The organism is Bradyrhizobium campsiandrae, from assembly GCF_014529705.1.
In the GTDB taxonomy this organism is placed as follows: domain Bacteria; phylum Pseudomonadota; class Alphaproteobacteria; order Rhizobiales; family Xanthobacteraceae; genus Bradyrhizobium; species Bradyrhizobium campsiandrae.
Map to the genome: position 1 here is coordinate 57,098 of NZ_JAANIH010000024.1, position 57,671 is coordinate 114,768.

47 protein-coding genes (1 of these 47 cut by a window edge) are annotated in these 57,671 nt (G+C 65.2%); 15 read left to right on the forward strand and 32 right to left on the reverse strand.

What is annotated here, in order from left to right:
* Window positions 1-424: 424 nt before the first annotated feature.
* Window positions 425-922 carry a hypothetical protein gene (locus G8O24_RS19265; RefSeq protein ID WP_188101993.1) on the forward strand — a complete coding sequence of 166 codons (498 nt, stop codon included), beginning with the start codon at window positions 425-427 and terminating at the stop codon, window positions 920-922.
* A gap of 75 nt (window positions 923-997) precedes the next feature.
* On the opposite strand, the gene G8O24_RS19270 is transcribed toward G8O24_RS19265, so the two are convergent.
* The 5 genes from G8O24_RS19270 to G8O24_RS19290 all read right to left on the reverse strand — a co-directional run bounded on the left by G8O24_RS19270 (window position 998) and on the right by G8O24_RS19290 (window position 8,322).
* The gene (locus tag G8O24_RS19270) at window positions 998-1,780 is read right to left on the reverse strand and encodes a class I SAM-dependent methyltransferase (protein WP_188101995.1); all 783 of its coding nucleotides are present in this window, start codon (window positions 1,778-1,780) and stop codon (window positions 998-1,000) included.
* A 58-nt stretch (window positions 1,781-1,838) separates the two neighbouring features.
* Window positions 1,839-4,202: an efflux RND transporter permease subunit gene (locus tag G8O24_RS19275; protein ID WP_188101997.1), complete on the reverse strand. Its 2,364-nt coding sequence runs from the start codon at window positions 4,200-4,202 to the stop codon at window positions 1,839-1,841.
* Window positions 4,203-4,422: 220 nt separating this feature from the next.
* Window positions 4,423-5,208 carry an ethanolamine ammonia-lyase subunit EutC gene (eutC, locus tag G8O24_RS19280; RefSeq protein ID WP_188101999.1) on the reverse strand — a complete coding sequence of 262 codons (786 nt, stop codon included), beginning with the start codon at window positions 5,206-5,208 and terminating at the stop codon, window positions 4,423-4,425.
* A complete protein-coding gene (locus tag G8O24_RS19285) occupies window positions 5,205-6,791 on the reverse strand; it encodes a B12-binding domain-containing radical SAM protein (protein WP_188102001.1) in 1,587 nt (528 codons plus the stop codon). Before G8O24_RS19285 ends, eutC begins: the two co-directional genes overlap by 4 nt.
* A gap of 148 nt (window positions 6,792-6,939) precedes the next feature.
* Window positions 6,940-8,322, reverse strand: a complete 1,383-nt coding sequence (locus G8O24_RS19290) for an ethanolamine ammonia-lyase subunit EutB (RefSeq protein ID WP_188102003.1) — start codon at window positions 8,320-8,322, stop codon at window positions 6,940-6,942.
* A gap of 299 nt (window positions 8,323-8,621) precedes the next feature.
* Here G8O24_RS19290 and G8O24_RS19295 point away from each other — a divergent pair, with 299 nt between their 5' ends.
* Both G8O24_RS19295 and G8O24_RS19300 read left to right on the forward strand, forming a co-directional pair.
* Window positions 8,622-10,352 (forward strand): methyl-accepting chemotaxis protein, encoded by a 1,731-nt coding sequence (locus tag G8O24_RS19295; RefSeq protein ID WP_188102005.1) that lies wholly within the window; start codon window positions 8,622-8,624, stop codon window positions 10,350-10,352.
* 365 nt (window positions 10,353-10,717) lie between these two features.
* Window positions 10,718-12,235: a M81 family metallopeptidase gene (locus G8O24_RS19300; RefSeq protein WP_188102007.1), complete on the forward strand. Its 1,518-nt coding sequence runs from the start codon at window positions 10,718-10,720 to the stop codon at window positions 12,233-12,235.
* 352 nt (window positions 12,236-12,587) lie between these two features.
* Here the strand turns inward: G8O24_RS19300 and G8O24_RS19305 are convergent, their stop codons facing one another.
* The 3 genes from G8O24_RS19305 to G8O24_RS19315 form a co-directional block, all read right to left on the reverse strand.
* Window positions 12,588-14,153, reverse strand: a complete 1,566-nt coding sequence (locus G8O24_RS19305) for a sodium:solute symporter family transporter (RefSeq protein WP_188102009.1) — start codon at window positions 14,151-14,153, stop codon at window positions 12,588-12,590.
* Window positions 14,154-14,162: 9 nt separating this feature from the next.
* Complete coding sequence (locus tag G8O24_RS19310) at window positions 14,163-14,456, reverse strand: DUF485 domain-containing protein (protein WP_188102011.1); 294 nt, start codon at window positions 14,454-14,456, stop codon at window positions 14,163-14,165.
* Between the two features lie 94 nt (window positions 14,457-14,550).
* Entirely contained in the window at window positions 14,551-15,498 is a 948-nt protein-coding gene (locus tag G8O24_RS19315; protein ID WP_188102013.1) for a LysR family transcriptional regulator, read from the reverse strand.
* A gap of 169 nt (window positions 15,499-15,667) precedes the next feature.
* On the opposite strand from G8O24_RS19315, the gene G8O24_RS19320 reads away from it, so the two are divergent.
* Window positions 15,668-16,726, forward strand: a complete 1,059-nt coding sequence (locus G8O24_RS19320) for a carbon-nitrogen hydrolase family protein (RefSeq protein WP_188102015.1) — start codon at window positions 15,668-15,670, stop codon at window positions 16,724-16,726.
* A 12-nt stretch (window positions 16,727-16,738) separates the two neighbouring features.
* Here G8O24_RS19320 and G8O24_RS19325 read toward each other — a convergent pair whose 3' ends face one another.
* From G8O24_RS19325 to G8O24_RS19350, 6 genes are all read right to left on the reverse strand, one after another.
* Window positions 16,739-17,230 (reverse strand): septal ring lytic transglycosylase RlpA family protein, encoded by a 492-nt coding sequence (locus G8O24_RS19325; RefSeq protein ID WP_188102017.1) that lies wholly within the window; start codon window positions 17,228-17,230, stop codon window positions 16,739-16,741.
* A gap of 317 nt (window positions 17,231-17,547) precedes the next feature.
* Window positions 17,548-18,762, reverse strand: a complete 1,215-nt coding sequence (locus G8O24_RS19330; protein ID WP_188102019.1) for an acyl-CoA dehydrogenase family protein — start codon at window positions 18,760-18,762, stop codon at window positions 17,548-17,550.
* A gap of 152 nt (window positions 18,763-18,914) precedes the next feature.
* Window positions 18,915-20,126 (reverse strand): ABC transporter substrate-binding protein, encoded by a 1,212-nt coding sequence (locus G8O24_RS19335; protein WP_188102021.1) that lies wholly within the window; start codon window positions 20,124-20,126, stop codon window positions 18,915-18,917.
* 146 nt (window positions 20,127-20,272) lie between these two features.
* Complete coding sequence (locus G8O24_RS19340) at window positions 20,273-20,848, reverse strand: HdeD family acid-resistance protein (RefSeq protein ID WP_188102023.1); 576 nt, start codon at window positions 20,846-20,848, stop codon at window positions 20,273-20,275.
* Window positions 20,849-20,950: 102 nt separating this feature from the next.
* Entirely contained in the window at window positions 20,951-22,474 is a 1,524-nt protein-coding gene (locus G8O24_RS19345) for an FAD-dependent oxidoreductase (protein WP_188102025.1), read from the reverse strand.
* A 79-nt stretch (window positions 22,475-22,553) separates the two neighbouring features.
* Entirely contained in the window at window positions 22,554-23,444 is an 891-nt protein-coding gene (locus G8O24_RS19350) for an alpha/beta fold hydrolase (RefSeq protein WP_188102026.1), read from the reverse strand.
* Between the two features lie 98 nt (window positions 23,445-23,542).
* On the opposite strand from G8O24_RS19350, the gene G8O24_RS19355 reads away from it, so the two are divergent.
* Window positions 23,543-23,875 (forward strand): hypothetical protein, encoded by a 333-nt coding sequence (locus G8O24_RS19355; RefSeq protein WP_188102027.1) that lies wholly within the window; start codon window positions 23,543-23,545, stop codon window positions 23,873-23,875.
* Window positions 23,876-23,884: 9 nt separating this feature from the next.
* Here the strand turns inward: G8O24_RS19355 and G8O24_RS19360 are convergent, their stop codons facing one another.
* Complete coding sequence (locus tag G8O24_RS19360; protein ID WP_188102029.1) at window positions 23,885-25,966, reverse strand: putative bifunctional diguanylate cyclase/phosphodiesterase; 2,082 nt, start codon at window positions 25,964-25,966, stop codon at window positions 23,885-23,887.
* A 456-nt stretch (window positions 25,967-26,422) separates the two neighbouring features.
* Between G8O24_RS19360 and G8O24_RS19365 the strand changes: the two genes are divergently transcribed.
* The 4 genes from G8O24_RS19365 to G8O24_RS19380 all read left to right on the forward strand — a co-directional run bounded on the left by G8O24_RS19365 (window position 26,423) and on the right by G8O24_RS19380 (window position 29,847).
* Window positions 26,423-26,974 carry a sigma-70 family RNA polymerase sigma factor gene (locus G8O24_RS19365; RefSeq protein ID WP_188102031.1) on the forward strand — a complete coding sequence of 184 codons (552 nt, stop codon included), beginning with the start codon at window positions 26,423-26,425 and terminating at the stop codon, window positions 26,972-26,974.
* A 1-nt stretch (window position 26,975) separates the two neighbouring features.
* Entirely contained in the window at window positions 26,976-27,629 is a 654-nt protein-coding gene (locus G8O24_RS19370) for a ChrR family anti-sigma-E factor (protein WP_188102033.1), read from the forward strand.
* Window positions 27,630-27,697: 68 nt separating this feature from the next.
* Entirely contained in the window at window positions 27,698-28,300 is a 603-nt protein-coding gene (locus tag G8O24_RS19375) for a sigma-70 family RNA polymerase sigma factor (protein WP_188102034.1), read from the forward strand.
* 8 nt (window positions 28,301-28,308) lie between these two features.
* Complete coding sequence (locus G8O24_RS19380) at window positions 28,309-29,847, forward strand: cryptochrome/photolyase family protein (RefSeq protein ID WP_188102036.1); 1,539 nt, start codon at window positions 28,309-28,311, stop codon at window positions 29,845-29,847.
* Window positions 29,848-29,855: 8 nt separating this feature from the next.
* On the opposite strand, the gene G8O24_RS19385 is transcribed toward G8O24_RS19380, so the two are convergent.
* From G8O24_RS19385 to hpaR, 15 genes are all read right to left on the reverse strand, one after another.
* A complete protein-coding gene (locus G8O24_RS19385) occupies window positions 29,856-30,311 on the reverse strand; it encodes a TspO/MBR family protein (protein ID WP_188102037.1) in 456 nt (151 codons plus the stop codon).
* 69 nt (window positions 30,312-30,380) lie between these two features.
* Window positions 30,381-31,208 (reverse strand): HD domain-containing protein, encoded by an 828-nt coding sequence (locus G8O24_RS19390; RefSeq protein WP_188102039.1) that lies wholly within the window; start codon window positions 31,206-31,208, stop codon window positions 30,381-30,383.
* A gap of 316 nt (window positions 31,209-31,524) precedes the next feature.
* Window positions 31,525-33,159 carry a tetratricopeptide repeat protein gene (locus tag G8O24_RS19395; protein ID WP_188102041.1) on the reverse strand — a complete coding sequence of 545 codons (1,635 nt, stop codon included), beginning with the start codon at window positions 33,157-33,159 and terminating at the stop codon, window positions 31,525-31,527.
* 254 nt (window positions 33,160-33,413) lie between these two features.
* Window positions 33,414-34,292 carry a transglutaminase family protein gene (locus G8O24_RS19400; RefSeq protein ID WP_188102042.1) on the reverse strand — a complete coding sequence of 293 codons (879 nt, stop codon included), beginning with the start codon at window positions 34,290-34,292 and terminating at the stop codon, window positions 33,414-33,416.
* Window positions 34,289-36,814, reverse strand: a complete 2,526-nt coding sequence (locus tag G8O24_RS19405) for a circularly permuted type 2 ATP-grasp protein (RefSeq protein ID WP_188102044.1) — start codon at window positions 36,812-36,814, stop codon at window positions 34,289-34,291. The genes G8O24_RS19400 and G8O24_RS19405 overlap by 4 nt, the downstream gene beginning before the upstream one ends.
* Window positions 36,815-36,841: 27 nt before the next feature.
* Window positions 36,842-40,111, reverse strand: a complete 3,270-nt coding sequence (locus G8O24_RS19410; protein WP_188102045.1) for a transglutaminase family protein — start codon at window positions 40,109-40,111, stop codon at window positions 36,842-36,844.
* 217 nt (window positions 40,112-40,328) lie between these two features.
* Window positions 40,329-41,633: a methyl-accepting chemotaxis protein gene (locus G8O24_RS19415; RefSeq protein ID WP_188102047.1), complete on the reverse strand. Its 1,305-nt coding sequence runs from the start codon at window positions 41,631-41,633 to the stop codon at window positions 40,329-40,331.
* Window positions 41,611-42,132 (reverse strand): PAS domain-containing protein, encoded by a 522-nt coding sequence (locus G8O24_RS19420; RefSeq protein WP_188102049.1) that lies wholly within the window; start codon window positions 42,130-42,132, stop codon window positions 41,611-41,613. Before G8O24_RS19420 ends, G8O24_RS19415 begins: the two co-directional genes overlap by 23 nt.
* A gap of 182 nt (window positions 42,133-42,314) precedes the next feature.
* Window positions 42,315-43,838, reverse strand: a complete 1,524-nt coding sequence (locus G8O24_RS19425; RefSeq protein WP_188102050.1) for a UxaA family hydrolase — start codon at window positions 43,836-43,838, stop codon at window positions 42,315-42,317.
* Between the two features lie 97 nt (window positions 43,839-43,935).
* Window positions 43,936-44,712, reverse strand: coding sequence for an HpcH/HpaI aldolase family protein (locus tag G8O24_RS19430; protein ID WP_188102052.1), 777 nt, complete (start codon window positions 44,710-44,712; stop codon window positions 43,936-43,938).
* A 235-nt stretch (window positions 44,713-44,947) separates the two neighbouring features.
* A complete protein-coding gene (locus tag G8O24_RS19435; RefSeq protein ID WP_188102054.1) occupies window positions 44,948-45,676 on the reverse strand; it encodes an ABC transporter ATP-binding protein in 729 nt (242 codons plus the stop codon).
* Window positions 45,676-47,454, reverse strand: a complete 1,779-nt coding sequence (locus tag G8O24_RS19440) for a branched-chain amino acid ABC transporter ATP-binding protein/permease (protein WP_188102055.1) — start codon at window positions 47,452-47,454, stop codon at window positions 45,676-45,678. The genes G8O24_RS19435 and G8O24_RS19440 overlap by 1 nt, the downstream gene beginning before the upstream one ends.
* Window positions 47,451-48,323: a branched-chain amino acid ABC transporter permease gene (locus G8O24_RS19445; RefSeq protein WP_188102057.1), complete on the reverse strand. Its 873-nt coding sequence runs from the start codon at window positions 48,321-48,323 to the stop codon at window positions 47,451-47,453. The genes G8O24_RS19440 and G8O24_RS19445 overlap by 4 nt, the downstream gene beginning before the upstream one ends.
* 113 nt (window positions 48,324-48,436) lie before the next feature.
* Window positions 48,437-49,582 (reverse strand): ABC transporter substrate-binding protein, encoded by a 1,146-nt coding sequence (locus G8O24_RS19450; RefSeq protein ID WP_188102059.1) that lies wholly within the window; start codon window positions 49,580-49,582, stop codon window positions 48,437-48,439.
* A 292-nt stretch (window positions 49,583-49,874) separates the two neighbouring features.
* Complete coding sequence (hpaR, locus tag G8O24_RS19455) at window positions 49,875-50,390, reverse strand: homoprotocatechuate degradation operon regulator HpaR (RefSeq protein WP_188102060.1); 516 nt, start codon at window positions 50,388-50,390, stop codon at window positions 49,875-49,877.
* Between the two features lie 114 nt (window positions 50,391-50,504).
* On the opposite strand from hpaR, the gene hpaH reads away from it, so the two are divergent.
* Genes hpaH through G8O24_RS19485 form a run of 6 tightly spaced genes read left to right on the forward strand, consistent with a single transcriptional unit; the run spans window position 50,505 to window position 56,805 of the window.
* Complete coding sequence (gene hpaH, locus G8O24_RS19460; protein ID WP_188102062.1) at window positions 50,505-51,311, forward strand: 2-oxo-hept-4-ene-1,7-dioate hydratase; 807 nt, start codon at window positions 50,505-50,507, stop codon at window positions 51,309-51,311.
* Between the two features lie 29 nt (window positions 51,312-51,340).
* Window positions 51,341-51,739: a 5-carboxymethyl-2-hydroxymuconate Delta-isomerase gene (locus G8O24_RS19465; RefSeq protein WP_188102064.1), complete on the forward strand. Its 399-nt coding sequence runs from the start codon at window positions 51,341-51,343 to the stop codon at window positions 51,737-51,739.
* Window positions 51,732-53,270, forward strand: a complete 1,539-nt coding sequence (gene hpaE, locus G8O24_RS19470; protein ID WP_188102065.1) for a 5-carboxymethyl-2-hydroxymuconate semialdehyde dehydrogenase — start codon at window positions 51,732-51,734, stop codon at window positions 53,268-53,270. Before G8O24_RS19465 ends, hpaE begins: the two co-directional genes overlap by 8 nt.
* 27 nt (window positions 53,271-53,297) lie before the next feature.
* The gene (gene hpaD, locus G8O24_RS19475) at window positions 53,298-54,281 is read left to right on the forward strand and encodes a 3,4-dihydroxyphenylacetate 2,3-dioxygenase (RefSeq protein WP_188102067.1); all 984 of its coding nucleotides are present in this window, start codon (window positions 53,298-53,300) and stop codon (window positions 54,279-54,281) included.
* A 3-nt stretch (window positions 54,282-54,284) separates the two neighbouring features.
* Window positions 54,285-55,154: a fumarylacetoacetate hydrolase family protein gene (locus G8O24_RS19480; RefSeq protein ID WP_188102069.1), complete on the forward strand. Its 870-nt coding sequence runs from the start codon at window positions 54,285-54,287 to the stop codon at window positions 55,152-55,154.
* Window positions 55,155-55,179: 25 nt separating this feature from the next.
* Window positions 55,180-56,805 carry a thiamine pyrophosphate-dependent enzyme gene (locus G8O24_RS19485; RefSeq protein ID WP_188102071.1) on the forward strand — a complete coding sequence of 542 codons (1,626 nt, stop codon included), beginning with the start codon at window positions 55,180-55,182 and terminating at the stop codon, window positions 56,803-56,805.
* Window positions 56,806-56,807: 2 nt separating this feature from the next.
* On the opposite strand, the gene alkB is transcribed toward G8O24_RS19485, so the two are convergent.
* Both alkB and G8O24_RS19495 read right to left on the reverse strand, forming a co-directional pair.
* Window positions 56,808-57,461, reverse strand: a complete 654-nt coding sequence (gene alkB / locus G8O24_RS19490) for a DNA oxidative demethylase AlkB (protein ID WP_188102073.1) — start codon at window positions 57,459-57,461, stop codon at window positions 56,808-56,810.
* 9 nt (window positions 57,462-57,470) lie between these two features.
* On the reverse strand, window positions 57,471-57,671 hold the final stretch of the coding sequence (locus G8O24_RS19495; protein ID WP_188102075.1) for a 2OG-Fe(II) oxygenase. 546 nt of this gene lie beyond the right edge of the window; 201 of the gene's 747 nt are visible here — the last part of the coding sequence; its start codon lies beyond the right edge, outside the window; it ends in the stop codon at window positions 57,471-57,473.

Consider the following 57,671-nt stretch of genomic DNA (forward strand, 5'->3'; position numbering starts at 1 on the left):
ACAGCACAGGGCCGACGGAACAGATTGTTCTGATGGCAAGTTACCGCGGGATGAGAGCGGCGCCGGAGAAGGCCACAAGCGCTGGCAATTGCGGCCAAATTGGCGCCGCGCCTGCCAAATCAGGGCTTCCCTCAACCTTCATTGACAGATGTAAGGGATTGATACTACGTCATAATTCTGGCAGGCGGTGTTTTACTGCATACCTGTTGCAGCGCTGCATCTGTCGGCCCGGCCGTTTGAGCCAGAAGCACATGGAAACAAAGAGAAATCGGGATGGACCGTGGCAACCGCTCCGAGAGCAACACGCCACGAACGGTCAGGCCTTGAACCCTCTTGAACCTGACACCGGCTCACAACACTAAACTTTCGATGTGGCGAGACGTCCCTTGACGAAGAGACGTCGTTCCAAAACGGGATATTGATGATGACATTCTTTGGGCGATCTGGACATGCGATCAAGGCGGCCGGCATTGGGGCTGCACTGCTCTTCTCGGTTACTGCAGGCCACGCGCAGTCGTCCGGACCGTTCGCCGGTTTCGACGGGGCATGGACCGGCACCGGCACGGTGTCGCTGTCCGACGGTTCGACCGAGCGCATCCGCTGCAAGGCGGATTACAAAGTCGCCGGCAGCGGCCTCGGCCTCAAGCAGGCCCTGCATTGCGCGTCCGACAGCTACAAGTTCGACCTCACCAGCGACGTGACGAGTCAGGGCGACCGCATCTCCGGCAATTGGAGCGAGTCGAACCGCAACATCTTCGGCAATCTGCAGGGCACCGCGGGCGGCGGCCAGATCGACGTGTTCGTCGAAGCCAACGGCTTTGCCGCCAATCTGTCGCTGCGCACCAACGGCTCCAAGCAGACGGTGCAGATCTCGTCGAAGGGCGAGATCCGTGGCGTCAACATCACGATGACGAAGGGCTGATCGCCATTCTCGTTTCCAAGAGGAACGAGCCTCCGGTTCTCGCGAGCCGGGGGCTTTTTGCTGAGATGGATTGGCTTACGGCTTGCGTGCGACGCATTCGCAGCGGCACCTGAAGTAGATCGCGTCCGGATTGCATCCCCAGGCGTCCCAGCCGGCAAGCGCCGCCTCAATCTCCTCGTTGGTCGCTAGCTCCTTGTGGAGAAGCTGCGGGCCGAGACCAAGCAGGCTCCGCCTGGCATCTGCAACCGCTTCCGCACGGCTTGCTGCATCGGCACTGTGATTGACATAGCTCGCGCCGGCCCAGACCGGAGTGAAGCCGTGCGCGCGAAGAATGCTGCTCTGCCGGCGGCCGAAGCGAAGCGCGTCCGGATCGTCATGCTCATACCAGCGCTGCCAGAGTTCGAGCGCGAGGCGCACGCCCTCGAGCTCAGGATAAAGAATGTTGCCGCCGACATCGGCGTCACGCGTGCCAAGCATCCCGCCCGGCTTCAGCACGCGACGCGCTTCGGCAAGCGTTCGCGTCAGCGCTGCCGGGCCCTGATGATAGAGCACCGCATGAAAGAAGACCGCGTCGAACGCGGCGTCCCCGAATGGAAGCGCGGTCATGTCGGCTTCGACGAAGGAAAGATTGGTTGCGGCCGATGGCGCGGCAATCTGCCGGGCCGCAGCGAGCGGGTGCGGCTCGATATCGACGCCGATGGCGATGCCAACCATTTCCGCAAGCGCGGCCGTGATGGTTCCCGGGCCGCAGCCGATGTCGAGCAGCCTCATGCGAGGGGCCAGGAACGGCGCGAAGAAGGCGGCTGCCTCGCCGCCCCGCTTTTGCTGAAACGCCGTGATCGCGCTGTCATGCCGCATGAGATGTCCCGAGCCGCAGCCAGTGTGCTGCGATTCGGTGGCCGCCTAATGACCCCGGTCAGATCGCCGGCTTGTCGCCCTGCAGCTTGGCGTGCAGATTGATCAGCCACATCGCCGTCGGCCGCAGGATGAAGAGGTCGGCGACCAACGCCGCCACCATCGAGAAGGCGCTGAGCCAGCCGAACAGCCGCAGCGACGGCAAATCCGAGAAGACGGTGACGACGAGGCCGCAGGCCAGCACCACCGTGGTCAGGATCAGCGCCGGGCCGACCAGCACCGTCGCGCGCTCCACCGCGAGCGCCGAGCCGACGCCCGGCTTGCTCTCCAATCGCAAGCGGTTGAGGAAGTGGATGGTCGCGGACAGGCCGAGGCCGAACGAGACGGTGAGCGCGACGACGCTGGCGAATTGCAGCCCCTCGCCCATCGCCCACAGCACCGTTCCCGACATCACCACCGGGAAGATGCCCGGCAGGATACAGGCGAACATCACCACCCAGGAGCGGAAGGCGAGGCCGATGAAGATGGCCACCAGCGCGAATTCGACGGTGAGACCGCGGTTCAGCTTCTCGATCATGCCGGCGGAGTTGCGCGCGGCGATCGCGGCAAGGCCGGTGACGGCAACCTCATAGCCCGGATGCTTCTTGCGGACGGCATCGAGCTCGGCATCAAGCTTGTCGACGATCGGCAATAGCTGGCTGGAATCCTTGTCCGGCACGCGGCCGGCTACGACCACCGCGTCCTGCTCGGCGTCGATGAAGCGCCGCACCAGATGCTCGGGGATGACGTTGACATACTCCTTCAAAGTGGCGACGTCGTCGCTGCCGGCCTTTTCGGCGAGCCAGCGGCGCAGCGTCTCCAGCGACCAGACATTGCCGACGCCCGCGGCCTTCTCGACGGTCGCATGCACGTCCGCGATGGTCTGCAGCGTCTCCGGCGAGTAGAGCGATTCACCCTTGGGGAACTGGATCAGCACGTTGACCGGATTGGCCCCGGTCAGCTTGGCGTCAAGGCGGTTGCTGGCGGCGACCGCCTGGCGCTTGTCCGGCACCTGGTCGGCGAGCCGGTAGCGCGGCTGAAGATTGGCATAGATGACGCCGAGGCTGGCGACGAACAGCAGCGCGATCAGGCTGAACAGGCCGGGCCGGCCGACCATGCGCACCGCGATCCAGTAGCAGAAATTGCGCAGCGCCTGCACGCCGGCATCCGCGCTCTGGAACTTGACCGCAAAGATCTTCTCGTTGCGCACGAACAGCACGCCGAACACCGGCACCAGCGACAGCACCGTGACCAGCGCGATGATGGTGGCAGCGAGGCCCGCCTCGCCGAACTTGCGGATCAGGTCGGAATCGGAGAATTGCAGCGCGATGAAGGAAATGCCGGCAGTGCCGTGCGTCAGCACGCAGGCCGGGCCGACCACCAGCACCGCGTTCTTGAACGCGGTGAACTTGTCCTGGCCTGCGATCAGCCGGTCGCGCGCGGCGAAGGTGAGCTGCATCGAGTCCGAGAACGAGATCACCATGATGAGCGGCGTCATCACGTTCAGGAACATGTTGAGATTGAAATTGGCCCAGCCGAGCGCGCCGAGCGCGATCAGGATCGCGATCATCGGTGGGAACGCCGCCACCACCATGAACGAGATCTTGCGGAAGAAGATGATGGCGATGATGCAGCCGGCGAGAATGCCGAGAATGTTGTAGGTCAGGCCGTCACGCTCGACCGCGTTGCGGATCTCGAGCTGCATCACCGGAACGCCGGAGAGTTGCGCGCTGAGCCCGGTGTCGCCGAGATCATCCTTCATCAGCGCACGGATATCGCCGACGGTCTTGCCGAGCTTGCTGGAGGCAACCACCTCCGGATCGAGCGAGAGCACGATCAGCGCGAGCGTGCCGTCCTCGGACAACAGCTTGCCGCGGATGATCTCGTTGTTTTTGACTGTTTCGATGAACTTGTCATAGGCCGCGCCCTCGGGCAACTCGGCCGGGAACAACGCGGCCGGCAGCTTGCCCGGCGCCGGCGCCTGGCGCGCCGAAAACAGCGAGACCAGGCCGCGCGTGCCCTCGACCAGTTGCATGTCGGTGACGAAGTCGCGCAGCTTCTCGAGGTTGTTGCGCGCCAGCAGGGTCTTGCCCTCGACCACGACGAGGACGTCGAATTCCTCGGCCGGGAACTTCTTCGTCACTTCTTCGTACTGGCGGAATTCGCGGGTGTTGGAACGGAACAGCTGCGACAGCGAATCGTCGATCTTGATCCGCTCGATGCCGAACACGGCGCCGACGATGAGGGCGAGCAGGATGATGCAGGAGACGATCGGCGCCCGGACCGCAATCAGCCCGAGACGCTCCAGTCCGAAGGCGATGGAGGACGCAGGCCCCTGCTCGACCTTGTCGACATGAACCTCACTCTCGCTGTGCTTTTCGAGCATGCCTTGTCCAGTTCCTCAATCGGCTCTAGCTGTGAGCTTACTGCGCTCCGCGAACGGCTTGAAAACGCCATACCAAGGGGAGGCTTGCCAATGGGAGGCTGGCCCTTTGAAATTGCGCGGAAAATCGCCGGCAGCGGTTTAGCAGGTCAATCACCCTTCTCGCAAGCACGCCAGGGGTCTCCGAATCGATCAAGATGCAGCGATTTTGCCGGAATGCCCGTCATTCGGGCAAAGCCGTGCCAATTCGACGCGGCGCACGGTCGGCGCTCTCGTCCTTGAGCGCGACGCCGGTGAGCCGTCGCGCCAGCCCCTCCCGGACCAGCCAGGCGATCTTGAGCGCCGCCTCGTCATAGCTCAACCCAGCCTTGTGGATGTTGGACACGCAATTGCGCTCGGCATCGGTCAGGCCAGGCTTGGGCGCGAAAGTCAGATAGGCACCAAGGCTGTCGGGCGCAGACAGGCCCGGCCGCTCGCCGATCAGCACCAGGACCATGCGGGCGCCGAGAATAGCTCCGATCTCGTCGCCGAGCGCGACCCGCGCGCCTGAAGCGACGACGACGTGGCCGATCACGACAGCCTCGCCCTCGCCGAGCCGCCGCCGCAAGCTCTGCAGCAGCGCGAGGCCATGGGCGTGGATCGCGGCGGCCGACAATCCATCACCGATGACAATCGCAAGCTGACAGGGCGCCGTGGCACTCTCCGCCAGTGCCGCAGTGGAGCCCGCATCGAGCTGCCGTCCGAGATCCGGCCGGCGCAAATAATCGGTTCGATCGGCGGCCCGGCTCCTGACCTCGGTGACGGCAAGGCCGAGCGCCCTCACCGCGGCCGCGAGATGTGGCGCGTCGAAGGCGGCATGCACGGCATCGCGGGCGCGGGCGTGGGCCAGCGTGAAATCGAGCAGCGGCTTGGTCGGCAGGCTCGCACCGCTGCGCCCGAGCGCGACGCGCGCAGGCGTGAACGATCTGAGATCGACGATCGGGCGCGCCGGAACGGGCTTGTCGCTCATTCGGCCGGCACGGACGCTTCGCGCAGCCGGATCGAATAGTTCGAGGCGTTCTGCTTGCCGCTGGTGGCCGCCCGCGCAAACGTGATGAGATGATGCGCGATCATGGTGCAGCCGATCAGCCCTTCGATGTCGCCGCGCTTGATGCGTCCCAGCGCAAACTTCCAGAACACGCGCCTGTAGTCGCCGAGCACCCCCACCTTCCAGAAGATGTTGCGCAGCATGACGAGCCCGCGACGGATGTTCGGCCAGGTCTTCATCTCGTCCGGCACCGGCATCTTGAGGCGATGCACATAGACATTGTCGCATTGATACTGGAAGCGGGCGTAGACCTTCTCAGGCTCGTAGGCGACGCTCATGGCGTGTTTCCAGGATGCGACGACCTCGTCATAGGGCAGCAGGAAATCGACATTGGAATCGCGACCATCGTCATCGACCAGGCGCCCTTCCTTTTCCAAACGGTCCCATAGCGGCGTCTTCGGCAGCGCCTGGAGCAGGTTGATCGTGAGCAGCGGAATCCGCGACTCCTCGACGAAAGCAAGCAGCGCATCGCTCGTGTTCGGCTTGTCGGTGTCGAGCCCCATGATGATGCCCGACACCACCTCCATGCCGTAGGAGTTGATGGTGCGCACGCCCTCCAGAATCGGGACCATCATGTTGTGGTCCTTCTGCATGGCCTTCAGCGCGTCGGGATCCGGCGTCTCGATGCCGCAGAAGATGGTGATGAAATAGGCCTCGCGCATCTTCTCGAGAATTTCCGGGCGTTTTGCGATGTTGAGCGTCGCCTCGCAGGCGAGCCGCATCACGTAGCCGGTCTTCTTCTGCCATTCGATCAGATGCGGCAGCAGGTCCATCGCGGCCTTGCGGTTGCCGATGAAATTGTCGTCGACGAAATAGACCGTGTCGGTCATGCCGCATTCGCGCAGGCGGTCGAGCTCGGCGATGATCTGCTGCGGCGTCTTGATGCGCGGATTGCGCCCGTACAGGCCGGGGATGTCGCAGAACTCGCACTGGTAGGGACAGCCGCTCGAATACTGGATGCTGCCGAGGAAGTACCGTTTCACGTCGGCCAGCTCATAGGCCGGGATCGGAAACTCCGTCATCGGCACGCGGTCCTTGGTGGTCAGCACCACCTGGCTTTCGGGCCGCGACGTGTCGCGCGAAAGAATCGCGATCAGCTCATTGGTGGCGTCGCCGAGCTCGCCGACATGGAGATAGTCGAACGCGGGATAATAGTCCGGACAGGCGCTGACCGACGGACCGCCGAGCGCGACCGGCAGGTCGAACTCGTGAGCACGGCGGCAGATGTCGTTCATCTGCTGGCGCTGGATGTGCATGCCGCTGACGAACACGGCTTCCGCCCATTCGAACTCTTCCCTGGTCGCGCGGCGGAGATTTTCGTCGACGAATTTGACCTGCCACTCCTTCGGCAGATAGGCCGCCAGCAGCAACAGGCCCTGCGGCGGCATGAAGGCGCGGACGCCGTCCGTCAGCGGATAGGCATGCTCGAAAGTGCCGAACGAGGACGTGTAGCGCGGAAACACGCAGAGAATCCGCCGGGACGTACCGTTGCTTTCAGCTCGCATTGAAGCTCCCCCGCCACTCGACCCTGGTTGCGGAAATTGCCAGCCAGACACACAGCGTAATGCTGGCGGTGGAATTTCTCAATATTGTGGCGTGAGCATAATTCCTGGAGGCAAAGATGGTTTCCTGACGGCCGGGCGGTTCGCAGCGTCACGCAATCAGCCGCGAGGCAAAATCGGGCAGCAGGCCTGCGTCGCCGGCCAGGCGGAAATCGCCGCCTGCAATGCCCTGTTGGGCCAGCCAGTCGTCGAATTCCGGCGCGCGCCGCAGGGAGAAGACGTCCCGGACATAGAGCGCGTCATGAAAAGATGTCGACTGATAGTTCAACATGACGTCGTCGGCGCCCGGCACCCCCATGATGAAGGTAACGCCGGCGGCCGCGAGCAGCGTCAGGAGATTGTCCATGTCGTCCTGGTCCGCCTCGGCGTGGTTGGTGTAGCAGATGTCGATCCCGAGCGGCAGGCCGAGCAGCTTGCCGCAGAAATGATCCTCCAGCCCGGCGCGGATGATCTCCTTGCCGTCGTAGAGATATTCCGGGCCGATGAAGCCGACCACGCTGTTGACCAGCAACGGGGCGTAGGCGCGGGCCACCGCATAGGCGCGCGCCTCGCAGGTCTGCTGGTCGACGCCGTGATGGGCCCCCGCCGACAGCGCCGAGCCCTGCCCGGTCTCGAAATACATCACGTTCTCACCGACCGTGCCGCGCTTCAGCGACAGCCCGGCCTCGCGCGCCTCCTTCAGCAGCGCAAGGTCGACGCCGAAGCTGCGGTTCGCGGCTTCGGTGCCGGCGATCGACTGGAAGACGAGGTCGACAGGCGCACCCTGCCCGATCAGCGACAGCGTCGTCGTGACATGGGTCAGCACGCAGCTCTGCGTCGGAATCGTCAGCCGCGCGATGATTTGATCCAGCAGCCGCAGCAATTGGCCGATGACGGCCGGATCGTCGCTTGCCGGATTGATGCCGATGCAGGCATCGCCCGCCCCGAGCAGCAGGCCGTCGACGATCGAGGCGGTGATGCCCTTGGCATCGTCGAAGGGATGGTTGGGCTGGAGCCGTGTGCTCATCCGGCCCTTCAGGCCAATGGTGTTGCGGAAGGCGGTGGTCACCTGGCATTTCCGCGCGGCCAGGATCAGATCCTGGTTGCGCATCAGTTTCGAGACCGCGGCCGCCATCTCCGGCGTGATGCCCGGCGCAAGCCTTCGCAAGACCTCGGGCGTGGCGGCGTCCGACAGCAGCCAGTCGCGAAAGGCCCCCACGGTCAGCGACGAGACCGGCGCAAAGGCCTTGGCGTCATGGCTGTCGATGACGAGGCGGGTGACCTCGTCGGCCTCGTAGGGGATGACCGCTTCGTTCAGGAATTGAGCCAGGGGAACGTCCGCGAGCGCCATTCGCGCGGCGATCATCTGCTCGGCGCTCACAGCGGCGAGCCCGGCCAGCCGGTCGCCGGAACGCGGCGGCGTCGCCTTGGCGAGGAGGTCGCGCAGGTCGGGAAAGGTGTAGGTCGTGGCGTCGATGGCGTGGCGGTAGACCAAAGGCCCCTCCTGAAATCACCGGCCAGTGGCCTGGCCCAGATGATAGTCCCGACGGAAGGGAATACGCGCTCGGCGGCCTCCGTGCACGCCGATGTTTGGTGCAGGCCGCGGGCAATCTGCCGGAAATCGATAGACCCGAGGCAACCGGCTGAAATGCCGCGTATTTCCGCGGGCATCCCCGGCGGTTCCCGGGGCCTCGCGTTAACACCACGTCCATCTTAGTTCCGCATAGTTTTGCATCAATTTCCACACGACCTGACTCACCGGCCGCTGCTGGCCATTCCAGACCCCTGAACACCATGACATCAGACCGATCCGGGAATGCCGCTTCGCTGGCAGGCCGCTTTACGCTTGCCACCAAGCTCTACGCGATCTTCGCGCTGTTCGCCCTGCTGACCGCGGCGATCGCGATGCTGTCCGACTACAACAGCCGCCGCAGTGCCGACCTGACCAATGCGATCGAGACGGCCAATGCGGCCGCGCTGAACGTCGAGCGCGTCAACTCGCTGGTCTATGCGGTCGTGATGGAATCGCGCGGCGTCTACATGTCGACCGAGCCGGCGGTGGTGAAGAAATACGGCGAGGGCCTGCTCAAGTTCAACGAGCAGATCCTCAGTGTGGTGAAGGGATGGGAGGGCATCGTCAAGTCCGACGACGCCGCGCAGTTCGCGACCTTCAAGCAGCGCATCGAGCAGTTCGTCGACTTCCGCAAGGAGCTGGTCCGCCGCGGCGTGGAGATCAACGCCGCCGCGGGCCGTGAGTGGGGCGACAACGACGCCAACCGCGCGGTGCGCTCGGCGCTGAACAAGGATCTCGAGGCGCTGTCCAAGGTCTATGCCGAGCGTGCCAGGCAGATCGCCCTCGAAACCGAAACCAACCGCACGCTGTCCTTCGTGCTGACCTGCCTCGGCGGCGTGGCGCTGGCCCTGGTCGTGATCGGAATCATCATCATCGCCCGTTCGATCGCCCGGCCGCTCGCCGCCATCACCGCCACCATCAAGCAGGTCGCCGACGGTGCCGAGAATGTCGTGGTCCCGCATGCCGGCCGCGCCGACGAGATCGGGGCGCTGGCGCGTGCCATCGAAGTGTTCCAGGACGCGATGGGGCGCAATCGCAAGCTCGCCTCGCAGGTTTCGCAGGACTCCGCCGCGCGCGAGCAACGCGCGCGTCACATCGAGCAATCCGTCGAGACGTTTCGCGAGGCGATCGGCGCGATCATGCGCGGCCTCAGCGACAACGCCAGTGTCATGCGCGAGACCGCGCAGACCATCACCCGCGTCACCGCGGATGCAAGCAGCCGCGCCGGCACGGCCGCCAATGCCACCGAGCAGGCCTCGCACAACGTCACCGCGGTGGCGGGTGCGGCCGAGGAGCTTTCCGCGTCGGTCGAGGAGATCGGCCGCCAGGTGCGCCAGAGCGCGGGCGCGGTCGAGCAGACCGGCCAGCGGACCGAGAAGTCGATCGCCGAGATCGAGAGCCTGGCTGCCGCCACGCAGCGCATCGACGGCGTGCTGACCCTCATCCAGACCATCGCCGAGCAGACCAATCTGCTCGCGCTCAACGCCACCATCGAAGCCGCGCGCGCCGGCGAGGCCGGCCGCGGCTTCGCCGTCGTCGCCCACGAGGTCAAGGCGCTGGCGGGTCAGACCGCCAAGGCCACCGCCGACATCAGCGAGAACGTCGCGATGATCCAGGCCTCGACCCGCAACGCGGTCGACGCGGTCCGCGAGATCGGCGGCGCGGTGCGCGAGATCAACGAGGTCACCACGGCCATCGCCGGCGCGGTCGGCCAGCAGGACGCCGCCACGCGCGAGATCTCCTCCAACGCCCAGTCGGCCGCGCAGGGCAACGAGACGCTGGTGGCCAACATCACCTCGCTGCGCGATGCCATCGGCGAGACCGACACGGCCGCCGCCTCCGTGCTGACGGCCGCCAGCAGCGTGACCGCGACCGCCGAGACGCTGTCGCGCGAGGTGGAAAAGTTCTTCCAGAACCTGCGTGCGGACAGCCGCACCGCCAAGGCGGGATGACGGCGCATCGTCATCCCGCGAGGCCGCAGGGCCTTCGCCAACAGATTTCGAAAACAACCCCATGCACAGTAGCCGGGGCGAGTGACATCAACGGCTTGGCCGTCCATATCCGCCCGACTGCTGATTTTTCGAAATCAAGTTGACTCGTCGGGCAAAACACGGGCATAATGTCACCATCGGCGCGACCCGCGTGTCTTCCCGGATCGGCCGGCGACCTTCCCCTCACTGCGGCCGATAGCAGCGTCCTCGGGACGTCCATGCTTCAATTGGCGTTTTGCCTCGTCCCGCGATACTGATCCCTTGCGGAGACCGACGCGTGCCGGCGCGGCCGAACTTTGCATAGAGCAAGACCAAGAAGGAATCCCATGAGCCAGACGCGGCGCGTTCTCTCGGCGCAAGTCGCCCACGAGACCAATACTTTCTCCATCGTTCCGACGACGCTCGAGGACTATCGCAAGCGGCTATTTCTGCTTGATGCCGAGATCGCCGGCGCGCTGGCCGACACCCGCATGGAGATCGCCGCGCATCTGGCCGCAGCCAAACGTTACGGCTGGACGCTGGTGCAGCCGGTCGCCGCCGCGGCCACCCCATCCGGGAAGGTGACCGCCGAGTGCTGGGCCGAACTGCAACGCCTGGTCTTCGATGCCTGCGAAAAGGGACCACTCGACGGCGTCATCCTCGCATTGCACGGCGCGATGGTGACCGAGACCGACGACGACGCCGAGGGGGCGCTGCTCGAAGGACTGCGCAAGCGTCTCGGCGAAACCATCCCGATTGCGGTGACGCTCGATCTGCATGCCAATGTCACCGAACGGATGGGCCGGCTGGCCAGCATCATGCTGCCGTACCGAACCTACCCGCATATCGACCAGTATGAGACGGCGTTCCGCGCCGCCGAGCTGCTGCAGTCGGCGATGGACGGCACGACCCGCCCGAAAGTCTTCCGCCTGCAGGGACCCCTGCTGGACGGATGCAATCATGGCCGGACCCAGGGCGGCGTGATGAGCGACCTCTTGGCGCGCGCCGCTTCCATGCAGGCGCAAACGCCCGGCCTCTTGTCCGTCGATGTCTGCGCGGGCTTCAGCCGCGCGGACATTGCCGAGGTCGGGCCCAGCGTCCAGGTCACTTTCGATGCCTCCCACAACGCCGCCGAGGCGGCCGCGCGGCAGGCCGCCTCGGCGCTCCACGACGAGATGGTCCGCCGGCGCGCCGAGGTGACGGTCACGCCGCTCGACTTGCCGGCCGCGACAGAGCTTGCCGTCGCGGCCGCAGCCGACGTCGCCGATACCCGTCCCCTCGTGATCGGCGACTTCAGCGACAACCCGGGTTCGGGCGCCTACGGCGATGGTGTCCGCCTGCTGGAGGCGCTGCTGCAAGCCGAGGTCCGCAGCGTGCTGTTCGGCGTCCTCGGCGACCCTGAAGCTGCGGCCCGCTGCCATCTCGCCGGCCTTGGAGCCACGCTGGATATCGTCCTCGGTGCCAAGCGCCATCCCGCCAGCTACGGACCTCCGCTCACGCTGACCGGGCGGGTGACCGGCCTGTCGGACGGCGCCTTCGTGTGCGAGGGGCCGATGAATGCCGGTCAGCCCATGACGCTCGGCCCCTCAGCCTTGCTCGAGGTCGACGGCATCTCCATCGCCATTTCGACCAACACGCTGCAGACCTATGATCAGGAGATGTTCCGCATTCTCGGGGCAGAGCCGGCGGAGTTCCGCATCGTCGCGGTCAAGTCCGCACACCACTTCCGTGCGGCGTTCGGGCCGATGGCCAAAGAGGTGATCCTGGCCGATAGCGGCGGCCTTGCCACCAACGACCTCTCCAAGCTGCCCTACCGGAAAGTCCGCCGTCCGATCTGGCCGCTCGACGAGCTGCCGGCGGGATGAATCCGAATGGAGCCCGGAGCCCGAGGCTCCAGCCGGTCTCCTGCGCGACGACAACGAAAAGCCCCGGCGCGAAAGCCGAGGCTTGCGATGCAGTTCGCGTACATCCGGCGAACCAATCGTCGAAGGGAAGATTAGCCGGCAAGTTTGAACGGATGATGACGAAGCTGGCAACGGCAAGATGTCGCGGTGAGCCAGAGCCGGATCATCCGGTCGCGCCGCGGAGATAGGTCTGGGCCCGTTCAAGCAGACGATCGATCGAATCATTGGCGGTATCGAGCACCAGATGATTCCGATCCCAGGGCTCATAGTGTCGGCTGACGATGTCATTCCAGCGCCTGGCCGGTGCCCCGGCCTAGTCCCGCGGCACCGGGACCGGTTGTGCGCGTCCGAACAGGATGCGCTCCTGCAGGGCTGCGAAGGTCGCATCTGCGTTCGTTTCGGTCGTCAACAGCGAAACCACGATCGCAACCCAGAACGACAACGGCATGCAGATGATGGCCGGGTTGCGTAGCGACACGAACCACCAGGCGTTTTCCACCTGCGCCAGCGTCTTGCCGAGGACGTCGACCTGGATGGTCGGCGACAGCACGATGAGCAGCAGCGAGCTCAGCGTTCCCACCAGAATGCTGGCCACTGCGGCCGAGGTCGTGAAGCGGCGCCAGGTGATGGCGAGAACGAGCGACGGGAAGTTCGCCGCGCACGCCACCGAGAATGCAAGTCCCGCCATGAAGGCCACGTTCTGGCCTTCGAAGGCGACCCCGAGGACGACGGCAAGCACGGAGATCAGGACGGTCGCGATGCGCGCGACCTTGAGCTGCTCCGCCTCGGAGGCGGTGCCGTTGCGCACCACGTTGGTCCATACATCGTGGCACAGGGTGGCGACGCCGGACAGGGTGAGACCGGCAACGACTGCGAGCATCGTCGCGAACGCCACCGCGCAGATGAAGCCGAAGAAGGCGTTGCCGCCGACGGCGAGTGCAAGCAGCGGCGCCGCCATGTTGCCGCCACCGCCCGCCTTGGTGACCGCCTCGGGGCCGACCAGGACCATCGCGCCGAAGCCAATGATGAACACCATGAGATGGAAGAAGCCGATCAGGCCCGTGGCATAGAGGATCGACAGGCGCGCCGCCTTGGCGTCGCGCACCGTGTAAGCCCTCATCAACACATGCGGCATCGCGGCCGTCCCGAACATCAGGCCGAGGCCGAGCGAAACGGCGTCCCATTGGCCGGAGACCACCCGCGAGCCGGGCTGAAGCACCTTTGCTCCGTATTTCTGCGACGCAGCCGCAAACAGTTTCAGCGGGTTCATGTCGAAATGGGTGAGCACGAGAAAGGCAAGCAGCACGCCACCCGCCATCAGCAGCGCCGCCTTGACCACCTGCACCCAGGTGGTGGCGAGCATGCCGCCGAACAGCACGTAGACCAGCATGACGCTGCCCACGAGCACCACCGACCATGCGTAGGACAGGCCGAACAGCAGCTTGATCAGCGATCCCGTCGCGACCATCTGCGCGATCAAATAGAACAGGATCACCGCGAGGGTTCCGACCGCCGCAGCGACCCGCACCGGCCTCTGCCGCAAACGATAGGCCACCACGTCCGCGAAAGTGAAGCGGCCGACATTGCGCAAGGGCTCGACGATCAGGAACAGGATGATCGGCCAGCCGACCAGCCAGCCGATCGAGTAGATCATGCCGTCAAAACCGTTCGAGGTGACGATGCCGGCAATGCCGAGCAGCGCGCCGGCGCTGAGGAAGTCGCCGGCCAGGGCCCAGCCATTCTGCCAGGGCGTCACCTCGCCGCCGGCCGCGAAGAAGTGTTCGGTCGTGCGCGTGCGCCGCGCCGCCCAGTAGGTGATCAGAAGGGTGAGCGCCATGAAGGCGAAGAAGAAGCCGATCGAGATCGCATTGCTGCCCATGTCGTTCCCCTATCGATCAAGATCGCGCAAAGCCGGATCGAACACCCGGTTGGCCCACAGCACATAGACAAGACACAGCAGGAACGAGCTGACGATGACGAGCGGACCGAGCAGGATGCAGAGTGACAATCCCGGCGCCAGCAACTGGCCCAGCAGCGGCTTGTCGAACGCAAACAGCGCCATGAAGGTGAAATAGATGACGATCATCGCACCGCTCAGGCCGAGCGCGATCCAAAGCCTCTGCCTCGCCAGCGCTCGAGCCTCGCCCCTTGCCCTGGTTGCCGTATCACTCCGTGCGTCCATTGCGGTTCTCGATGTTGCGTGCCGGCGGATCTGACCGGCAAACTCGGCCGCCGGCGGTTGAAGGCACCTTCCGGCCCGCCCGCAACAAAGGGAACTACGGATTTTTGCAATCTGCCGTGCGCATCTGCGGCATCGGCGCGAGTCCCAGCTGCATGTCCGGGTCGTTCTTCAACGTGTTGCGCAGAAAGGCGCGGACGGCGCGGATGCGCGGGGCGAACTGGAGATCGCTGTGCACATTCAGCCAGACCTCGCGGCTGGTCGAGGCAAGACCTGGCAGCACGGGAATGAGGTCCGGCCTGCCGGCGATAGCGAAGCTCGGCAGCAGCACGATGCCGAGCCCGCCCGCGGCGGCGTTCATCTGCGCAATCATGCTGTTGGAGTGGAAGGCGATCCTGGGCTCCTCGATGACGTCGTCAAGCCATCGCACCGAATCCACCTGGATCAGGTCCTCGATATAGGAGACGAACCAGTGCTGCTCGAGATCGCGCAAGCTTTCAGGCGCGCCGTGGCTGTCGAGATAGCTCCGGCTCGCGTAAAGCCCGAGGCCAAACTTGCCGATTCGCTCCGAGATCAGCCCCGGGCCTGGCGGCTGGAAGAACGACACGAACAGATCGGCTTCGCGCTTGTGGACATAGACCGTCTGCGCCGAGGTCACGAGCTCCACGGTCAACTGCGGCATGGTCTTGCGCAACGCGCTGAAGCGTTGCGCCAGGTACAGCGAGGCGATGCCCTCCATCGTCGCAAGCCGGACCGTGCCGGCGAGCCCTTCGGTGTCGCCGATGCTGGCCTCTTCGTGAATGGCGATGATGGCGCTCTCGACCTTCTCGGCATGGCGCAGCAGCCGCTCGCCAATCTCGTTCAGCCTCAATCCGGTGCGGTGGCGCTCGAACACGGCCGTGCCGAGCGAGGCTTCCATCTGGGCGATGCGCCGGCTCACCGTGGAGTGATCGAGCCGCAACCGCTTGGCGGTCTGGCTGAGATTGCCGGCGCGGGCGGCGTGCAGAAAGACGCGCAAATCATCCCAGTTGAGCGTGTCGAACATTGCGGACTCCTCGCGAACTTCAGGCAGGGATGTGCAATTCCTGTTCCAGACTTGTCCTGCTTCGGATTTGGCGACCGATCCTCTGCAACCGGCCTTGCGATAATTCCTATGCACACGATCGAATGGGCGATGATACCGGACCGGTCGATCAGAACGCCAGGAAGATCCCATGCTCCCCCGTTTCAAGGCCGCCGCAATCCACGCCGCACCCGTCTTTCTCGACCGCACTGCAACCACGGAGAAGGCCATCTCGATCATCCGCGAGGCCGCCAGGGCCGGCGCGGAGCTGATCGCCTTTCCCGAGACCTACATCCCGGCCTTTCCGGTCTGGGCCGCACTCTGGGCACCGATCGACAACCATGATTTGTTCGTTCGCATGGCCGAGCAATCGGTCCTGATCGACGGCCCGGAGGTCGCGCGGCTGCGGGCCGAAGCACGCTCGCTCGGCGTCACCGTCTCGGTCGGCATCAGCGAACGCTCCCCGGTCAGTGCCGGCGGATTGTGGAATTCGAACCTGCTGATCGGGGACGACGGCGAGATCCTCGTGCATCACCGCAAGCTGGTGCCGACGTTTTACGAAAAGCTGGTCTGGGCCTCGGGTGACGGCGCCGGCCTCAAGGTGGCGGAGGCGCGGCTCGGCCGGATCGGATGTCTCATCTGCGGCGAGAACACCAATCCGCTCGCCCGCTTTGCCCTGATGGCCCAGGGCGAGCAGGTACACATCTCGAGCTGGCCGCCGATGTGGCCGACGCGCAGGCCGAGCGGCGGCGGCAACTTCAACAATGTCGCGGCCAACCGCATCCGCGCCAGCGCGCATTCGTTTGAGGCCAAGGCGTTCGGGATCGTCACCGCCGGATATATGGATGCGCCGATGCGGGCCTTCCTGATCGCGCGGGATCCCAGCGTCGCCGACGTGATCGACCAGACCCCGCGCGCGGCGAGCTTCTTCGTCGATCCGACAGGCGAGGCCTTCGGCGACACGTTCCAGGACGAGGAAGGCATCGCCTACGCAGACATCGATCTCAACAAATGCGTCGAGCCGAAGCAATTCCACGACGTCGTCGGCTACTACAACCGGTTCGACATATTCGACCTGTCGATCGATCGGACGCGGCTCGTTCCGGCGAACTTTTCCGACGAGGCGGCACGGCCGCCGGCCGGCGCCGCGCTGCCACCGACCGATCACGTCAAAGTCGGAGACGGGCCGCTGTCGTCTCGCAACGCGTGAGCCGCCATATCGTCAGCCGACCGGCCCCGCCGTCCAATCGTCGCCGGACAGCGGCCTGACCGTGACGTCGGGGATAACGCCGAGCTCCATGCTCGGATCGAAATGGCGCATGGTCCGCTCGTTGAGATCGATGATGCGGCCGGGTCTCAGCGGTCCGACGTCGTTGATCTTGACGATGACCTTCTTGCCGACGGCCTCGACGAGCGCGAATTTCGGTCGCGCGCCGAATTGGACGCCACCAAATTTCTGGCGCAGGCTCGTCTTGATCGCGGCAGTCCACCTCTCGGGATCGTAACGTTCGCCAGACGCTGTTTTCGGGCCGCCCTCCTCCTTGCCGGGCTTGAACGGATTATACGTGGATGCCGCGCCGACGATCGCCCCCTCACAGGCGGCCTCCACGACGGCGCTTGATTGAACCCCACTTGCTTCACTACGGGCGACGCCGGCAGACACGGCAAGCGCAGTCAGGGCGCCGCAGATCGCGGCGCTCGAGCGGAACATCATTCCTTCTCCTTTGATTTTTCGTCCGGTTCCCGATGCGGCAGACCATGGCAAAGCGAACGCGTCAGCGTTTTCGGGCTTGCGCCAGTCTTTTGCGGATTCGAGCCCACCCCTGGGCTCAAGGAACCGTCGCGGGAACCAGAGCGATTCCCGCCTCGTGCTTTCGTTGTCGCCGTCTAAGACAGAGATTGAGTCAGCAGCATGACCCGTGGAGTTACGGTGTCTCGATCCCTCGCGCGCTCAGCGCTGCGTCATGTCCGTGAAAACCGCAGATGGCACGGAACTGGGGATCCGTCTGCAACGGGAGGTACGAGCCTCGCTTATCCCATCACCCCGCCGTGCTTGATCAGCTCCTTGCCGACGGCTGCGAGGTGCACCTGATCCGGTCCATCGCCGATGCGGATGAAGCGGGCATAGACATAGGCGCGCGCGAGGAACGTATCCTGCGAGACGCCAGCGGCGCCGTGGATCTGGATGGCGCGATCGATGACGCGCGCGGCCATGCTCGGCACCACGATCTTGGCGGCCGCGATCAGGTCGCGCGCGGCCTTGTTGCCGTCGCGATCCATCTTGTCGGCGGCTTGCAGCGTGAGCAGCCGCGCCTGCGCGATCTCGCAGAAGGAGTGCGCGATGTCCTCGCGCACCGAGCCCTGCTCGGCGAGCGGCTTGCCGAAGGCGACGCGCGACACCGCCCGCTGGCACATCAATTCCAGCGCGCGCTGGGCGCAGCCGATCAGCCGCATGCAATGGTGGATGCGGCCGGGGCCGAGCCGGCCCTGCGCGATCTCGAAGCCGCGCCCCTCTCCAAGCAGCATGTTCTCGGCGGGCACGCGGACATTGTCGTAGACGATCTCGGGATGGCCGACCGGGGCGTCGTCATAACCAAAGGTGAGCATGTCCCTGAGGATGCGCACGCCGGGCGTTGCTCGCGGCACCAGGATCATGGACTGCTGGCGATGACGATCGGGATCATCGGGGGCGGTCTTGCCCATCACGATCAGGATCTCGCAATCCTCGTTCATCGCGCCCGAGGTGAACCATTTGCGGCCGTTGATGACATAGTCGTCGCCGTCGCGCCGGATCGCACACTGGATGTTGGTGGCATCGCTGGAGGCGACCTGCGGCTCGGTCATCGAGAAGCCGGAGCGGATGCGCCCTTCCAGCAGCGGCTTCAGCCAGCGCTCCTGCTGTGCGGGCGTGCCGTAGTTCGCCAGCACCTCCATGTTGCCGACATCGGGTGCCGAGCAATTGAAAACCTCGGGCGCCCAGAGGATGCGGCCCATGATCTCCTTCACGGGCGCATATTCGAGGTTGGTCAATCCGGGACCATGCTCGCCGGAGAGAAACAGATTCCAGAGCCCCTGCTTCTGCGCCAGCCGCTTCAGGTCCTGCAGCACCGGCGGCGTCCTGTGGCGCGCGGCTTCCGGCTTCACCTGCTCGTAATAGAGCTCCTCGACCGGCTCGACATGCACGCGCATGAACTGGCGGACGCGCTCCTGCAGCTCCAGCGAACGGGCGGAGTGTTGAAAGTCCATCTTTGATCCTCCCGCTCGTCGACCATGACGCCGGTCTCGTAGGGTGGGCAAAGCGTAGCGTGCCCACGTTTTCTCTCGATCATCTACAGATGGTGGGCACGGCGCAGGAGCGCCTTTGCCCACCCTACGAGTCCGAATTCGCGGAGAGCCCCTCACGTCCCCTTGAGCAACTCGCTCGCCACGACCCAGTCGTTGCCGTCGAACTGGAGCATATAGCCGTCCTTGATCGGGCGGAAATCCTGCGGCGTGGTGTTGAGCGTGATGCCGGGCAGCAGCAGCGACAGCGGCACGTTCTTCAGGTTCGAGGCCTGCGCCATGATGTTCTCGCGCGTCAGATCGTCCCTGCACTGCTTCAGCACCACCACCAGCGCCTCGGCGACCGTGTAGCCATAGAGCGCGGCGACGTTGTTGATGTCGGCATTGGGCAGGCGCCGCTTCATGAAGTCGATATAGGCCGACATCGCCGGGTCGTCCTTCGGCTCCGCGGTGAACGGCTTCAGCGAGCCGAGCGAGAGCACGCCCTTGCCGGCATCGAGGCCGGCCGGCGCCATCACGGTCGCCTTGTTGGCGCAGCCGCTAGCGAGGAAGCGGGTCGGCTGCCAGCCGACCTCGTGCGCCTTTCGGATCGCCTGCGCGCAGGCGCGCGGCGTCACCGAATAGATCATGAAGACGTCGGCCTTGGTGTTGGCGAGCGTCAGCACCTGGGAATCGACGGTGGGGTCGGCGACCTCGAAGCTCGACGCCATCGCGATCGCCTTGTCGGCGTCAGCGCCGAGCGCCTCCTTCACGCCGCGAAAGTATTCCTTGCCGGCGTCGTCGTTCTGGTAGAGCACGGCGAAGCGCGCGTTCGGATTCCTGGCGCGGGCATAGGCGACATCGATCGCGGCCTCGCTGGTGTAGTTCGGCGCCCAGGGCAGCGCCATCGACCACGGCATGTTGGCGGGATCGTTCCACTTCGAGGCCGAGCTGATCAGAAAGAGCTGCGGCACCTTGTTGGCGTTGAGATATTTTGCGATCGCCGAGCTCGGCGCCGTGCCCATGGTCGCGAAGATGAAGGCAACGCCCTCGCCCTCGACCAGCCGCCGCGCCGCCTCCATGGTTTTCGGCGGCGAAAAGGCGTCGTCGAGCGAAAGCAGGTTGAGCTTGCGGCCGCCAATGCCGCCCTTCTCGTTGATCTCGTCGAAATAGGCCGCGAGCACCCGGCCGGTGATGCCGAGCGGGGAAGCCGGCCCGCTATAGGGCATGGTGTTGCCGATCTTGATCTCGGTGTCGGTAACCCCTGGACCATAGGATTTTTGTGCGGAAGCAGGCGTGGACAGACAGGCGGCAGCGAGCGCTGCGGCCAGGGCCAAAGCGGCTTTCATGGTTTCTCCCCGGAGCTTATCGTCCGCGCGAAGCGATCACGCGGCGCGCTGCCTTTTGCCAGCGCATCAGCTCAGCCGAGTTCCGCAACAGGGTCTTGCGTCGAGTTGCTGATGGGCCTTGCGCCGTCCCTGTCACCCAACCGTGTCTAACGGCGCCGCCGCAAGCTCAGGCCGAGGCTCACCCAGCCGGCGCCCGCCATGATCAGGTCGATGCCGAGGAACAGGCCGAGAATGTAGACGCTGTTGACAGGCCAGCGCGCCACGATCAACAGGCCGAGCAGCAGCGTGATGGCGCCCGACAGCGCCACCCACACCCACGGGCTCTCGCGCTTCATGCTGAAGGCGAGAAACAGCCTGACGGCGCCGGACGCGATCAGCGATGCGCCGAGGAACAGCGTCAACAGGACTGCCGCGAACAGCGGGTTGTCGAAGGTGAGGATGCCGGCGATGACGTAGAGCACGCCGAGCAGCACCCAGACCAGGAACTTGCCCCAGCTCTTCATCTGGAAGGCGCCGATGATCTCGGCGGCGCCCGCGACGATCATCATGGCGCCGACCACAATCACGCTTGCGACCGTCGCCATCACCACGCTGCCGAGCGCGACGAAGCCGGCGATCAGGTAGACGATGCCAAGCGCGACGATCCAGCCCCACTTGCCATGCAGCGCCGCGATGCCGGAGCCCAGGCCGTGATGGGAAGAGGTATCCGAAGCAGACGTCATGACGCATCTCCTGCATTTGATGCCCCAGAGCACATCCGAGGATAGCACGGCGCCAGAGCCACTGCAGCAGATCAGCCCGGCGGGCGCCGGCGTTGACGCAGATCAAGCGCGCGACCGCTCCATGTCGAGTTCGGCCTTGAGACTATCGAGATCGCGATAGATCGAGGCGACCGCGAGCACGCGGCCATCCTTGCGGTACTTCAGCAGGCAATCCCTGTCCTTGATGCTGCCATCGGTCGCGATGTCGTCGAAACTCTCGGCATGGCCGACATAGTTGATCGGCACGTCGTAATGCTGGCTCCAGAAGAACGGCACGGCGTCGAAGCGCTGGCGCCTGCCGAGCATGTTGCGCGCCGCGGTCTGACCCTGCCGCTCCGCGACCACCCAATGCTCGACGCGGATGGTCTGCCGCGAATGCGGGTCGGGCCAGCGCGCGATGTCGCCGGCGGCAAAGATGCCGGCAACGCTGGTCTCGAGATATTCGCTGACGCTGACGCCACGATCGGCCGCAAGCCCGGCGTGCTCGGCGAGCGCAAGGCGCGGCCTGACGCCGATGCCGATCACGACCAGATCGGCCTCGATCACGGCGCCGCTCTTCAGCGTGGCTTTGAAGCCGTCGAGCTTCTCCACGGTGTCCTCGAGGTGGAAGTTGACACCGTTCTCTTCGTGCAGCGCGCGGATGAAGTCGCCCATCTCGGGCCCCAGCACCTTCTGCATCGGCCGCTGCTCGGGCGCGACCACGTGCACCTCGATCTTGCGCGCCCGCAAGGACGCAGCGACCTCGAGCCCAATGAAGCTCGCACCGATCACCAGCGCGCGCCTGGCGCTGCCCGCGGCCTTGATGATGGCGCGGCTGTCGGCGACGGAGCGCAGGGTATAGACATGCGGCTGATCGGCACCTGATATCTGGAGCTTCACCGGCTCGGCGCCGGTGGCGAGCAGAAGACGGTCGAACGGCAGCTTGTCGCCATTGCCGAGCGTCACGCTGCGCGTCTTCGGGTCGATCGCCGCAACGTTGGTGTTGAGCCTGAGATCGATGCCGGAGTCCCGATAATCATCCTCGCCACGCAGCGGCAGCCAATCCTCCGGCGCGTTGCCGGCGAGATAGTCCTTGGAGAGATTGGGCCGGTCGACCGGCATCGCACCGTCATTGCTGAGCATGGTGATGCCACCGGCAAAGCCCTCGCGGCGCAGGGTCTCGGCTGCCGCGAAGCCGGCCGCGCCGCCGCCGACGATGACGAATTTTTCGGGCGTCGGGGCGCTGCGATGAGCTGACGGCGGTTCGGGCGCCTCCCGCTTGCGCGCAACGATGATCCTGTCCCGATCGCGCGTGACATCCCACACCGCCAGCGCGTTCAGCGCCGGCGGACGCGTGGCTTCACCCGTGCGCAAGGCGAAGCAGGCGTGATGCCAGGGGCAGCGGATGGTGTCGCCGACCACGAGCCCTTCGGCGAGCGGACCGTGGTAGTGGCTGCACAGCGGCTCGATCGCAAAAATCTCGCCCCCGGCCTCGACCAGCAGGACGTCATCCTCGCCGACATGGCCAAGCAATTTGCCGTCCTTGAACGCGGCCAGCGTCACGCCGCTGGCGAGATCGGGCCCGCTTGGCTTCTTGTCCTCGGTCATGGTCACCTCCCAGCCAGCTCGACATGCAGCTCAGGATTGGACGACGGCGACCGCGAAAAGTTCCCGCGACCCGCGAAATTCAGGACGCCGCTCTGCGCACGTCCAGCACGGCCTGCGCCCATTCCGCCGGCCGCTCCTGCGGCAGATTGTGACCGGCCCCGACGAAGACGCGCCGCTGGAAAAAGCCCTCGAACTTGTTCGCATGATGCGCGGTGCCGGAATTGACGCCGTCGCTGTCACCGTCGATCGCGATGGTCGGAACACGCACCGGCGGCTGCGTGGCGAGCTTCGCCTCGATCGCGGCGTAAGCGGGATCGCCTTCGACTAGCGCGTAGCGGTGGCGATAGGAGTGGATCACGATTTCGACGAAATCGGGGTTGTCGAAGGACACCGCGCTCGTCTCGAACGTCGCATCGTCGAAGTGCCATGTCGGCGACCACATCGACCAGAGCTGGCGGGCAAAGCCGCGGCGATCGCGCTCCAGCGCGCGGCGGCCGCGCTCGTTGTGGAACAGGTATTGGTACCACAGCGCCGCCTCTTCCGGCGGCGATGCCGGCTCCATCGCGCGCGCGATGTTCTGGATGTTGTAGGAATTGCCGGAGATGAGCCCCACGACGCGCTCCGGATGCAGCACCGAAACCACACAGGCCGCGCGGCCGCCCCAATCGTAGCCGCCGACGACGGCGCGTTCGATCTTGAGCGCATCCATGAAGGCCAGCAGATCGGCGCCGAGCGCCGCCTGCTCGCCGGAACGCAGTCGCTCAGCGGAGCGGAACCGCGTCGGCCCGTAGCCGCGCAGCCACGGCACCAGCACCCGTGCGCCCGCCTCCGCCAGGATCGGCGCGGCCTCGGCATAGGCGTTCACGTCATAGGGAAAACCGTGGCCCATGATGCAGGGCCAGCCATCCGCTGCGCCGTAGTCGAGATAGGCAATCTCCAGGACATCGGTCGTGACGGATTTGTATTGCATGCTGCGCACTCGGCCTGTCGCCTGAGCCTATATCTTGCCCATCGGTGATCCAACCCTTTTTGCCCATCGTTCCTGCAGCATCACAGTCGAGGTGCAGCATGGTCTATGTCTCGATGACCGGCTTCCGCCCGCACGGCATCGCGCAGTTGCCAAGGTTCTGGTGGCGAACGCTGCAGTCGCTGGCGCAGGCGCGCCGTGCCTCCGGAGTTGTCGCGGTCGAAGCGAGGGTCGTCGCCGGAACTTATCACACGCTGACGGCATGGTCCGATCTCGTCAGCATGCGCAGCTTCGTTGCGAGCGGCGCGCACCTGAAGGCCATGAAGAACTTCCGGAAGCTCGGGACCGGCAGGATCTTCGGCTATGCTCCGGACCAGCTTCCGGATTGGGACACTGTCTACGAGCTCTGGACGCGGCACGGCCGAGAGGTTTGAGCGGCCGGCTCAGGCCGCCTCGATCGTCATCGCCGCCTCGCGCATCTCGGTCGCGGGTGGTCTTGACGCCTTCTCGTCATCGATCATGCGGTTCACGATCTCGACCGGCATCGGTCGGCCGAACAGATAGCCCTGCACGCTGCTGCAGCCCTCTTCGCGCAGGAAATCGAGGTGGCGCGTGGTCTCGACGCCCTCGGCCAACACGGGAATATTGAGGCTGCGGCCGAGCAGCAGCGTCGCCTTGACGATCGCGGCAGCATGCGCACTGGTCTCGACCGCTTGAATGAAGCTCTTGTCGACCTTGATCTTGTCGAATGGAAACGCCTGCAGCGTCGAGAGCGACGAATAGCCGGTCCCGAAATCGTCCATGGCCACGGTGACGCCGATCGATTTCAATGCCAGAACGACCTGCAACGCGTGCTGACGGTCGGCGATGATGCCGCTTTCCGTGAGCTCGATCTCGAGTCGCGACGGCGCCAGACCCGTCTGCTTCAGGATCTCGGCCACGCGCCGCGGCAGATCGTGGTTGAGTTGCATCGGTGCGACGTTGACCGCGACCTTGAACGGCAGGCGCCATTGCGCGGCGGTGATGCAGGCTGTCCGCATCACCCAGTCGCCGATCTCGATGATCAGCCCGGTCTCCTCGGCGATCGGAATGAAGGCATCGGGAGGAATGCGCCCCTTCTGCGGATGATTCCAGCGGATCAGTGCCTCGAAGCCGACGATGCCGCCGGAGACGGTATCGTTCTGGACCTGATAGTGCAATTCGAGTTCGTCGCCGGCGAGCGCGCGCTTGAGATCGATCGCGAGCTCGGCGCGAATGCGGCTCGCCTCGTCCATCGACGGCTCATAGGTGCAGATCTTGCCCCGGCCGAGGCTCTTGGCGCGATACATCGCAAGATCAGCACGCTGGACGAGAAGATCGCCGACCTGCCCGTGCTCCGGAAACAAGGCGACGCCGATGCTGCAACCGACCGCGAGGGTCTGGTTCTGCCATTCGACCGGATCGAGCACGATGTTGCGCAGGCGCTCGGCAAACTTGATCGCCTCGCCGCGGGCGAACACGTCGCTCTTGACGGCGACGAATTCGTCGCCGCCGGTGCGAGCCAGAAACTCTCCCGGCTGCAACTGTCCGGCAATGCGCCGGGCGACCTGCTGCAACAGATGGTCGCCGCCGACATGGCCGTGGACGTCGTTGATGTCCTTGAAGCGGTCGAGATCGATTGCCAGGACGACGACGCGCGCGGTGTCATCACCGCCGCCGGCGAGAAGATCGTGCAGCCGCTGCACGAGACCGTTGCGGTTCGGCAGACCGGTCAAGGGATCATGCATCGCCAAATGCTTGAAACTCTCGGTCGCCTCGTTGGCGGCCTGCAGATCGATCGCATAGGCAGAGGCTGCCATCGCCATCATCAGGCTGATACCGACAACGACGCTGGTGATCATGAACGTATCCGACAGCGTCTGCGGCGGCACCGCGAGGTCCGACACCGGATACAACGACACCGCGGCCATGCCCGCGAAATGCAGCGACACGATCGCCAGGATCATGGCGAGCGCGCCGCCGTATTTGCAGAAGCGCGTGATCGGTCGCGCAATGCGGTTGGCAGCCACCGCGCCGAAGCCGACCGCGAAGACGACGGAGAGCGCGACGAGCGGATAATTCCAGCCGACCAGGCCGGGGATTTCGACCGCGGCCATGCCGGTATAATGCATCGCAGCAATGCCGAGGCCGAAGATCGCGCCGCCCCCTTCGATCGCGGGCCCGAGCCGGGTTCGGGTGGTGATGTAGAAGCCGACCCAGGCGAAGATGACCGCAGCCAGCAGCGAAGCGAAGGTCAGCCCGGGCTCGAAATTGCGCGCGAGCTGTGACTGGTATCCCAGCATTGCGGCAAAATGCGTGGTCCACACGGTGGCACCAGCCACGAGGCCTGACAAGAACAGGAGATTGAACCGCCGCGCCCCGGTGTTGCGCCGGACGCGCGCGAGGAGCCGCATGGATAGGAGCGACCCCAACACGCAGACGAGCACCGCGACCGCGACGTAGCGCAGATCGTGCTGGCTGGGCAGACAGGTCAGGGCATTCCACATGCGAAATTTTTCTCCCGGAAGCAGGTACGAGGCGGGGTCGCAATTGGATCAGGGCCGATTCAGAAAGGGTTAGCGGCGTCTAAAGACGCGTCGTCCAGGCGAGGACGGCACGGCCAATTGCCATGCCGCGACTTAAGCGCCGGTATAGGAAGGCGGAATCGGAACGACAGACGCGTTTGGACGATGAACAAACGGTTTGTGTTGGCCTCAGCTTTGCTGCGAGCGGGAACCGTGGCCGATCGCAGGCTTGCCGCGGCTCAACGGGACCCGTAAAACAAGCCGGTTCTGGAGTGATCTGGATGGCGAGGCCCGTCGTTATGGATGGGACATGTTATCAGAGGCTCCATGACGACCGGTCTTCGCGCTGTGAGCAGGCCCCTATGGCGCAGCAAGCCTGCGGCGGCTCCCCGGCGGGACCGGCCCCGAGGATTCCCAGGCGAAAGGCCCAAGGTCACAGTGGAATGGGCTGAATTGATCGGACGCGTTGCGGCCCATGGCGACAGGCACGCGTTCAAGCTGTTGTTCGAGCATTTTGCGCCGCGCGTGAAGGGGTTCCTGGTCAAGACCGGGATGAACGCCGACGCCGCGGAGGAGATCGCGCAGAACACGCTGCTGACGGTGTGGCGAAAGGCGGCCCAGTTCGACCCCGGAACGGCAGGCGCGGCGGCATGGATCTTCACCATCGCGCGCAATCTGCGCATCGATTCCGCCAGGGCTGCGGCGCGGCAGGCCAGGGCTCTGGACAAGGAAGCGGCGAGCGCCGAACCGGATGAAACGCCTGATGTCGCGGACTCGCCGGAGACCATGATGGTCAGGCGCGACGACGTCTCGCGCGTGTCGTCCGCGCTGCTGCAATTGTCGGACGAGCAATCCACCGTGATCCGGCTGTCGTTTATCGAGGAGCAGCCGCACGGCGAGATCGCCGAGCGGCTCGGCATCCCACTCGGGACCGTCAAGTCCCGCATCAGGCTCGCCATGGCGCGGCTCAAAGATCTCTTGGACGATTGACATGACCATCAACCATCATCCCCCTGAAGATCTGCTGGCGGATTTTGCCGCAGCCCGGCTCGACGAAGCGGACCGTCTCGTCATCGGCGTCCATGCCGCGCAATGCTCGCGCTGCCAGCGTTTCATCGCCGCGATCGAGCAGCTTGCGGGCGCCGCGCTCGAACAGGCCGCTCCGATCGCCATGGCGGAGGATGCATTCGCGACCATCATGGCTGCGATCGACGAGCCGGAGACCGCGTCAACGCCGGCGCCGACCTCTTCGCAAGCAGTGCCGCTGCTCGACGACGACCTTCCCGAGATCCTGCTCCGCTGCAGGTTCGGCAAGAGCCGGCGCGTGGCGCCGGGCGTCAAGATGCAACCGATCATCCTGCCCGGCGCCGACACCTCGCGCGCGTTCCTGCTCTGGTCGGCGCCCGGCACGCGCATGCTGGAGCATTCGCATACCGGCACGGAGCTCACCCTGGTGCTCAAGGGCAGCTTCAGCCATCAGGGCGGCGATTACCGGCCGGGCGATTTCGATTTCGGCGATGGCGAGGTCGATCATCAGCCGATCGTCGGCGGCGACATGCCATGCCTGTGCCTTGTCGCCATGAGCGGGGATCTGCAGATGCACGGCTGGCTTGGCCGGCTGATCTCGCCCTTCGTGCGGCTTTGAGCGCTGCCATGTGATCCAGTCGCGCCGCCCGATCGTTCTCCTGGCATGAGATGCTGGAGGACGAGCGAATGAGCTGCGGCAGACGGACGGCCCGGGATCCGATGATCGAGCGCCTGAGCGATCTGCTCGCCCGCGTCGGGCGCGGCGACCAGCGTGCCTTCGCCGAACTTTTCGCCGCAACGCGCAGCAAGCTGCGCAAGACCGCGCGCCCGATCGCGCCTGACAACGCTGACCTCGACGACCTGCTCCAGGACGCGTATCTGAAGATCTGGAAGCATGCCGCTCACTTCGACCCAGTCCGTTCCTCACCGATCACCTGGATGTGCGCGATCATGCGCAACACCGCGATCGACGCTGTCAGGCTCAAGCAGGTGCCGACGGCAGAACTCGATGAAGCGCTGGCGGTGCCCGACACCGCGGCGACCGAAGACGCATTCGACTACGACCTCGCCCAGCCGATCGCGGCCCGCGCCATTCAGAGGCTTCCCGATCAGCGCCGGCAGTTGCTGTCGCGGGCCTATCTTGAAGGCGAAAGCCGTTTGATGCTGGCGCAGCGCTTCGGCGTTCCGGTCGGCACGATCAAGACATGGCTGCGGCGGACGGTCGTCTCGCTGCGCGAGGAATGCCTCGCCTGCACTCCAAATGTGGTCGCAAACCTACCTCATCCGTGAGCCGGCGGATGGCCCGATCCGGCGAGCCGGAGCAAGAGGTGGGGAATCTGGTGCTGGTGCTCGGCGACCAGCTCGACCTCGATAGCGCCGCGTTCGACGGCTTCGATCCCAGCCGGGACGTTGTGCTGCAAATGGAGGTCATGGAAGAGACCTGCTACATCCCGCAGCACAAGAAGCGCATCGCTTACTTCCTCGCATCGATGCGGCATTTCAAGGATGAACTCGCCGCACGCGGGCGGCGCGTCCATTATGTCGAGATCGACGCCCCCGAAAACACTGGCCGCTTCGAAACCGAGATCGCACGCGCTCAGCAGATGTTCAGGCCGGCGCGCACGATCGTCGTCGAGCCGGGCGACTGGCGGGTGGCCGAAAAGCTGCGCCGGTTGGTCCAGCCGCCGGAGTTCCGCAGCGACCGCCATTTCCTCTGTTCGCGCGACGAATTCGCGACGTTCGCCGAGCGGCACCCCCGGCCGATCCTGGAAACGTTCTATCGCGCCATGCGGCGGAAGACCGGCTTGCTGATGGATCGCGAGGGGCACCCGATCGGCGGCGCCTGGAATTTCGATGCCGAGAATCGCAAATCATTCGGCAAATATAGCCCGCCACTCCCGGCTCGGCCGACCCATGCGCCGGACACAATTACGGCGGGGGTGCTGCGGCTCGTCGCCCGGCGTTTCGCCGACAGCCCCGGCAAGCTCGACGATTTCAACTTGCCGGTCACGCGTGGCCAAGCGCTGACCCAATTGGACGACTTCGTCGCAAATCGCCTGCCTCTGTTCGGAACCTATCAGGACGCGATGCGCTCCGGCGAGCCGTTCCTCTACCACTCGGTTCTGTCAGGACCGCTCAATCTGCACCAGCTGCGCCCGCTGGAGGTCGTCCAATCGGCTCTGCGAAGCAGGTCCGCGCCATTGAATGCGTTGGAAGGATTTTTGCGTCAGATCATCGGATGGCGAGAATTCGTGCGCGGCATCTATTGGCAGCGCATGCCGAACTATGCCGAAGAAAACGCGCTCGGCGCCGAACTTCCAATGCCAAGCTTCTACTGGACCGGCGAGACCGAGATGCGCTGTCTCGCCGAGGCGATCGGCCATACCATCGACCATGCCTACGCCCACCACATCGAGCGATTGATGGTCCTCGGCCTGTTCGCCATGCTGCTCGGCGTAAGGCCCTACGATGTTCATCGCTGGCACATGTCGATGTTCTGGGACGCGATCGACTGGGTCTCGCTGCCGAACACGCTCGGTATGAGCCAGCATGGTGATGGCGGGATCGTCGGTACGAAGCCCTACGCGGCGTCGGGCAACTACATCAACCGCATGAGCGATCACTGCCGGTATTGCCGCTTCGATCCCAAGCAGGCCACCGGCGAGAACGCCTGCCCCTTCACGACGCTGTACTGGAATTTTTTGGACAAGCACCGCAAACGCTTCGCCGGCAACGGACGCATGAAGAACCAATACGCCAATCTCGATCGTAAAGACGGTTCGGAGCTGGGCGCGATACGGCGGCAGGCTGCGAAGATCATGGCAGCCGCGACCTGACGGCCTGCTCAATTGAGAATGAAAATGCTGGCATTGAGCAGGGTCGCGAATGCGACCCAGGCAAAATATGGAACGAACAACAGTGCCGCCGTCCGGTCCGTCGGCCAGCACGCGACGATGAAGCCGACAATCGCCAGCAGCATCGCGACAATGATGCCGAGTGCGAGGCCGGTGCGATGCCAGGTGAAGAAGATCGGCGACCAGGCGAAGTTGAGCAGCATCTGCACGATCCAGAGCAGCATGGCGACGCCGTAGGGTGCCTGCTGCCATATCCGCGCGCCGGCCAGCGCGATCAGGAGGTAAATGACGGACCATACCGGGGCGAAAACCCAGTTCGGCGGGTTGAACGGCGGCTTCACCAGGCCAGCGTACCAGGGGCCCGGCAGGTTCGTGCTTCCGATCGCGCAGCCGACGCCGAGCACGACGAGAACGAAAACGATGGGAGCCGTCAAAGTCGTCCGCATAGCTGCATGACCGCGTGAAAAGGACTTCTGCCCTGTCTCAACGCGGGATCAGCAGATTTGGATCACGTCTTACTTCTGCGGGCCCGACAGCGAGATGTCGCGCTCGGCGCGGAAGACGTTGCTGTAGAGATTGGCGATCCACTGCCGGCCGATCTCGGTCTTGTTGAGATAGCCGATCTCGGTCTGGATGTGCGGTGCAACGCTATTCCAGTAGAATTGCGGATAGCGGTTGACGATGTCGGCGGGCGAGTCGTAGCCGAGTTGGCGGTTCATGCCGACCTCCTCGAACTCGTAATAGAGCGCGTTGGCCTTGCGCAGATAATTGGGATCGCCGAGCTGCCCGATGAAGTCGGCGGCGCGCAGGATCGAGGCCTCATGGTCGTACTCCTGGCCCTCGCGGGCCGGAAAGCGCGTCCCCTCGATGGCACGGGCGACACGCTCGCTGTCGACGCCACGAATCGGCGGCAGCCGGCGCCGCACGAACAGCTTCGAGCGGTCGACATGGTACATCATCAGACTGGCATCGGATGCGCCGCGCGGCAGCGACACCTTGGTGCCGGCCTCATCGATAATGAAACCGTCTTCGTCATCTTCCGGGAAAAGGCCGCGGACATAGCCGATGTCGTGCGCAAGACAGGCGATCAGGATATGGAGGTAATCTTCCGCCGCAAGGTGCGCATGAAGATTGCGTCCGGAAAGGATGGCCTGAGCCGCCAGAGTGACCAACATCGTATGCTCGATGTTGTGGTACAGCGCGTCGCTGTTGCCGATACATTCCATTGCCGTGCGCGTCGACCCCTCGAGCACCCTGGCAGAGACGTCGTCGTACCGGCGACGCATGAACGTACCCAGCATCTTCTCCAGGGTTTCCGCCGCCAGTCGCGGTAACGTCATCATGGATGCAGCCCCGTCTGTCGGTGGTGTCCCACGGTAACTCCCGACGCTTCATTTTCGTCCTCGACGCAAGCTCAGCATAGCCCAAACTGGGGCGGCTGGCCAAATGTCGGAACAAAAATACGTAAACATCTCCCATACTGCCGCGCAGCATCACGGTTGCAGTCACGGTTCGCTACAGCCAGTGATCGGATCCGCGGGCCTGGCCGACCCGGCCAATGGCCGATGGGCAAAGCTTCCTCTGGTGGGAAAACGGCGCGAGAGCCGGATCGGCGCCGCGGTCGTCCGGGACAGCTGCACGGCGCCGCGGACGGCGGCGTCAATTCCCCTGCGCAAGGCGCGCGAGCATGCGATCGAACGCGACCTTGATCCTGCGGATATAAGGGTCCTTGTAGGGAAATTCGGGATTCTGGTCGTGCACCAGCATGGAGGCGTTGACCTCGAACACGACGAGCCGGCCATCGGGGTCGAGGGCGCAATCGATGCCGAAATAGTCGAGACCGATGCGATCGCGAATGACTCGCAACGCCCGGTCAAGGGACGCGCCGAAGACCTGCCCGGGCGCGCTCAGGAAGCGCTCCTCTTCCTCCTGCATCCAGGCGTGATGCGCCATGTCGGTTGCATCGCGATGGAGCTTCCAGTCGCCTCCGATCGCCAGATGATAGGGCAGGATCTCCTCGCCGATGAACAAGAACCTGTATTTGCGGAAAAAACCGTCGGCGGAGCGATAGTCGACATAATCGATCACGTAGCGGTCATGGTCCGCGTGCGCCGCGAGGAATGCCGTCAGCGCCGCGACGTCGGCGAGCTTCTCGAAGACGTCGCCGCCATGCATGCCGGCTTGGCGCGCCAGCACAGGAAAGGCAAGGACGAGGCCACCAGGGAGCCCCTCGCAGGCCGCAATGCGGATCGTGCGCGGCACGCGACAGCCCTCGACGTCGGCAAGCGCCAGTGCCGTGGCATCGCGCGTGGTGTTCCGGATCCTTGCGGGATCGTTGACAACGGGCTTGCCGAGGCTTGCTGCGATCGCGGCAACGAGAGGAAGCACCTCCGCGCCCTGGTCGGCGTCGGAGACGAGGTTGACGACGACATCAGCCTCGTCCGCGAGCAGGCTGCCATCGGGCGGGCTACCCGGCAACAGCGAGACAATGCTGGTCTGGTAGGCGCAATCCTTGAACAGAAATTCGACCGGCGTGTTGCCGACGAAGGGCGCAAACAACGCCAGCGCGCGGAACGCCGGCGGCGATTTGGCGGCTGGCCTGCGCAGGACCGGATGCGTGTGCACGGCGCGGGCGTAGGCGGCCTGCGCTGCCTCGAGCTCACCGCGCGCCTGACGGATGGCTCCGACCCAGTAGAAATTCTCGGCCTGCCCGGGAGCCAGCGCCACGGCCTGCTCGAACTGTATGACCGCCTCGGCGGTCTCGCCGAGCGCGAAGCAGACCTTGCCGAGCTGGCTGCGGAGCTCAGCATCCTCGGGCGTCTCCTCGAGCAATTCGAGCAACAGCGTCCTTGCGATCGCGAACTGACGGCTCGCCACCAACGCCTCAACCAGATTGGTGCGCGAGGGCCGGTGGCCGGGATTGCGCCGGAGCGCCTCGAGGTAGAGCGAAATGGCGTCCTGCGTCCGGCCGCTGCGCTGGTGAACAATACCGAGATTGCACCAGCAGGCGACGAGATGCGGCGCGATCCGCAAGGCGGCCTTGTAGTTCTCGGCCGCCGAGCCGATGTCGTCGCAGAGCATGAAGGCGTTGGCGAGGGCGGCGTGAAGGTCGGCCACGCCGTCGACCACCACACCGATCGACGCCGTCGCCGCGAGCGCGAGCCCGGCCTGAAAGATCGCGATCGCCCGCTTGATCTCGCCGCTCCGGTAGAGCTCGCGCCCCGCACGCAGCAAACTGGAAATATCAGGCGCCTCGGCTTGCGACGTCGGGAGGACCATCGATCGTGACGTCATGCGGTCTCCGGCGTGGTCGCCGTGACGGTGACACGACGACGCGCGATCGCCGGCTGTCCGGCGGCGTCCGTCAGCAATGCAGGATCCTCGACCATGGGTTCGGCTTCAGCAGGAATAACGTGAGCCAATATGTCGCGGGACAGGGTTAACGACGCATTAAACGATGGCCGCGCACCGCGGTCGGGACATGCGCAGAAACAAATCTCCCGCACGCCGATGCATTCGTTCACAAAGCGAGGCAGTGAAACTACGGATCACTCCACCAGCAGCACGTCGACGGCAACGCCGAGCTTCTGCTTCGGCGAGCCGACGATGATGCCGTCGACCGGCGAGACGTCGGAGAAGTCGCGAGCGACCGCGAGCACGATGTGGTCGTTGCCGACGAGCAGATCGTTGGTCGGATCGAAATCGATCCAGCCGAGCTCGGCCCCGCACCACAGCGACACCCAGGCATGGGTGGCGTCGGCGCCCTGCAGGCGCGGCTGGCCCGGCGGCGGAATGGTGCGCAGGTAACCGCTGACATAGGCCGCCGGCAGGCCAAGCCCACGCAGGCCTGCGATCATGACATGGGCGAAGTCCTGGCAGACGCCGTGGCGCTTGTCGAACACCTCGTTGAGCGGCGTCGAGATCACGGTGGCCTTGGGATCGTAGCGAAACTCGGCGCGGATGCGATGCATCAGATCGACCGCGCCCTTGATGATGCCCTCGCCGGGCGCAAAGCTCGACGCCGCATAGGCACTGACGGGACGCAGAACAGGCACCAGGGGGCTCGCAAAGACATAGCCGACCGGCGAGGATGGCCCGAGGCTCGTGGCCTCGAAGGCGATGTCGCGGATGCTCTCCCAGGACGGGCTGACGGCGTCGCGCGCCGGCGGCTTGCGCGACACGGAGATACGCGAGCGCGAGTCGATGCGCAAATTGCGGTGCGCGGCCTCGATCACGACGCTTTCGGTCAGCGTGCCAAAGAAGTCGCGGCGGACGTTGCGCTCGGACGGACGCGGACGGATCTCGACCTTGTGCGAGATCAGCTCCTGACCGTTGCCGTCCTTCGGCTCCAGCCGCAGCGTGCAGCGGGCGAAGCTGACCGGGCTCTCATATTCGTAGGTGGTGACGTGGCTGATGTCGTAGATCACGCCAGCCCCGTCAGCTTTTCCGGCCGGCTCGCATTCGGACCATGCGGGAAATAGTGCAGCCCGATCGCCTCGGCGAGGCTGAGCAGATCCTGCTCCAGCGCGAACAGCGTCTTGACCTCCAGCTTCTCGGCCTCGGCCGTGGCCAGCATGGACTGTATCGCCACCGCAAGCCGCTGCGGCCGTTCGATCAGACCGTGCTCCTTCAAGCTCGGAAGGGCCGCAATATGCTCGTTCAGGGTCGCGACCTGGAACGCCACCGAGCGCGGATTGTAGCTGTCGAGCACCGCGAGGTCGCGGACCGGCGCCAGGATCGGCGCCAGCAAATAACGCGAGCGATAGGTGATCTGGGAATCCACCAGCGTCAGAAGGATATCGAGATCCTCGTCGTCGGCCTCGTCATAGGCAAACTGCCGGGCAAAACGCGCCGTGTTGATGGCGCGTTCGGCGCGGCGTCCGATATCGAGGAAGCGCCAGCCGGCGGCGCGGTTCATGTTCTCCTGCGCCAGCCCTGCGAAGCTCGCCAGCTCCTGCAAGGTCAGCTCGGCCGCGCTCAGCACGCTGTCGTCGTCCTCGACCTCGTAGGACAGCCGCTCCGCCATCTCGATGATGACCTGCCAGGCATCCGGCGACAGCCGCTCGCGCAGGGAGGTGGCGGTGCGTTGCGCCGCGCGCACCAGCGACAGCGCCGAGCCGAAACGCGCCTCGCTCTGCAGCGCTTCGGCGACGATGCGCCCCGGCGCCGCGCGCGAGGTCTGCGAGATCGCGCCCCATGTCACCAGCAGGCGCTGGATCCGTTCGGCCGATTGCAGCGAGGCCGCGGTGCCCTTGTTGGGCCCGCTCGGCGAGCCCAACGCGCGCACCAGCCGCAGCGTCGCTTCGGCGCGCTCGAGATAGCGGCCGAGCCAGAACAGATTGTCGGCGGCACGGCTCGGCAGCACGCCGGCGATGCGGCGGATCCGCACCTTGTCGGTCGCCGGCAGCAGCGAGGCGGTCGAGACCTTCTTCTCCGAGACCACCCAGACGTCGGCCGCACGCGCGCCGTCACCCATCGACACCGCGCGCGCATCGGCCTGCTCGGCGATCCGGCAGAAGCCGCCCGGCATGATGGCCCAGCCATCAGGCGTTGCCGCCGCAAACACCCGCAGCACGAAGGGGCGCGGCGTGAGCTGCCCCTGCTCCCACACCGGCATGGTGGAGAGCCGCACCACCTCCTGGCCGACATAATCCATGCCGCGCGCGCTGATGGCCTCGACCAGGCGCTGATGGCCTGCTCCATCGAGCTCGCTCGCCAGCACCGGTCCGTTGCGGTCGAAGCCGGGCACGCCGCGCTGGTAGGCGCCTTCGATCGCGACCTCGTCGAGGCGCGACAACACCTCGTCACGCGCCGACTTCTGGCCGCACCACCAGGTCGCGATATGCGGCATCTTCAGATCTTCGCCGAGCAGGCGGCGGCTGAGCGCCGGCAGGAAGCCGAGCAGTGCCCGCGCCTCCAGGACGCCCGAGCCCGGCATGTTGGCGACGACGACGCCGTCCTTGCGCAGCACGTCGATCAGGCCGGGCACGCCGAGATGCGAGGAGGCATCGAGCTCCAGCGGATCGAGCGAATTGGAATCGACGCGGCGCAGCAGCACGTCGAGCCGCTTGAGGCCGGCAACGGTGCGGATATGGACCCTGTTGTCGCTGACGGCGAGATCGTCGCCCTCGACCAGCAGGAAGCCGAGATAGCGCGCCAGCGTCGCATGCTCGAAATAGGTTTCGCTGAAACTGCCGGGCGTGAGCACGCCGATCCGCGGCTCGTCACGATCGGCGCGCGCGCGCAGACTATCGCGGAACGCCTCGAAGAACGGCGCGACGCGCGGCACGTTCATCGACTTGTAGAGATCGGAAAAGGCGCGCGACAGCACCAGACGATTTTCCAGCGCGTAGCCCGCGCCCGACGGCGCCTGCGTACGGTCGCCGAGCACCCACCAGCGGCCATCAGGCCCCCGGCCGACGTCGGCGGCATAGATCGAAAGGTAGCGCCCACCCGGCGGCGGCACGCCGCAGACGGCGCGCAGATATTCGGGACTGCCGGCGATCGCGCCGGCGGGCAGCGCGCCCTCCGCGACCAGCCGCCCCTCGCCATAGATGTCGCGCAGCACGAGCTCGAGCAGCTCGGCGCGCTGAGTGATGCCGGCGGAGAGCTGCTTCCAGTCGGCCTCGTCGATCAGGAGCGGAAGATGGCTGAGCGACCACGGCCGGTCGGCGGAGTCGCCGGGCGCACGATAGGTGACGCCGGCCTCGCGGAGGTGACGGTCGGCCATGCCAAAGCGCCGTTCGACCTCGTCGGGCGCGAGCGCGCCGAAGGCGTCGAAGAAGCGGCCCCAGACCGCGCGCGGAGCCCCATCGGCCCCGAGAAATTCGTCGGGAATGCCGGGCAGGCGGCGATAATCGCGGACCCATTGCGCGAGGCGGCGCTGGCCGTCGCGCTGACTTTGCGCCTTACCCGCCTTGTCGTCCTGTTCGGCTGCCCCCTCGCCCATGCGCCTCTCCCTGCCCCACCATCATACTCATTGCAGAAGCGGGGTCCGCAAGTCGAGGGTCAGCGGAAATTCATTTGTGCGTTCCTCGGGCGGCGGCTGCATCGGCCCCGGCGTATGGCCGTGGTCCTGGAAGCGCGCCAGCCGCCGCGCCTCGGCCTCGTAGGTGTTGACGGGCTTGGTGTCGTAGCTGCGTCCGCCGGGATGGGCGACGTGATAGACGCAGCCGCCGAGCGAGCGGCCGTTCCAGGTATCAATCAGATCGAATGTCAGCGGCGCGTGGACCGGAATGGTCGGATGCAGGCCGGAAGCCGGCTGCCAGGCCTTGAAGCGGACGCCGGCCACGGCCTCGGCCGAACGGCCGGTGGAGGTCATCGGCAGGCGGCGGCCGTTGCAGGTGACGATGTGGCGGCCCTCGACGAATCCGTCCGCCTTGACCTGAAGCCGTTCGACGGACGAATCGACATAGCGCACGGTGCCGCCGGCCGAGCCTTCTTCGCCGAGGACATGCCAGGGCTCCAGCGCCTGCCTCAGCTCCAGCGTCACGCCGCCATGATGGACGCGGCCGAAGGCGGGGAAGCGGAATTCGAGCTGGGCCAGATACCATTCGGCCTCGAACGGATAGCCCGAGCTCTTCAGCTCGGAGAGCACGTCCTGGAAATCTTCCCAGATGAAATGTGGCAGCATGAAGCGGTCATGCAGCGCGGTGCCCCAGCGCACGAACTTGCCTTGTTGCGGCTCGCGCCAGAACTTTGCGATCAGCGCGCGGATCAGGAGCTGCTGCGCCAGCGACATGCGCGGATCCGGCGGCATTTCGAGCGCGCGGAATTCGACGAGGCCAAGCCGGCCGGTCGGGCCATCAGGCGAATAGAGCTTGTCGATGCAGATCTCGGCGCGGTGGGTGTTGCCGGTGATGTCGACGAGCAGATGCCGGAACAGGCGGTCCACCAGCCACAGCGGCGTCTGGTAGCCCGGCGGCGGCACGTGCGAAAGCGCGATCTCGAGCTCGTAGATGCTGTCATGGCGCGCCTCGTCGATGCGCGGCGCCTGGCTGGTCGGGCCGATGAAGAGACCTGAGAAGAAATAGGACAGCGACGGATGCCGCTGCCAGTACAGCACGAGGCTCTTGAGGAGGTCAGGCCGGCGCAGGAACGGCGAATCCTGCGGACTCGAGCCTCCGATCACGACGTGGTTGCCGCCGCCGGTGCCGGTGTGGCGGCCGTCGACCAGGAAGCGGTTGGCGCCGAGGCGCACCTTGCCGGCATCCTCATAGAGGCCCGAGGTGATCTCGACCGCATCGCGCCAGCTCTGCGCCGGCTGGATGTTGACCTCGATCACGCCAGGATCGGGCGTCACCTTGATGACCTCGATGCGCGGATCGAATGGCGGCGCATAGCCCTCGACATGGACCTGGAGCTGCATCTCCTCGGCCGTGGCTTCGACCGCCGCGACGAGCTCGAGATAATCCTCGATGCGCTCGACCGGTGGCATGAACGCGCAGATCACGCCGTCACGGACTTCGATCGACAGCGCGGTGCGAACCGGAATGGAGGTGTTGAGCTGCTCGGGCGCGACCCGCCGCGGTGCTTTCGGCCGCTCCGGAAGCGTGAACACCGGCAGCTTGCCGCGCGCCTCCATCGGGTCCTGCTCGACGATGTAGGGATATTGATTGGGCGGCACATAGCCGAGCGAGCCGATCGGCAGGCGCAGGCCGAGCGGAGAATCGCCCGGCATCAGGAACAGATGATTGCGCCGGAGCTGCCAGCGCTCGCTGCGCCAGCGCGGCGGCGCGTTCCAGCGCTGCACCGGCAGCACGTAGCCGCGCGGCTTGCGGAGCCCTTGGTCGAACACCCGCGCCATGCGCGCGCGATCCTCCGGGTTGGACAATTTGGAGTCGGAGGGATCGACGTTGAGAGGAAGCTCGGCCTCCTTCAACAGCCAGTAGGCGGTGTCTTCATAGGCCGGAATGATGTAGCCGGGATCGAGACCGAGGCGAGCCGCCGTGCCTTCCATGAAATCCTCGGCGTCCTCGGTCATGGCGCGTTTGGGATTTTCGATCTTGGCAATGAGGTCGGCGTTCTTCCAGATCGGCACGCCGTCCTTGCGCCAGTAGAGGCCGAACGCCCAGCGCGGCAGGCTCTCGCCCGGATACCATTTGCCCTGGCCGTAATGCAGCAGGCCGCCCGGCGCAAAGCGCGTGCGCAGACGCCGGATCAGATCGTCGCCGAGCGCGCGCTTGGTCGGGCCGACGGCTTCCGTATTCCACTCCGCCGCTTCGAGATCATCCACCGACACGAAGGTCGGCTCGCCGCCCATGGTGAGCCGCACGTCCTGCGCGGCGAGATCGCCGTCGACCAGCTCGCCGAGATCGTTGAGCCGGGCCCAGGAGTCGTCGGAGAACGGTTTTGTGATGCGCGGCGCCTCGCGGATGCGCTTCACGCTCATGTCGAACGAGAACTCGACCTCGGCGAAGCCGGCACCGCCGGAGATCGGCGCCGCCGAGCGATAATGCGGCGTGGCGGCAACCGGGATGTGCCCCTCGCCCGCGAGCATGCCCGACGTCGCGTCGAACCCGATCCAGCCGGCGCCCGGCAGATAGACCTCGGCCCAGGCGTGCAGATCGGTGAAGTCGTTCTCGACCTCAGGCGGTCCCTCGATCGGATCGATGTCGGGACGGATCTGGATCAGATAGCCGGAGACGAAACGGGCAGCGAGGCCGAGATGGCGAAAGGTCTGGATCAGCAGCCAGGCCGAGTCGCGGCACGAGCCGGCGCAGGAGGTGAGCGTCTCCTCCGGCGTCTGCACGCCCGGCTCCATGCGGATGATGTAGCTGATCTTCTTCTGCAGCTCGCGATTGAGATCGACCAGGAAGTTGACCGTGTTCGGCGCCTCGCGCGGGATCGAGGCCAGATATTTCGCGAATTGGGGATCGGGCTTGATGGTCTCGAGATATGGCGCGAGCTCGGTCTTGAGATCCTTCGGATACTCGAACGGGAAACTGTCGGCGTAAGGCTCGACGAAGAAGTCGAACGGATTGACCGTCGTCATCTGCGCCGTGAAGTCGACCTCGAATTTCAACTCGGTGGTCTTCTCCGGGAAGACGTAGCGAGCGAGCCAGTTGCCCTGCGGGTCCTGCTGCCAGTTCACGAAGTGATTGGATGGCGTGACCTTGAGCGAATAGCTCAGGATCGGCGTGCGCGTGTGCGGCGCCGGCCGCAGGCGGATGGTCTGCGGTCCCAGGTCGATCGGGCGGTCGTATTTGTAGTGCGTGACGTGGTGTAATGCGACGTAGATCGACACGGGGTGCGGTGCTCCAGCAGCTTTTTTGAGCAGAACACCGGACGTGAATGCGATCAAGCACTAACAACGGGCAGACCGTGCCTATGCAAGGTGCGGGCCGGGTACGAATGTGTGCCAAGCCCGCGGTGCTTCCCCTTTCCCCTTGTGGGCTACGGCGCGTCGCGCCACCTCCTCCCACAAGGGAAGAAGGAAAGGCAGCGTGCCCCTGGCGCGAGCCTTACGCCGCCGAGGTCAGCCGCTGCAGGAACTGCGTCACCTCGCGCCGGAGCGTCTCGACCTCGCCGTGGACGCGCTCCGAGGCGCTGTTGACGCGGGCAGCGACACGACCGGTGTCGGAGGCAGCTTCGCTGATGCCTGTGACATTGGAGGACATCTGCGACGTGCCGGCCGAGGCCTCCTGGACGTTGCGGGCAATCTCGCGGGTGGCGAGGCCCTGCTGCTCGATCGAGGTCGCGATCGAAGCGGTGATGCCGTTGATCTCGGCGATGGTCTGCGCGATCGCCTCGACGGCCGCGACCGAGTTGGTGGTCGAATGCTGCATCTCGCCGACCTTGGCGCTGATCTCCTCGGTCGCTTTCGCGGTCTGGTTGGCGAGGCTCTTGACCTCGGAGGCCACCACCGCAAAGCCGCGGCCGGCCTCCCCTGCCCGCGCCGCCTCGATCGTGGCGTTGAGTGCCAGCAGGTTGGTCTGCGAGGCGATCTCGCTGATCAGCTTGACGACGTCGCCAATCCGCATCGCGGCATCCGCCAAGCTGCGAATCTCGGCGCCGGCACGATTGGCCTCGTCGACGGCGCGCCCCGTGCTCGTGGTCGAACCGTTCACCTGGCGACCGATCTCGGCGATCGAGGACGCAAGCTGTTCGGCGGCGCTGGCGACGGTGGCGACGTTGCGCGAGGCCTGGTCGGAGGCGCTGAGCACGCCGGAGGTCTGCCGGCTGGTCTTTTCGGCCGCCGCCGCCATCTGGCCCGCGTCGGATTCGAGATCGGTCGCGGCGCCCATCAGCGTGCCTGCGACCTGATCGAGATGGGTGCCGAACTGCTTGGCGAGGCCCGCGATCTCGACCACGCGACGACCGAGGCTGTCGGTGCCGGAATTGATGACGACGGCGGAACGGCGGAACGAGCCGGGCAATCCGCGGGCGAGGATCTTGCGGAAATACTTGCCGCGGCTCGCATACTCCATCGACGCCGAGGCCTCGCGGACGAAGGCATCGGTGATGTCGAGCATGTCGTTGACCGATTTCTGGATCGCTCCGATCCGCCCGGCCTGACGATCACTGAGAATGCGTGCTTCGAGATCGCCGCCCGCCGCCTTGCGGCAGACATCGGCGACCTCGTCGACGGCGACCGCGGTGCGATGCTGGCACCAAACGGCATAACCGAGCAGCACGACGGTCGCGCCGAGCAATGCCGCAGCGGGGATTCCGGTCAAACCGAGAAGCGAGAGGGCGAAGGCAACGACGGCAAGGCCACACGCGAGCGCGGTCGTGCCTTGCGCCTTAGAGAGAGAGCACAAATTCATCGTAACCGACACCCTGTTGCTTCAATAGTCCGACCATCGCATCGAAGCTTGCGTGCATGCCCTCCTTGGCATTGGCATGCCGCGCCTCTTCCGCGCACAGCGTCTTGTAGATCGGCTTGATGCGCTCGATCTGCACGGGATCCGGCTTGCGACGGTTGGAGTGGTAGCCGACGATATTGCCGCGCTCGTCGAAGGTCGGCGTGACGTGGGCGAACACCCAGTAGTGGCTGCCGTCCTTCGCCAGGTTGACGACATAGGCGAAGATCTCCTGCTTGGCCTGGAGCGTGTCCCAGAGCAGCTTGAAGACGGCACGCGGCATGTCGGGATGCCGGATCAGGCTGTGGGGCGCGCCCATCAGCTCTTGCCAGGAGTACTTCGCCATCCGGATGAAGACGTCGTTGGCGTAGGTGATGCGGCCCTTGAGATCGGTCTTGGACACGATCAGCTCCTCCTCGCCGAGGAAGCTTTCCACGCCGGTCGGCCGTATCGCACGCGTCATCGTCGTTTCATCCTTGCGAAGGGCAACGCCTCGAAGGAGTGAGCCCACCTCGCCTGCAGGATTACGACAGGAACCATTAAGCATGGGTGAGCACGGGAACCCGTTCGGCTACGGTCGCCTCCGTAGATTTACGGGTCTGCCACTCGCAGCTCCTGCAGATTTCCGCAGTGGCCTGCGCGCGATCACATCGTCGCGCCGAGCACCCAGGGGGCGAACTCCGCGCCGCCGAAATCGAAACTCTCGCTCTTGGTCGGCTGGCCCGACGCCGTCTTCAGGATGAGGTCGAAGATGCGCTCCCCGCACTGCTGAACGCTCTCCTCGCCTTCGAGGATGGTGCCGCAATTAACGTCCATGTCGTCCTCCATGCGCTTGTACATGGGGGTGTTGGTGGCGAGCTTGATCGACGGCGCCGGCTTGCAGCCGAACACGCTGCCACGGCCGGTGGTGAAGCAGACGAGGTTGGCGCCGCCGGCGACCTGGCCGGTGGCGGCAACCGGATCGTAGCCCGGCGTGTCCATGAACACGAAGCCGCGCTTGGTCACCGGCTCGGCATAGCGCAGCACCTCGACGAGGTTGGTGGTGCCCGCCTTCGCCATCGCGCCGAGCGACTTTTCCAGAATGGTGGTGAGGCCGCCGGCCTTGTTGCCGGGGCTCGGATTGGCGTTCATCTCGGCGCCTTCGCGCGTCGTGTATTCGTCCCACCAGCGCATCAGGTCGACCAGCTTCTCGCCGACCTCGCGGCTCACCGCGCGGCGCGTCAAGAGGTGCTCGGCGCCATAGGTCTCCGGCGTCTCGGACAGGATCACCGTACCGCCGTGGCGCACGACGAGATCGCTGGCCGCACCCAGCGCCGGATTGGCCGACACGCCGGAATAGCCGTCCGAGCCGCCGCATTGCAGCGCCACGGCGAGCTCGCTCGCCGGCACGGTCTCGCGCTTGACCTTGTTGGCGTCAGCGAGTGCCTCGCGCACGAAGGCGATGCCGGCTTCCACCGTCTTGCGGGTGCCACCGACCTCCTGGATGTCCATCGCGCGCAGGCGGCCGGCAAGCTTCTGCTCCTCCATCAGGCCGCCGATCTGGTTCACCTCGCAGCCGAGGCCAAGCACGATGACGTGGGAGAAATTGACGTGCCGCGCATAGCCGCCGAGCGTGCGGCGGAGCAGCGCCAGCGGCTCGTTCTGGGTCATGCCGCAGCCGGTCTTGTGGGTGAGCGCGACCACGCCGTCGACATTGGGGAAATCGGCCAGCGGATTGTCGCCGGTGAAGGGGTTCTTCTTGAACACGTCGGCAACGAGGCTGGCGACATGCGCGCTGCAATTCACCGAGGTGAGGATGCCGATATAGTTGCGCGTGGCGACGCGGCCATCAGGGCGGCGAATGCCTTCGAAGGTCGCCGGCAGGTCGAAATTCGGTGTCGGCTTGACGTCGACGCAATAGGCGTAGTCCTTGGCGAAGTCGCCCATGCCGCAGTTCTGCACGTGCACGTGCTGGCCCGGCGCGATGGCCTGGGTGGCAAAGCCGATGATCTGGCCGTAGCGAATGATGGGCTCGCCGACCGCGATCGGCTTGATCGCGACCTTGTGGCCGGAGGGAATGCGCTCGACCGTGGTGACGCCGTCGGCCACCAATGTTCCCGGCGGCAGGCTGGCGCGCGCGATCAGCACGCCATCAGCGGGATGCAGGCGGATCACGGGGCTGATGGTCATGGCGAATCTCCTTCGGAGGCGAATAGCGAATGGGAAGTGGCGATTGGAAAAAGGGAGTAGCCATTCGCTACTCCCCATTCGCCATTCGCGAGACTTGTCAGGCCTTGCCGCCCGAGTCCTTGCGGGTCGCATTCACCTGCATCTTGGCGTAGGTGGTCATCAGGCCGACCTCGTTCGAAAGGGTGACCAGCTTGAAGCCCATGTTGATGGCGCGCGCCGCGCCTTCGGCACCGCTGCAGTGGATGCCCGGGTTGAGGCCGCGCTTGCCGCATTCCTTGATGATCTTCTCGTAGATCGCCAGGATCTCCGGCTCGGTGCGGTCGAGCTTGGGCTCGAGGCCGTAGGAGAAGCCGAGGTCGGACGGGCCGATATAGACACCGTCGATGCCCTCGACGTCGAGGATCGCCTCCATGTTCTCGACCGCCGTCTTGGTCTCCATCATCGGCAGCAGGATGGTGTCGGCGTTCGCGGTCTTCTGATAGGAGCCGGCGGTGCCGTACATGCCGGCGCGGATCGGGCCGTTGGAGCGGACGCCCTGCGGCGGGTACTTCGAATAGGAAACGAGGTTCCTGGCTTCCTGGGGCGTGTTGACCATCGGGCAGATCACGCCATAGGCGCCGCCATCGAGCACCTTGCCGATGATGCCGGGCTCGTTCCAGGGCACGCGAACCATCGGGGTGACCGGGTGCTTGTCCATGGCCTGGAAGCACTGCACCATCGACAGATAATCTTGCACGCCATGCTGCATGTCGACGGTGACGCTGTCGAAGCCGCATTGCGCGATCATCTCAGCCGAGAAGCCGGAGGGAATAGCGAGCCACGCGTTGACCACGGCCTTGCCCGACTTCCAGATTTCCTTGACCTTGTTCGCCACGTTGCCTTCCTTCTTCGTTGTTGGGACCTTCGGCACCACGCCGAGCGCCGCGACAGCACGCCTGTTGTTAGCGCCAACCGGACCGCCGCGCTACGCTCGCAATGACGCAAGACCTATGCGCTTGCCCGCCGGGCGCGAGCCTCGCGGGCGGCGACAGTATCGCCGCCCGGGTTCGTCCGGCAAGGGATGCCTCTCGCGGCGCAGGGTCCGGATCTTGCGCCCGGAACCGTCCCGGCTAGGCACTCGCCTTGGCATGGCCGCCGAGATAGGCGGCGCGAATGGCCTCATTGCCCCAGAGCTCGTCGGGCTTGCCGCCGAGCACGATGCGGCCGGTCTCCAGCACATAGCCGTAATCGGCCACCGACAGGCCCATGCGCGCGTTTTGCTCCACCAGCAGCACGGTGGTGTTGCGACGGATCTCGGAGATGATCTTGAACACGGCCTGCACGATGACGGGGGCAAGCCCGAGCGAGGGCTCATCCAGCAGCAAGAGCCGGGGCTTGGCCATCAGCCCGCGCGCAACCGCCACCATCTGCAACTGGCCGCCTGACAGGGTCCAGCCAAGCGCGTTGCTGAACTTGCGGATGTCAGGGAAGAGATCGAACATCGCATCGGCCTCGCGCGAAATCTCGGAGGTCGGCGCCCGGCGATTTGAAGCGCCGAGCATGATGTTCTCCTTCACGGTGAGACCCGGGAAGACGCGGCGTCCTTCCGGCACGTGGCTGATGCCCATGCGGACGATCGCCTCCGGGCCGAGGCCTGCGATCGACTGGCCGTCGAACAGGATGTCGCCGGAGGTCGGTTTCGCAAGGCCGGAGATCGCGCGCAGGGTGGTCGACTTGCCGGCACCGTTGGCCCCGAGCAGCGTCACCACCTGGCCCTGCTCCACGGCGCAGGTCACGCCGCGCAGCGCCTCGATCTCGCCGTAGCGCACCACGAGATTGCGGATTTCGAGCAACGGCATCATTCGCTCCCCAGATAGGCGGAGACGACGTCGGGATGACGCAGCACGGCCATGGATTCGCCGTCCGCGATGCGGCGTCCGAAATTGAGCACGGTGATGTGCTGGGCCGCTTCCGACACCAGCGTCATGTCGTGATCGATGATCAGGATGGTGAGACCCTGGGCTGCGATACGCTTGAGCAGCTCGTGCAGTTCCAGCTTTTCGGTCGAGTTGAGGCCGGCTGCGGGCTCGTCGAGCAGCAGCAGCGTCGGGTTCGAGGCCAGCGCGCGCGCGATTTCGATCAGGCGCTGATGGCCGTAGGAGAAGCTCGAGATCAGCTCGTTGGCCCGACTGCCGAGCCCGACGAAGGTCAGCGCCTCCATCGCACGCTCGGTGAGGGCGTCGTCGCCCTTCCCGACCATCGTGTTGCCCGGCCGCTCCGCACCGATCTCGACGTTTTCCAGCGCCGTCATCGAGCGAAACAGACGGATGTTCTGGAAGGTGCGGCCGAGACCGGAAGCCGTGCGCTGATGCGGCGGCATGTGGGTGATATCGGTGCCGTCGAGCACGATCTTGCCAGCGGTTGCCTCATAGAGCCCCGAGAGCACGTTGAGCGTCGTGGTCTTGCCCGAGCCGTTCGGCCCGATCAGCGCGTGCACGCCGCCGCGCTTCACCGCGATGTCGACGCCGTCGACGGCCTTCAGGCCACCGAAATGCTTCGACAGGCCGGTGACTTCCAGCACGATGTCGCCACCAATGCTCGCCGGCTTCAACTGCAACGCGGCCGCCGCCGGCACCGCCTTGACCTTGGCACGCCAGCGCGTGAAGGCATCCGCGACAAAGCCCCAGATGCCGTCGGGCATGAAGCGGATGATCAGGATCACGAACAGGCCGTAGATCGCGAGATACAGCCCCGGCACGCTCTTGAGGAAACGCAGCCATTCCGGGATCAGGATCAGAAGACCCGTGCCGATCGCGGACCCGATCGGCGACGCCACGCCGCCGAGCAGCGACATGGTCAGGAACACGATCGATTCCGCGAACGAGAACTGATCGGGGCTGACATAGGCAAAGCCGCCGGCAAACAATCCGCCCGCAAGCCCGCCCAACAGTGCACAGAGCGCGAAGGCGTAGATCTTGGTGCGGAAGACGTCGATGCCGTTGACGCCGGCCGCAAGCTCGTTGTCGCGTACCGCGCGCATGGCACGGCCGAGTTTCGTATCGGCGAGATGCCAGACCAGGTAACCGACGATCGCCAGCATCGCGACGCAGAAGGCGAGATAGCTCTGCGAGGTCTGGAACAGGTCCGGCCGCTTGATGTTGGAGACGCCGTCAGGGCCGTGCGTCAGCCAGATCGCGTTGATCATCACCAGCGTGACGATCTGCTGGAACGAGATCGTCACCATGGCGAGGTAGTGCCCGCCGAGCCGCAAGGTCGACATGCCGAGGAAGGCGCCTGCGAGCAGCGAGATCACGCAGCCGCCGACGAGACACAGCCAGAAGCTGAGATGCAGATCGTTGGTGCCGAGACCCACGGCATAGGCGCCGAGGCCAAAGAAGGCGGCCTGCGCCAGGTTGATCTGGCCGCACAGACCGAGCACCACCGAGAGCCCGAACACGGCAATTGCGAAGGTCGTGGCCTGTAGCAGGATGTTGTGGACATATCCGTCGAAGCGCATGTTGGCCGCGAGCACGACCAGGATCGCCGCGGCGATGAAATACGGCAAGTGCCGGATCACGAGCGGTTTCGAACGGATGGCGGGCGCCGGGATCGGCATGTTGTCGCTGGGAGCGCTCATGCTTTTTCCGCCACGCGTTCGCCGAAGATGCCTTGCGGCCGGAACACCAGGAAGGCGACCAGAACCAGGAACGCAAAACCGTCCTTGTACGGCACTGAAATGTAGGCCGCGCCAAAGGTCTCGATCACGCCGAGCGCAAGGCCGCCGATGATCGCGCCGGCGACGTCGCCGAAGCCGCCGATGATGGTGGCCGCGAACGCCTTCAGCGCGATGGTCGAGCCCATCTGGATCGAGACGAACAGCACCGGCGCGACGAGGATGCCGGCAAGACCGCCGAGCACCGCCGAATAGATGAAGGTGATCATGATCATGGTGGACACGGAAATGCCGAGCAGCGAGGCCATCTCCTTGTCCTGCGAGGTCGCCTGCAGCTTCTTGCCGAGCAGCGTCTTCTCGAAGAACCAGAAATTGAAGATCACGAGGCAGATGGTGACGCCGATGATGAGGAGATACTGACTGTCGAGATAGACGGGGCCTAGCTGAATGCCTGGGGTGTCGAACCAGCCCTGCAGCACCTGCGGCTGCGGGCCGTAGATCGCGAGCACCGAGTTCGCCAGCAGGATCGAGGCGCCGATGGTGGCGATGATCACGGGCAGATAGGTGCGGTGGCGCAAGGGATAATAGACGCCGAGATTGAACACGACACCGAGCAGCGCCATGCCGAGCAGCGCGACGATGAAGGCCGCCCAATAGGGCAGACCGGCCTCGACCGCGACGACCATCAGATAGGCCGCCACCATGGAGAATTCGCCCTGGGCAAAATTCACCACGTTGGTGGCACGGAAGATCAGCACGAAGCCGAGCGCAACCAGCGCGTAGACGGCGCCGATACCGATGCCGGTAAAGAGCAATTGGAGGGCGAGATCCATGACAAGCTTCTGTTGGAGAGAACGCGGCTGCTTCTGATGCCACGCGGAAGGTGGTAGGGCTCTCTCCCCCTTGTGGGGGAGAGAGCCCATCCGTTCGTGCGTCCCTGACCCGATTAGTCGTTGAACTCGATGTGCTTGTCGAAAACGATGTTGCCCTTGTCGTTCTTCACGATGTTGTAGCCGTGCAGACCGTCGCCGTTCTGGTCGAAATTGTATTCGCCCTCGGCGCCGGCAAACTTCTTGGTCGACAGGATGGCTTCGCGGATCTTGGCCGGATCGGTGGACCCTGCCTTGTTGATCGCCGCCGACAACACGTTGATCGCATCGAAGGTCCAGGAGCTCTGGTTGTCGGGCGCGACCTTGACCGCATCGCGGTAGATCTTGCCGAACGCCTTCGAGCCCTCGCTGGAATCCTCGGCATAGTCGGCGACGCCATAGGTGTTGTAGAGCGCGGGACCGGCGAGCTTCAGCGCGGTGATGTTGACGATCGAGGGCGAGCCGACCCACGGGATGTTGACGCCGAGCTGACGCAGCTGACGGGCGAAGATGCCGAGGTCGTTCTCGAAGGTGAAGTAGGAGCCGAGAATGTCGGCGCCGGACTGCTTGATCGCGAGCACGACGGGCGTGAAGTCCTGGCTCTGGTTGGCATAGCCCTGATCGAGCACCGGCGGCGCACCGAGCTTGGTCAGCGCCTCCGTCAGCGCCTTGCCGCCCGCGGTTCCGAAGGCGTCGGTCGAGTGCAGCACGGCCCATTTCTTCTTGCCGAGCGTGCTGACGCCGTACTCGGCGATGACGCGGCCGGAATAGCTGTCATTGGGGCGGAAGCGGAACAGCCACTGATTGCCCATATGGGTGAGGTTCGGATCGGTGCCGCCGATCATCACGGGCTTGCCGAGCTTCATGACGTCGGGCGAGATCGCATGGACCTGGGTCGAACGGATCGAACCGAGGAAGCCGACGATATCGGGCTGCGCGGCGAGTTTCGAGAAGGCGAGCACGATGCCGGGATTGGTGGTCTGGTCGTCCTCGATGATCAGCTCGCCCTGCTTCCCCAGAATGCCGCCGGCCTTGTTGACGGCTTCGAGCGCGAGTTTGGCGCCCTTGATGGCGTAACCGCCGGATTCCGCGGCGGGACCCGTGACGGGCGCGCACATGCCGATCTTGATGGTGGCGCTCTGCGCATGGGCGCTCTTGATGAGGTAGGGCGCGGCAATGCCGGCAGCAATTCCGGCAGCGAAGTCGCGTCTCGTCAGTCTCATTCGTTCCTCCCTGGGACCGGGCATCCTTGTCGGCCCTTCTTTGTTTGGCTTTGTGTCTGAATACAGAGCCGGATGCTACTTACGGATTCTCCCGGCGTGAGTAAATTGATATTGAGCAGTCATCGACTAAGGACGGAGAGCCACACCCCGAAGGTGCTAACCCCCGCGGCGGCGATCTATTCTCAGCCGGCTTATTCGGGCTTTTCGCGCATTGTGCGTCACGCGCGCTGCCCAAGAGCTGAGCAGCGACGGCAGGCATGCGTGATGGGCAAGTCATCATGCAAATTTGCCGTCACGCATCGTCCGTGATCTCGTCACGTGCATCCCCGGAAGCAAGGCACGCCTCCAACTCTCCGAGCATCTGCTGCAACTCGGCCAGCTTGCGCGCGCCGAAGCGCTGGGTGATCTCGGCATAGATCGCTTCCGACGTCGGTGCCACCGAGGCCATCAGCTTCACGCCTTCCTTCGAGATCGAGACCATGCTGCGGCGCTGATCCGCCTTCGCCGTCCTGCGCTCGATCAGATGGCGCGCCTCGAGATCGCGCAGGATGCGCGACAGGCTCGGCCCGAGCAGAAATGCGGTGCGCGCGAGTTCCGTGACCTCGGCAGCCCCGATCGCCGCGAGCGCGCGCAGGATGCGCCATTGCTGCTCGGTCAGGCCGTGCTCGCGCAGCGATGGGCGAAATTGCCGCATCACCGCCTCGCGCGCCCTGAGCAGCGACATCGGCAGCGAGCGCGAGAAGTCGCGCATCGGCACCTGGCGCACAGCGGGCGCGCTTACGTTCGGATCAGCCGGTTTCTTCGCCATGTTGCCCTTTTCAGACCGCGAAACGTTTGCAGTGCAGCAAGCCGGAATTGTGTTTGACGCATTCACTTAACATGTTAAGTATCTCGCAGCGCCAAGATTTTTGTCGGATCCCCGATGCCGCTGTCCAAAGACGATATCCAAGCCTGCGCTGATCGTCTGCACCAGGCGGAGAAGAGCCGCGTGCAGATCCGCCAGCTCTCGCAGGATTTTCCGGATATCACCATCGGCCATGCCTACGCGATTCAGAAGGCGTGGGTCGACATCAAGATCGCCGAGGGGCGGATCGTCAAAGGGCACAAGATCGGCCTGACTTCCAAGGCGATGCAGAGCGCACTCAACATCGACGAACCCGACTCCGGCGTGCTGCTCGACGACATGTTCTTTGCCGATGGCGGGATCATTCCGACCGAGCGCTTCATCGCAACGCGGGTCGAGGCCGAGCTCGCCTTCATCATGAGCAAGCGGCTCACAGGGCCGGATTGCACGCTGTTCGACGTGCTCAACGCCACCGACTTCGTCGTGCCGGCGCTGGAGATCCTGGATACGCGGATCGAGCGCGTCGATCCCAAGACCAAGGCGACGCGCAAGATCTACGACACCATTGCCGACAACGCGGCGAATGCCGGCATCGTGCTTGGCGGACGGCCGATCCGCCCGCTGGACGCGGACCTTCGCTGGATCGGCGCGCTCTGTTTCAAGAACGGCCAGCTGGAGGAGACCGGCCTTGCCGCCGGGGTGCTCAACCATCCCGCGACCGCCGTCGCGTGGCTTGCGAACAAGATCGCGCCGCTCGGCCTTGCGCTGGAGCCCGGTCAGGTCGTGCTGGCCGGCTCCTTCATCCGTCCGATCGAGACCCGCAAGGGCGACACAATTCAGGCCGATTATGGCGCCTACGGCTCGGTCAGCTGCTACTTCGCCTGAGCGACAAAAATACAGGGAGTGAAACCGCGATGCCGCATTTCACGATCGAATATTCGGCCAATCTCGACAGCCGGCTCGACATCGGCGCTGTCTGCGAAGTCGTGCGCAAGGCTGCGGTCGAGACCGGCATCTTCCCGCTCGGTGGCATCCGCGTCCGCGCCATAAGATGCGAACATTACGCGATTGCCGATGCCAGGCACGATTACGGCTTTCTCGACATGGTGCTGCGGATCGGCGAAGGCCGCGACCTGCCGACACGCCAGAAGGCCGGGGAGCACGTCTTCCAGGCGCTCTCAAAGCATCTCGATCCCGTTTTCGCTGCCAGCAAGTTCGCCCTGTCGTTCGACATGCAGATCAACGACAAGGATATGAGCTGGAAGCGCAACAATATCCACGACGCATTGAAAGTGGAGGCTGCCCATGGATAGGCCCACGCCGAAAGCCGACGTCTTCCAGGCCAATCGCGACCGCCTCGCGCCGCTGCTGAAGAAGCTGAAGGCGGACGGCATCGGCCACATGATCGACGGCAAGATCGTGCCCTCGATCTCGGGCCAGACCTTCGAGACCAGGTCGCCGGTCGATGGCGCTGTGCTCGCCAGCGTCGCCCGCGGCAATGCCGAGGACATCGACGCCGCGGCCACCGCCGCTTCCCTCGCCTTCAAGACCTGGCGCGACATCGGACCTGCGATGCGGCGCAAGCTGCTGCATCGGGTGGCCGATGCGATCGAGGACAACGCCGAAGACATCGCGGTGCTCGAATGCATCGACACGGGACAAGCCTATCGCTTCATGGCCAAGGCCGCGATCCGCGCCGCCGAGAACTTCCGCTTCTTCGCCGACAAATGCGCTGAAGCCCGCGACGGCCTCAACACGCCGAGCGACGAGCACTGGAACATCTCGACCCGCGTGCCGATCGGCCCGGTCGGCGTGATCACGCCGTGGAATACGCCGTTCATGCTCTCGACCTGGAAGATCGCCCCTGCCCTCGCCGCCGGCTGCACCGTCGTGCACAAGCCGGCGGAATGGTCGCCGGTGACGGCTTCCATTCTGGTGCGGCTCGTCAAGGAAGCCGGCGTCCCCGACGGCGTGCTCAACACCGTGCACGGATTCGGCGAAGAAGCCGGCAAGGCGCTGACCGAGCACCCCGCCATCAAGGCGATCGGCTTCGTCGGCGAGAGCGCGACCGGCTCGGCGATCATGGTTCAGGGCGCGCCGACGCTGAAGCGCGTGCATTTCGAACTCGGCGGCAAGAATCCGGTCATCGTGTTCGACGATGCCGATCTCGACCGCGCGCTCGATGCCGTCGTGTTCATGATCTACTCGCTCAACGGCGAGCGCTGCACCTCCTCCAGCCGCCTGCTGGTCCAGGCGAGCATCGCCGACAAGTTCGTCGAGAAGCTGACCGCCCGCGTGAAGGCGCTCAAGGTCGGCCATCCCCTCGATCCCGCCACCGAGATCGGGCCGCTGATCCACGAACGGCACCTGGCAAAGGTCTGCTCGTACTTCGACGTGGCGCGGCAGGACGGCGCCGTGATCGCGGTCGGCGGCAAGGCCCATGACGGACCGGGCGGCGGACATTATGTCGAGCCGACCTTGGTGACCGGCGCGCACGGCAAGATGCGCGTGGCACAGGAGGAGGTGTTCGGCCCCTTCCTCACCGTGCTGCCCTTCAAGGACGAGAAGGATGCGATCGAGATCGCCAACGACATCCGCTATGGCCTCACCGGCTACGTCTGGACCAACGACGTCGGCCGTGCCTTGCGCGTCGCGGACGCGCTGGAAGCCGGCATGATCTGGCTGAACTCGGAGAACGTCCGCCATCTGCCGACGCCGTTCGGCGGCATGAAGGCCTCAGGCATCGGCCGCGACGGCGGCGATTACTCGTTCGACTTCTACATGGAGACCAAGCACGTCTCGCTGGCGCGGGGCACGCACAAGATTCAGAAACTGGGAATCTGACGTTCGTCATTGCCTGGGGAAACGCCAATGCCGGTACCGCAACACATTTTCGAGCCGCCGTTCAACATCATCCGCTCCAGCCACGTCGTGCTCGACGTGACCGACCTGAAGCTGAGCCGCGAGTTCTACGAGACCACCGTCGGCCTGCATGTCGAGGATGCCGACGACACATTCGTCTATCTGCGCGCCGCCGAAGAGCATCAGCATCACTCGCTGGTGCTGCGCAAGGCGGCTGCACCCGCCTGCAACAGGCTCGGCTTCAAGGTCGGCAATGACGGCGATCTCGACAAGGCCGCAAAATTCTTTGCCGAGAACGGCGTCGCTCATGCCTTCGTAGACCAGCCGTTCCAGGGCCGCACGCTGCAATTCACCGACCCCTTCGGCTTCCAGCTCGAGCTCTATGCGACGATGGAGCGCCGGCCGCATCTCTTGCGCCGCTACGACCTCTACCGGGGATGCCACCCGCAGCGGCTCGACCATTTCAACGTCTTCGCCGCCGAGGTGCAGGACACCGTCGATTTCTATGCGCGGCTCGGCTTCCGCCTCTCCGAATATGCCGAGGAGGACGGGCCGAACGGACGCATTGCGGCGGCCTGGATGCATCGCAAGGGCAACGTCCACGACTTCGCCTTCACCAACGGCAAGGGCCCGCGGCTGCACCATTTCGCTTACTGGACGCCGACGGCAATGAACATCATCCATCTCTGCGACGTCATGGCCTCCCAGGGATTCGTGAAGAACATCGAACGCGGTCCGGGCCGTCACGGCATCTCGAACGCATTCTTCCTCTACGTGCGCGATCCCGACGGACACCGCCTCGAGCTCTACACCAGCGACTATTTCACCGGCGATCACGACCACGAGCCGCTGCGCTGGTCGCTACGCGATCCGCGCCGCCAGACCTTGTGGGGGGCGCCGGCGCCGCGGTCCTGGTTCGAGCAGGGCTCGCCCTTCACGGGCCAGGCCGTGCGTGAGCCGAAATTCGTGGCCGACGTGCTGGTGGCGGATTGACCGATGAAGCTCCCTCGCCTCGCCACCTATTCCGTCAACGGTGATATCCGCTACGGCGCCGTCCTCGAGGGCGGCATGGTCGACCTCTCCGCGCGCTATGCAAAAGTCTATCCGACGCTGCGCGAGGTGATTGCCGCCGGCAAGCTCGTGAGCCTTGCCGAGGAAGCCGCCGGCCGCACGCCGGTCCACGCGCTCAGTGAGATCACCTGGCTGCCGCCGGTGCCCGCGCCGGAAAAGATCATCTGCATCGGCGTCAACTACCCCGACCGTAACGCCGAGTACAAGGACGGCCAGGAAGCGCCGAAATATCCGAGCATGTTCATGCGCTCGCCGCGGTCCTTCGTCGGCCACGACACGCCGCTGGTGCGACCGCGCGCCTCCGCGCAGCTCGATTATGAGGGCGAAATCGTGCTGGTGATCGGCAAGCAAGGCCGGCACATCAAGGAGAGCGCCGCGCTCGACCACATCGCCGCGCTCACGCTCTGCAACGAGGGGTCGGTGCGCGACTGGCTGCGCCACGCCAAGTTCAACGTCACGCAAGGCAAGAACTTTGATTCCAGCGGCAGCCTCGGGCCGTGGCTGGTGCCCTACACGAAAGAAGCCCAGATCGCCGACATCAAGCTGACCACGCATGTCAATGGCGAGCTCAGGCAGGACGACCGTACCAGCCGGCTGATATTTCCGCTCCGCTATCTCATCAGCTATATCTCGACCTTCGCGACGCTGGTTCCCGGCGACGTCATCGTCACGGGGACGCCGACCGGCGCGGGTGCACGGTTCGATCCGCCGCGGTACCTGAAGCCGGGCGATGTCATCGAGGTCGCGGCCGAGGGCATCGGCACTTTGCGCAACGGCGTCGTCGACGAAGCCTGAACGACAACACGAATGGAATGATGCAATGACCACCCTCACCGGCGGCGAAGCGATCGTAAGCGGGCTCGTCGCCCACGGCGTCGACACCGTATTCGGCCTGCCCGGCGCGCAAATCTACGGCCTGTTCGACGCCTTTCACCAGGCCCAGCTCAAGGTGATCGGCGCGCGGCACGAGCAGGCCTGCGGCTACATGGCGTTCGGCTACGCGCGCGCGAGCGGCAGGCCCGGCGTGTTCAGCGTGGTGCCCGGCCCCGGCGTGCTCAACGCCAGCGCCGCGCTGCTGACCGCCTTCGGCTGCAACGAGCCGGTGCTGTGCGTCACCGGCCAGGTGCCGACGCAATTCCTGGGCAAGGGCCGCGGCCATCTGCACGAGATGCCGGACCAGCTCGCCACCTTGCGCACCTATGTGAAGTGGGCGGACCGCATCGAGGCGCCCGGCAACGCGCCGACCACCGTGGCGCGCGCCTTCCAGGAGATGACCTCTGGGCGCCGCGGCCCAGCCTCGGTCGAAATGCCCTGGGATATCTTCACGCAGCGCGCTGCCACGGCCGCAGCGCAAGTGCTGGAGCCGCTGCCGGCGCCGCTGGCCGACCCCGACACGATCAGACAGGCGGCCGCGCTGATCAAGGCCGCCAAGGCACCGATGATCTTCGTCGGCAGCGGCGCGATCGAGGCCGGCGAGGAGATCCTCGAGCTCGCCGAGATGATCGACGCGCCGGTCGTGGCCTTCCGCAGCGGCCGCGGCATCGTCTCCAACGCACATGAGCTCGGCCTCACCATGGCTGCCGCCTACAAGCTTTGGCCGAACACCGATCTCATGATCGGGATCGGCACGCGCCTGGAGCTGCCGACCATGTCGCGCTGGTCCTACCAACCCGCCGGCCTCAAGAGCATCCGCATCGACATCGATCCGGTCGAGATGCGGCGCTTCATCTCGGATATCGCCATCGTCGCCGATGCCAAGGCCGCGACCGCCGATCTCGCGGCTGCCGTGCGCAAGGCCGGCTACAGCAAGACCTCCGGCCGCCGCGGAGCGATTCGCGAGGCGACCGCGGCGGCGCAAGCCGAGATCCAGCGCGTCCAGCCGCAGATGGCCTACCTCAACATCTTGCGCGAGGTGCTGCCGGCGAACGCGATCGTGACCGACGAATTGTCGCAAGTCGGCTTCGCCTCCTGGTACGGCTTTCCGATCTACCAGCCGCGCACCTTCATCACCTCGGGCTATCAGGGCACGCTCGGCTCGGGCTTCCCGACCGCTCTTGGCGCCAAGGTCGCGAACCCTGACAAGCCGGTGGTCGCCATCACAGGCGATGGCGGCTTCATGTTCGGCGTGCAGGAGCTTGCCACCGCCGTGCAGTTCAACATCGGCGTGGTGACGCTGGTGTTCAACAACAACGCCTATGGCAATGTCCGCCGCGACCAGCGCGAACGCTTTGACGGCCGCGTGGTGGCCTCCGATCTGGTCAATCCTGACTTCGTCAAGCTGGCGGAGTCCTTTGGCGTTGCGGCTGCGCGCGTCACTGCGCCGGATCAGTTCAAGGCGGCCATGGAGAAGGCGCTCGCGCATGGCGGGCCGTATCTGATCTCGGTGGAAGTGACCAGGGATTCGGAAGTCAGCCCGTGGGCGTTCATCCACCCGCCGAAACCTTGAGATCACCGCGTCCGGCGAAACGTCAGATTGATCCTGATGCGTCCAAGCAGCGCATGCTCGCCTTCCGCCAGCGGCGCAACGCCATGATAGGCGAGCCGTGACGGGCCGCCCCAGACCACGACGTCGCCATGGACCAGGCGGAAGCGCCGCGGCTTGTCGCTGCGCGCAAGGCCGCCGAACAGGAAGGTCGCGGGCAGGCCGAGCGAGACCGAGACGATCGGCGCGGAAAAATCCAGCTCGTCCTTGTCCTGGTGCAGCGACAGCCGCGTGCCGGGCTCGTAGCGGTTGACCAGGCAGGCATCGGGCGCGAAGTCTTTGAAGCCGCCTTGCTCGGCCGCGCGGCGGGCGAGATCGCAAAACACCGGCGGCATCGCCGGCCATGGCGCACCGGTCTTGGGATCGATGGGATCGTAGCGATAGCCGGTGTGATCAGTGATCCAGCCGCGCTCACCGCAATTGGTCATGGCGACCGACATCTGGTAGCCGCCCGGCGTCGTCATGCGGCGGAACGGCGACTGCGCCACGATGGCGCGGACGGCTGCGATCAGTTCGCCCTCGATCGGCCTGACGAAGCCGCGCAGCAACACCGCGCCGTCGGCGATTTCCTCGCGCGGCGGCTGCGCCTCGGCAACGCTGTCGAAAAGGTCAGCCGTCAATCGCAACGCTCATTTGGCATCATGGAAGATCACACCCAGCGTGTGGCGCTGGCCGGACCTGATCCGGCTGACGCCGTGGCGGAGATTAACGCGGTATGTGCCGCGTGTCCCCTGCACCGGACGATGGTGCACAGCAAAGGCAACGGCATCGCCTTGCGTCAATGGAACCACTTCCGCGCGGGACTGCAGGCGCGGGCGCTGTTCCGTCAG

Excerpts from the sequence above, each read along its gene's own strand:
- hpaE (WP_188102065.1), top strand. The coding sequence starts at position 51,732 with ATGGATAGGCCCACGCCGAAAGCCGACGTCTTCCAGGCCAATCGCGAC.
- hpaH (WP_188102062.1), top strand. The coding sequence starts at position 50,505 with ATGCCGCTGTCCAAAGACGATATCCAAGCCTGCGCTGATCGTCTGCAC.
- G8O24_RS19415 (WP_188102047.1), bottom strand. The coding sequence starts at position 41,633 with ATGAATTTGTGCTCTCTCTCTAAGGCGCAAGGCACGACCGCGCTCGCG.
- G8O24_RS19425 (WP_188102050.1), bottom strand. The coding sequence starts at position 43,838 with ATGACCATCAGCCCCGTGATCCGCCTGCATCCCGCTGATGGCGTGCTG.
- G8O24_RS19285 (WP_188102001.1), bottom strand. The coding sequence starts at position 6,791 with ATGCGAGCTGAAAGCAACGGTACGTCCCGGCGGATTCTCTGCGTGTTT.
- G8O24_RS19405 (WP_188102044.1), bottom strand. The coding sequence starts at position 36,814 with ATGGGCGAGGGGGCAGCCGAACAGGACGACAAGGCGGGTAAGGCGCAA.
- G8O24_RS19265 (WP_188101993.1), top strand. The coding sequence starts at position 425 with ATGACATTCTTTGGGCGATCTGGACATGCGATCAAGGCGGCCGGCATT.
- G8O24_RS19440 (WP_188102055.1), bottom strand. The coding sequence starts at position 47,454 with ATGAGCGCTCCCAGCGACAACATGCCGATCCCGGCGCCCGCCATCCGT.
- G8O24_RS19485 (WP_188102071.1), top strand. The coding sequence starts at position 55,180 with ATGACCACCCTCACCGGCGGCGAAGCGATCGTAAGCGGGCTCGTCGCC.
- eutC (WP_188101999.1), bottom strand. The coding sequence starts at position 5,208 with ATGAGCGACAAGCCCGTTCCGGCGCGCCCGATCGTCGATCTCAGATCG.
- G8O24_RS19385 (WP_188102037.1), bottom strand. The coding sequence starts at position 30,311 with ATGCGGACGACTTTGACGGCTCCCATCGTTTTCGTTCTCGTCGTGCTC.
- G8O24_RS19310 (WP_188102011.1), bottom strand. The coding sequence starts at position 14,456 with ATGGACGCACGGAGTGATACGGCAACCAGGGCAAGGGGCGAGGCTCGA.
- G8O24_RS19480 (WP_188102069.1), top strand. The coding sequence starts at position 54,285 with ATGAAGCTCCCTCGCCTCGCCACCTATTCCGTCAACGGTGATATCCGC.
- G8O24_RS19345 (WP_188102025.1), bottom strand. The coding sequence starts at position 22,474 with ATGACCGAGGACAAGAAGCCAAGCGGGCCCGATCTCGCCAGCGGCGTG.
- G8O24_RS19380 (WP_188102036.1), top strand. The coding sequence starts at position 28,309 with ATGGCCCGATCCGGCGAGCCGGAGCAAGAGGTGGGGAATCTGGTGCTG.
- G8O24_RS19340 (WP_188102023.1), bottom strand. The coding sequence starts at position 20,848 with ATGACGTCTGCTTCGGATACCTCTTCCCATCACGGCCTGGGCTCCGGC.
- G8O24_RS19420 (WP_188102049.1), bottom strand. The coding sequence starts at position 42,132 with ATGACGCGTGCGATACGGCCGACCGGCGTGGAAAGCTTCCTCGGCGAG.
- G8O24_RS19320 (WP_188102015.1), top strand. The coding sequence starts at position 15,668 with ATGCTCCCCCGTTTCAAGGCCGCCGCAATCCACGCCGCACCCGTCTTT.
- G8O24_RS19360 (WP_188102029.1), bottom strand. The coding sequence starts at position 25,966 with ATGTGGAATGCCCTGACCTGTCTGCCCAGCCAGCACGATCTGCGCTAC.
- G8O24_RS19330 (WP_188102019.1), bottom strand. The coding sequence starts at position 18,762 with ATGGACTTTCAACACTCCGCCCGTTCGCTGGAGCTGCAGGAGCGCGTC.
- G8O24_RS19300 (WP_188102007.1), top strand. The coding sequence starts at position 10,718 with ATGAGCCAGACGCGGCGCGTTCTCTCGGCGCAAGTCGCCCACGAGACC.
- G8O24_RS19270 (WP_188101995.1), bottom strand. The coding sequence starts at position 1,780 with ATGCGGCATGACAGCGCGATCACGGCGTTTCAGCAAAAGCGGGGCGGC.
- G8O24_RS19450 (WP_188102059.1), bottom strand. The coding sequence starts at position 49,582 with ATGAGACTGACGAGACGCGACTTCGCTGCCGGAATTGCTGCCGGCATT.
- G8O24_RS19370 (WP_188102033.1), top strand. The coding sequence starts at position 26,976 with ATGACCATCAACCATCATCCCCCTGAAGATCTGCTGGCGGATTTTGCC.
- G8O24_RS19375 (WP_188102034.1), top strand. The coding sequence starts at position 27,698 with ATGAGCTGCGGCAGACGGACGGCCCGGGATCCGATGATCGAGCGCCTG.
- G8O24_RS19435 (WP_188102054.1), bottom strand. The coding sequence starts at position 45,676 with ATGCCGTTGCTCGAAATCCGCAATCTCGTGGTGCGCTACGGCGAGATC.
- G8O24_RS19465 (WP_188102064.1), top strand. The coding sequence starts at position 51,341 with ATGCCGCATTTCACGATCGAATATTCGGCCAATCTCGACAGCCGGCTC.
- G8O24_RS19315 (WP_188102013.1), bottom strand. The coding sequence starts at position 15,498 with ATGTTCGACACGCTCAACTGGGATGATTTGCGCGTCTTTCTGCACGCC.
- hpaD (WP_188102067.1), top strand. The coding sequence starts at position 53,298 with ATGCCGGTACCGCAACACATTTTCGAGCCGCCGTTCAACATCATCCGC.
- G8O24_RS19325 (WP_188102017.1), bottom strand. The coding sequence starts at position 17,230 with ATGATGTTCCGCTCGAGCGCCGCGATCTGCGGCGCCCTGACTGCGCTT.
- G8O24_RS19355 (WP_188102027.1), top strand. The coding sequence starts at position 23,543 with ATGGTCTATGTCTCGATGACCGGCTTCCGCCCGCACGGCATCGCGCAG.
- G8O24_RS19390 (WP_188102039.1), bottom strand. The coding sequence starts at position 31,208 with ATGATGACGTTACCGCGACTGGCGGCGGAAACCCTGGAGAAGATGCTG.
- G8O24_RS19335 (WP_188102021.1), bottom strand. The coding sequence starts at position 20,126 with ATGAAAGCCGCTTTGGCCCTGGCCGCAGCGCTCGCTGCCGCCTGTCTG.
- G8O24_RS19395 (WP_188102041.1), bottom strand. The coding sequence starts at position 33,159 with ATGACGTCACGATCGATGGTCCTCCCGACGTCGCAAGCCGAGGCGCCT.
- hpaR (WP_188102060.1), bottom strand. The coding sequence starts at position 50,390 with ATGGCGAAGAAACCGGCTGATCCGAACGTAAGCGCGCCCGCTGTGCGC.
- G8O24_RS19445 (WP_188102057.1), bottom strand. The coding sequence starts at position 48,323 with ATGGATCTCGCCCTCCAATTGCTCTTTACCGGCATCGGTATCGGCGCC.
- G8O24_RS19275 (WP_188101997.1), bottom strand. The coding sequence starts at position 4,202 with ATGCTCGAAAAGCACAGCGAGAGTGAGGTTCATGTCGACAAGGTCGAG.
- G8O24_RS19350 (WP_188102026.1), bottom strand. The coding sequence starts at position 23,444 with ATGCAATACAAATCCGTCACGACCGATGTCCTGGAGATTGCCTATCTC.
- G8O24_RS19295 (WP_188102005.1), top strand. The coding sequence starts at position 8,622 with ATGACATCAGACCGATCCGGGAATGCCGCTTCGCTGGCAGGCCGCTTT.
- G8O24_RS19305 (WP_188102009.1), bottom strand. The coding sequence starts at position 14,153 with ATGGGCAGCAATGCGATCTCGATCGGCTTCTTCTTCGCCTTCATGGCG.